Source organism: Nonomuraea sp. PA05, from assembly GCF_008086045.1.
Classification (GTDB): Bacteria; Actinomycetota; Actinomycetes; order Streptosporangiales; family Streptosporangiaceae; genus Nonomuraea; species Nonomuraea monospora.
In genome coordinates, this window is the sequence record NZ_VSEY01000008.1 from 168,207 (window position 1) to 225,584 (window position 57,378).

A 57,378-nucleotide genomic window follows, 5' to 3' on the forward strand; every position below is an offset into this window, starting at 1 on the left:
CGGCCGAACCTGGTGATCGCGACGGAGCCCGAGGGCTTCGTGGAGAACGACTGGGCGGGGCGTGAGCTGCACGTCGGCGACGACGTGGTGCTGCACGTCATCGTGGCCAGCCCGCGCTGCGCGGTGCCGACGCTGGCGCACGGGGCGCTGGAGCGCGACACCGACGCGTTGCGGACGGTGGCCAGGCACAACCGGGTTCCGGTCTTCGACCGGGAGCCGCAGGCCTGCGCGGGTGTGTACGCGCGGGTCCTGCGGCCCGGGGTCGTCAGAACAGGCGACCCGGTAAGACTCAGGTGAGTGGCGTCAGGTACTTGTCCAGGTCGTCGAGGATCTTGCCGGCGGCGGTGACGCCGATTCCGGTCATCCAGATCTCGTCGTCCACGTTGAAGGCGTGCTCCGCCTTGACCGCCTTCAGGTTCTTCCACAGCGGCCCGGCGGTGACCTCGGCCTGCGACTTGGCCGCCGCGTCACCGTACGCCGTGTAGAAGATCGCGTCGGCGTCGCCCTTCGCGATGTTCTCCTGGCTGATCTTGCCGAAGCGCTTGTCCTCCTGGTCGGCGAGCTGCTGCGCCTCCGGCCTGGGGATGCCGGCGTCGCCGAGGACGATGCCGCTGAACGACTCGGGGCCGTACAGGCGGATCTCGGTAGGCATGAAGCGCACGATGCCGACCTGCAGCTCGGCGAACTTGGCGCCCACCTCCTTGGCGCGTGTCTCGTACCCGGTCAGGAGCTGCCGCGCCTGGTCCTTCTTGCCCAGCGCCTCGGCGTCGAGCAGGAAGTTGTCCTTCCAGGTGATGCCGACCTTCTCGGTGAACACGGTCGGGGCGATCTTGGAGAGCTTGTCGTAGAAGGCCGCCTGCCGGAACTTCGAGCCGAGGATGAGGTCCGGCTTGAGCGCCATGATGGCCTCGAGGTTGAGCTGCTGGAGCGTGCCGACCGGCTTGGTGTCCTTCAGGGCGGTGCCGAGGTATTCCGGCCAGGTCTGATTCTCCTGCGCCTGTGCCGCGCCGACGGGGGAGAGGCCGAGGGAGACCATGGTGTCGAGCTTGTCCGTGTCGAGCACGACGACGCGTTTCGGCGTCATGGGCACCTTGGTCTCGCCCATGGCGTGCTTGACGGTCCTGGTGGGACCGGCTTCCTGGGAGGTGGTCGAGGTCCCGCACGCGGTGAGCGCTAACACGGGGAGCATGGCGGCGATGGCCAGGCGGAGACGCATACGCATTCCTTGATCGCTTAGGTAAGGCAAGCCTAAGTATCTCATGTCCGGTTTGGCGAAGCCGAAATCGGGCCTGTGAGAAGCCCGAAACGAACGTGAAACACCATCGCGGCGAGATTCACGAATGTGAAACACACCTGGTCGAGCCACGAAACCCCGGGAGAACACGCTGTGGCCACACGTCACATGTAAGAAGGAGGGTCGCTTCGATGATCGACAGCGGCACTACCGCCTGGATGCTGGTATGCACCGCCCTGGTGCTGCTGATGACTCCGGGCCTCGCGTTCTTCTACGGGGGTATGACCCGGGCCAAGAGCGTCTTGAACATGATGATGATGTCGTTCGTCGCCATCATCGTCGTGACGGTCGCCTGGGTCCTTTACGGCTACTCCCTCGCGTTCGACACCGCCGGCGAAGGCGGTGGTATCAACCAGATCATCGGAGGACTCGACTACGTCGGTCTGAGCGGGGTCTTCAACGCCGTCTATGAGGGTTTGATCGTCGAGGGCGGAAACGTGACGGCCGAGGCCGCCGCCGCCGACAACTTCCCGCTGATGGTGTTCTCCGCCTTCCAGCTCACCTTCGCCATCATCACCGTCGCGCTGATCAGCGGCGCCATCGCCGACCGGGCCAAGTTCGGCGCATGGGTGTTGTTCTCGCTCATCTGGGCCACGGTGGTCTACTTCCCCGTCGCCCACTGGGTCTGGGGCGGCGGCTGGCTGACCCAGCTCGGCATCGAGGACTTCGCCGGCGGTACGGTCGTGCACATCAACGCCGGTGCCGCGGCGCTCGCGCTCGCGCTCGTCCTGGGCAAGCGCACGGGCTGGCGCAAGGAGCCCATGCGGCCGCACAACCTGACCCTGGTGCTGCTCGGCACCGGTCTGCTGTGGTTCGGCTGGTTCGGCTTCAACGCCGGCTCCGAGCTGGCCCCCGACCAGACCGCCGGTCTGGCGTTCATGAACACGCAGGTCGCCACGGCCGTCGCCGCCGGCGCCTGGCTCGTGGTGGAGAAGCTGCGCGACGGTCACGCGACCACGCTCGGCGTCGCCTCCGGCGCGGTCGCCGGTCTGGTCGCCATCACCCCGGCCTGTGGTTTCGTCGACCCGTGGGCGGCCGTCGTCATCGGCCTGCTCGCCGGTGTGGGCTGCGCCTACGCCGTGGGCCTGAAGTACAAGCTGGGCTTCGACGACTCCCTCGACGTGGTCGGCGTGCACCTCGTCGGCGGTGTCATCGGCGCGGTCGCGCTGGGCTTCGTCGCCGCCTACCCGTTCCTGCCCGGCCAGAACAAGGGCATCCTGATCGAGGGCGGGCAGATCAGCCAGCTCGGCCTCCAGGTGCTCGGCCCGGTCGCCGTCGGCGGCTACTCCTTCGTGATGTCGTGGGTGATCGGTAAGATCATCGACAAGACCATGGGCTTCCGGATCAACCAGGAGGCCGAGGTCACGGGCGTCGATGTCTCCACGCACGCCGAGACCGGCTACGACCTCGGCACGGTTTACGCCTCCGGCCACACCTCCTCCAACGGTCCCACCGCACCCGCTCCCAAGAAGGTGGAAGCATGAGGCTCATCACGGCGATCATCAAGCCCTTCAAGCTCGACGACGTGAAGGCCGCCCTGGAGCAGTTCGGCATCAAGGGCATGACGGTCAGCGAGGCGAGCGGCTACGGCCGCCAGCGCGGCCACACCGAGGTCTACCGCGGCGCCGAGTACCAGGTGGACCTGGTGCCGAAGGTCCGGCTGGAGGTCCTCGCCGACGAGGATGACGCCGAGGACGTGATCGACGTCATCGTCAAGGCCGCGCACACCGGCAAGATCGGTGACGGCAAGGTCTGGTCGGTTCCGGTCGACACCGTCATCCGGGTGCGTACTGGGGAGAGGGGTCCGGAGGCCCTGTGATGACGAGCTCGGCCGAGGGTGTCCGAGTAAGAGGGTCTTTCACGGATCCGTGGCGAAGCCAGGACAACGGCGTCCTGGCGGAGCTCGGCAAGGGGGCACGACAGTGAGGGGAGAGGCCCGTTCGTACGCCGCGGCCCGCAAGGAGCGGACCGCGGACACCGATCGCTGGCTCAAGGATCTCTTCCGCACGGCGAGCGACGGCGACCACGTCTCACTGGTCGCCGTCGGGAGCCTGGGAAGGGGGGAGCTGGCGCCCGGCAGCGACCTCGACCTGGTGCTGCTGCACAACGGCCGGGCTGACGTGGCCAGGGTCGCCGACCGCATCTGGTACCCGATCTGGGATTCGGCGGTCAACCTCGACCACTCCGTACGCACCGTGGAAGACGCGGTGTCCGTCGCCCGCCAGGATCTCAAGGCCGTGCTCGGCCTCATCCAGGCCAGGCACGTGGCCGGCGACCCCGACCTGACCAGGAAGGCAAGGGAGGCGGTGCTGGCCGAATGGCGCGCCGACTCCCGGCGCAGGCTCGGCGAGCTGCGCGAGTCGGCCGACAAGCGGGCCCAGGTCAGCGGCGAGCTGGCCTTTCTCCTGGAGCCCGACCTCAAGGACGGCCGCGGCGGGCTCCGCGACGTGCAGGCCATGCAGGCGGTGGCCGCCGCCTGGGTCGCCTCGGCGCCGGGCCCCCGGGCGCGCGAAGCCTACGAGTTCATTCTCGACGTGCGGCACGCGCTGCACGTCGTCACCGCCCGAGGCACCGACCGGCTGGTCCTCCAGGAGCAGGACGCGGTCGCCGGGCTGCTCGGCCTCCTCGACGCCGAGGCGCTGATGCGCAGGCTGGCCGAGGCCGGCCGGACCATCTCCCACGCCTTCGACGCCACCTGGCGCACCGTTGACAGGCTGGTGTCAGGGCCCGCGCCGCGTGGCCGCCGCCCGCTGGCCGACGGCGTCGTCGAGCACGGCGGCGAGGTGGTGCTCGCCAGGGGCGTCGATCCGCGCAAGGACCCGGTCCTGGTGCTGCGCGCCGCCGCCGCCGCGGCCGACGCGGGGCTGCCGCTCGCGCCCGCCACGGTGTCCGTCCTGGCAGCTCAGTCGCCGCCGATGCCGGTGCCGTGGCCTGAGGAGGCGCGTGACGCGCTGGTGTCGATCCTCGGCGCGGGCCGCGCCGCCGTGCCCGTGTGGGAGGAGCTCGACCAGGCGGGCATCCTTGTCAAGCTGCTTCCTGACTGGGAGCGCGTACGGCACCGCCCGCAGCGCAACCCGATCCACCGCTTCACGGTCGACCGGCACCTGATCGAGGCCGCCGCGAACGCCGCCAGCCACACGCGTGACGTCTCCCGCCCCGACCTCCTGCTCATCGGAGCTTTGCTGCACGACGTGGGCAAGGGCTGGCCCGGCGACCATTCGGCGACCGGCGAGGTCGTGGTGCGCGACATCGCCACGCGCATCGGCCTGCCGCCGGCGGACGTCGAGACGCTGGCCACCGTCGTACGCCATCATCTGCTGCTCCCCGAGACCGCCACGCGCAGGGACCTCGACGATCCGGTCACGATCGAGAAGGTCGCCGCGACCGTCGGCTCGCGCGAGGTGCTCGACCTGTTGGCCGCGCTGGCGGTCGCCGACGGCAACGCGACCGGCCCCGCGGCCTGGAACAGCTGGAAGGCCGGCCTGGTCGCCGACCTGGTGCGCCGGGTCAGGTCCGTGCTGGCGGGCTCGCCGCCGCCGAAGCCGCCCACGCTCTCGGCCGAGCAGGCCGGGCTCGCCCGCCACGGCGGCGGCGCCGTGCGCGTCAACGGGGGAGCGGTGACGGTCGTCGCCCCCGACCGGGTGGGGCTGTTGTGGAGCGCGGCGGGCGTGCTGTCCGCGCACCGGCTCGTCGTGCGTTCCGCGTCGTCCGCCTCCGCGGGCTCCACGGCGGTGATCGAGTTCTCCGTCATCCCCGAGTACGGCTCTCCGCCGGACCCCGCGACGCTGGAGTCAGACCTCCGTCTCGTCCTTGCTGGACGTCTTGACATCGAACAGAGGCTGGCCCGCCGCACCCGCTCGGTCAGGCCGCCCCGCGTGCCCGTGGCTCCACCTCGGGTGACACTGGTCGACGACGCCTCCGCCACCGCCACCGTGGTGGAAGTCAGGGCCCATGACAGGCCGGGGCTGCTGTGGCGTATCGGACGGGCGTTCGGTGAGTGTGGTCTTGACGTACGAGCCGCTCGCGTGGAGACTCTCGGCGCGGAGGCGGTTGACGTCTTCTATGTTGTGGACCGCGCGGGTCGCCCCCTCAGCGACGACGCGCAGAGGGCGCAAGTGCGCGATCACGTCCTTGCCGCACTGCGATAACCAACAGCACACGAGTACCGGTCACGTTTGTAACAATTGTGTCCGATATGCCTGATAAGTCAGATGCTGCGGATACCTTGTGGACGGCTTATGACCCGTTGCGGGCGGGACGATTGAGGGGTAGCGGGAGCGGTGACTACGGGGAATTCTGGCAGCGGCCCAGCAGGTGGCCCAGCCTTGCGGCAGGACCGCGACAAGCGGTCGTTGTCGCGGCTCGGCCTGAGAAACTGGCGCGTGAGGTGGCGGCTCACAGCGCTCATCCTGGTGCCCACCATCGCCGCCGTCGTGCTCGGGGGAACACGAGTGGTGGAGTCGGTGCAGAGCATCGACGTCTACGATCGCACCGCCACCGCGGCGGTGCAGGCCGGTCACATCCGCGATCTGGTGCAGGCCATCGGCCTGGAGCGTGACACCGGCGGCTGGATCGGCGCCAACCGCGCGATGCGTAAGGAACTCGCCGACGACTACGCGCAGCGCAAGGCCGCCGTCGACTCGCTGGTCAAGACCGTGCGGGCCGACCTCACCGCGATGGACGACTCCTACGGCCCGCGCGTGGTCAAGGCCGCCGGCCAGGCGAGGTACGACCTGAGCCGCCTGTCGAAGATCAGGACCGAGGGCCAGACCGAGACCATCCGCTACAACTTCCTCACCGACACCCTGCTCGACCTGCACGACGAGCTGGCCCTGATGTCGGACGACTCCCAGATCGTCGGCCAGTTCCGCGCCCTCAGCGCGCTGGCGTCGGCCAAGGAGGAGATGTCCCGTCAGCGCGTCCAGCTCATCCAGAACAGCTACAACCCGAACAGGACGGACGCCAAGGACGTCGAGCAGTTCATCGCGTCCAACGCCCTCCAGCAGAGCGCGATCGGCTCCGTGGGCGCCGAGGCCGGCGTCGAGGTGGGCCTCAAGCTGTCCAAGGCGCTGACGTCCAAGCAGGAGTACGTCAACGTCCAGCTCACCAAGGCCCGCGCGATCGCGCTGGTCAGCGCCCGCGAGCCGGGCGCCCGCATCGTCGACAACCTCATCTCCGCCAGGGCGGAGCGCCTGGACTGGTTCAACCAGAACACGGCCGCCATCGACGTGCTGCACAACATCGAGAAGGACCTGGCCTCCCGTGTCGGCCTGCGCAGCCAGGAGCTGCGCTCCGCCGAGACCCGCAGCGCGATCATCGCCGGCTCACTCATCGTGGCGCTGCTGATCGTCGTCCTGCTTCTCACCGTCGCCATCGCCCGCTCCATGGTCGGCCCGCTGCGCCGGCTGCGCACCGAGGCACTGGAGGTCGCCGGGTTCCGGCTGCCCGACGTGGTGCGCCAGCTACGCGTCAGCGGCGACACGGCCGTGCGCGACGTGGCGCCCATCGAGGTCGAGGGCAACGACGAGATCGGCGAAGTGGCCAGGGCCTTCGACCAGGTGCACCGGCAGGCCGTCCGCCTGGCGGGCGAGGAGGCCGAGCTGCGCAGCAACATCAGCTCGATGTTCGTCAACCTCTCGCGCCGCACGCAGACGCTGGTCGAGCGGCAGATCTCGCTGATCGACGGCCTGGAGAAGGGCGAGCAGGACGGCGGCCGGCTGGCCGACCTGTTCAAGCTTGACCACCTGGCCACCCGCATGCGCCGCAACTCCGAGAACCTCCTGGTGCTGGCCGGCCACGAGGCCACCCGCCGGCGCAGCCAGCCGGCCAAGCTGGTCGACGTCGTGCGCGCCGCCCTGTCGGAGGTCGAGGGGTACGAGCGCGTCCAGGTCAAGGTGCACCGCGCCACCTCCGTGCTCGGCAGCTGCGCCAACGACCTGGTCCACCTGGTCGCCGAGCTGGTCGAGAACGCCATCCAGTTCTCTCCGAACAACTCTCAGGTCATCGTCACCAGCAGCCTCATCGAGGGCGGGGGCGCGCTGCTGTCGGTGAGCGACACCGGCATCAGCATGACCGAGGACGAGCTGGCCGAGGCCAACCGCCGCCTGGCGGAGCCGCCCGTGGTCGACGTGTCGGTCTCCCGGCGCATGGGCCTGTTCGTGGTCGGCCGCCTGGCGCTGCGCCACGGCATCCGGGTGCAGCTCCGCAGGGGCGAGGGCGCAGGCCTGATCGCCATGGTGCTGCTGCCGCCCACGCTGATCGCCGACGGGACGCAGCAGCCGCTGCCGCAGCGCCCCGCGTTCGGCGGCGGCAGCGTGCCCAGCCAGCCGGCGGCGCCGCTCGCGCAGAACGGGTCGTTCCGGTCGTTCGCCAGCTTCGACTCCTTCGACGCGGGGCCCGCCAGGCAGGGGCCGCCGTTCGAGAACGGCAGGCCGCGGCACGCGGGACCGCCGTCGGACCCCTTCGACAGCGGCGCGCCCGCGCAGGGCACCGGCGCCTTCGACAGCGGGGCCTTCAACAGCGGGGCCTTCAACAGCGGGCCCCCCAGCGGCGGCCCCGGCAGGCACGCGCCGCGGACGCACGACAGCACGCCGGGCATGCCCAGGCCGGGCTCGGGAGCGTTCAACTCCGACCCGGGCAGAGGGGGCGTCAGCGGCTTCACCGCCGACACCGACGGCGGCTCCTACCGCAGGCCACCGGCCTCGCGCGACACCGGGTCGTTCCCTTCGTTCCCCAGCGGTTCTTCTTATCCGTCTGGTAATGGCGCGTTCCAGACGCCGCCGCCGTCCGCGTTCCAGACGCCGCCGCCGGCGTTCCCGACGAACGACGTGCGGCAGCCGGATCCAGCGCCGTCGGTGGAGGTCTCGCCGCTGGAGCAGGAGCAGGAGGAGTTCCTGCCGATCTTCGCGTCGGTGGAGTCCGCCTGGTTCCGCAGGCCACAGGACGAGGCCCCGGCGCAGCGGGCCGCCGCGGACCAGCCCAGTGGTGAGCCCGGTGGTGAGCCCGGCTCCGCGCAAGCCGTACCCTCTGGGGAGGAAGCGTGGCGAACGGCCGCGGACGCCGGATGGCAGGCGGCGGCCAGAGCCAGCGATCCCAGCCTCGGCGGCATCACCGCCGCCGGGCTCCCCAAGCGGACCCCCAAGGCCAACCTGGTGCCGGGCACGGCGAGCCGGCCCGCGCAGGCGCAGCAGCCGCAGAGGCAGGCGCCGGTGCCCCCGGTCTCACCCGACCGGATGCGCAGCAGGATGGCCAGCTATCAGCAGGGTGTCCGACGGGGCCGCCAGGAAGTACGTGGACAGGAGGAACGAAGTGAGTAAGCGTCCCGCCGGGGAGGATGCGTGACAACCCTTAGCCACGAGGCGCACAGGTTCGACTGGCTGATCACCGACTTCGTACGCAACACGCCCGGAGTCGCGCATGCCGTCGTGGTCTCGGCGGACGGGCTCTGCCTGGCCGCGTCGGAGGGCTTCCCTCCGGACCGGGCCGACCAGCTCGCCGCGGTCTCCGCGGGTCTGCTGAGCCTGACCGTGGGTGCCTCCAGGGTGTTCGAGGGCGGTGCGGTGACGCAGACCGTCGTCGAGATGCAGCGCGGTCTGCTGCTGGTCATGGCGATCAGCGACGGCTCCGTGCTGACGGTCTTGGCGGGTCCGGATTGTGACATGGGGCTGGTGGCGTATCAGATGACGTTGCTGGTAGACAGGGCGGGGCAAGCGCTCACGCCGGCCCTGCGCGCGGAGCTGCAGGCCGCCAGGACCCGGTGATGTGATGGAACTGATGGGAGAGGGCCGTGTACGGCGCTGACGGGACCGGGGACGAAGAACCCCTGTTCCGTCCTTACGCGGTGACAGGCGGCAGATCGGAGCCGCGTTATCACCTCGCGATGGAGACGTTGATCTCGTCCATGTCGATCCCGGACGACGAGATGGCCATGCTCACCCCAGAGCAGGAGGCCATCATGCAGTTGTGCAGGTCGTTCCGGTCGGTCGCCGAGATCTCGGCCCTGCTCCGCGTCCCGCTGGGCGTGGCCAGAGTGCTCGTGGCGGACATGTCCGACGAAGGGCTTGTCCGCCTGCACCAGCCACGCCTCAGCCAGGGACAGCCAGACCTCAACATGCTCGAAAGGGTGCTCAGTGGACTACGCAGGCTCTAGCGCCGGCCTCACGTCGACGAAGATCGTCGTGGCCGGTGGCTTCGGCGTCGGTAAGACGACGTTCGTGGGGGCGGTGTCCGAGATTCTCCCGCTCACCACGGAGGCGGTCATGACCGACGCGTCCGCGGGCATCGACGACCTCGGTCTTACTCCGCACAAGCAGACCACGACCGTGGCGATGGACTTCGGCCGGCTGTCGCTCGACCGTGACCTGATCCTGTACCTGTTCGGCACGCCCGGACAGCACCGCTTCTGGTTCATGTGGGACGACCTGGTGCGGGGCGCGATCGGCGCGGTGGTGCTGCTCGACACGCGCCGCCTGGCCGACAGCTTCCCGGCCATCGACTACTTCGAAGAGGCCAAGCTGCCGTTCGTCATCGGGGTCAACGGCTGGGACGGGCAGTTCCCGCACTCCGACGACGAGGTCAGGGAGGCGCTCGCGCTGTCGCCGGGGGTGCCGATCGTGCGCACCGACGCCCGTAACCGCGAGTCGGTCAAGTCGACGCTGATCTCGCTGGTCGAGCACGTCGTACGGCTGCGCGCCACCGCCGTGCACTAGCTCGCCCAGGGCACCTGCGCCAAGGAGTTGAGCACCGGCACGAGCTGCTCCTCCTCGTAGGCGAAGTGGGCCTCCAGCTCCGCGGCGATCCGGTCGAGCGTCGCCGCGCCGGGGCCGCCGCGCAACTCCTCGGCCAGCCGGGCGATCACGACGTGCTCGTCGCGCAGCCGGTCGAGGGGCTCCTTCAGCTCGGGGAACAGTCGCTCCAGGTGCGGGAACGCCACGCGGTCCTCGCCGGTGTGGTGGAAGGTCAGCGCCTCGCAGAAGGCCAGGCAGTGCGTACGCAGATCCCGGCCCAGGCCCGGCTCACCTGATCGCAGCTTCGTCAGTTCATCCCGCAGGTAGGCGTGGATCCTGACCAGCTCGTCCCCGACGGCTCGCAGCCGTTCGCGTTCCGGGTGGAGCGCGACGACGGGGATCACGCGGGAGGTCCCGGCCTGGTACGCCGCGAAGGCCGGGTCGAGCTCGGCCTGGCGGGCGTACATGCGGTCCCGTTCCGCTCCTTCCAGCGGCACCGCCCTGGCCGCGAACGTCTCCCGCCCGAGCTCCACCGTCACCCTCGGCTGGGCGACGACGTTGTGGTACCAGGCCGGATGCGTGTCGGCGCCCGCGTTGGACGCGAAGACCAGGACGCGGTCACCGTCACGCAGGTAGACAGCCGGGTTGGTGCGCCTGCGGCCGGTCCTCGCGCCCACGGTGGTCAGCAGCACCAGCGGGGCGCCCTCGAACATGCCGCCCACCTGGCCGCCGTTCGCCCTGAACTCCTCGATCACCTGCTGATTGAAGTCCGTCAACTCACTATCCTTCTGGGGAGATGCGGATGTATTTGCTTTGCAACCAAAGCTAATTTAGACAGCAAGGTATTGGTGATGTCAACCGACGGTTTGAGCGTGGACGACGGGATCAGGACGCTGCTGCTGCTGATGCCGCGCATGGTCGGGCGGGCCAAGCGGCTCAAGGTGCCCGAGGAGCTGCAGCAACTGTCGCTGGCGCCCCGGCATCTGTCGCTGCTGGCGTACCTGCTGTTCGACGGCTCGATGACGGTCAACGAACTGGCCGCCCGGCTGGAGGTGGCGCCCGCGACGGTCAGTCTCATGGTGGGGGAGCTGAGCAGGAAGGGCGTGCTGGAGCGGCGGGAGGACGACGCCGACCGGCGCCGCACCATCGTCAGCATCGCCGACCGGCACCAGGATGCGATCAACGAGTGGCTCGGCTACGGGGCCAAGGCGTGGCGGCAGGCGCTGGAGCCGCTCACACCCGGGCAGCGGCGAATGTTCGTGGACACGCTGCTCGCCTACGAGAGGGCGCTGTCGGGCTAGCGGTCCAGGTGCTGGTAGAGCCGTACGGACAGGACGAAGAACACCACGGTGATCACCACCGGCCACACCACCGCCATCAGGATCGCGTGCTGGGCCACCCACGAGTCGCCGCCCCACCCCGGGTTCCCGAACAGCTCCCTGGCCGCCGCCACCGTGGACGACAGCGGGTTCCACTCCGACAGCGTCCCCAGCCAGCCCGGCATCGTGTCGGGCGCGACGAAGGCGTTGGACAGGAAGCCGATCGGGAACTCCAGCGTCTGCACCGCCACCACGGCGCCCGGGTCGCGGGCGCGCAGGCCCAGGTAGATGCCCGCCCACAGCAGGGAGAAGCGCAGGAACAGCAGCAGCGCCACCGCGCCGAGCGCGCCGGGGAGCGTGGCCGGGCGCCAGCCCACCGCCAGGCCGCAGGCCAGCAGCCCGGCCAGGACGAGCACCGAGTTGAGCAGGTCGGCAATGGCGCGGCCGATCAGCACGGCCGACGGCGCCATGGGCATGGAGCGGAAGCGGTCGGTGACGCCCTTGGAGGCGTCGGTGGTGACCGCGATCATGGTGGCGCTGAGGCCGAAGAGCATCGTCATGCCGTACATGCCGGGCATGAGGAAGGCGAAGTAGTCGGCCCCTTCGGGCACCCGCACCGCGCCGCCGAACAGGTAGCCGAAGGCGAGGGTGATGACGATGGGGAAGACGATGCCGAACACCACCGTCATGGGCTGGTTGGCCCAGTGGATCAGGTCGCGGCGGGCGACGGTCCAGCCGTCGGCCAGCGCCCAGCGCAGCCTCTCCTGGACGATCATCTGGAGCCACCTCCGGTGAGGTCGAGGAAGACTTCGTCGAGGGTGGGGCGGCGCAGCGCCACGTCCTCGGCCTCGATCCCGGCCGCCGCCAGGGCGGCCAGGACTTCGGTGAGCGCCTGGACGCGCTCGCTGACCGGCGCGCTCACGTGCCGGGTGTCGCGATCGACCTCGGCGGGCCCCGACGCGACCCGGCCGATGATCTCGGCGGCCTGAGCCAGCAGCTCCGGGTCGTGGACGACCACGTCGAGCCGGTCGCCGCCGAGCTTGGACTTCAGCTCGTCCGGGGTGCCCTCGGCCACCACCCGGCCCGCGTCGATCACCGAGACACGGTCCGCGAGCTGGTCGGCCTCCTCCAGGTACTGCGTGGTCAGCAGCACCGTGGTGCCGCCGGACACCAGGTCGCGCACCGCGCGCCAGATCTCCGCGCGGCTGCGCGGGTCGAGGCCGGTCGTCGGCTCGTCGAGGAAGAGCACGGGCGGCGCCAGGATCAGGCCGGCCGCCAGGTCGAGGCGGCGGCGCATGCCTCCCGAGTACTCCTTGGCCGGCCCCTGGTGCTCCAGGCCGAACCGCTCCAGCAACTCGCTCGCCCGCGACCGGGCCTCGGCCGCGCTCAGGTGGTAGAGGCGGCCGAACAGCTCCAGGTTCTGCCGGCCGGTCAGCAGCTCGTCCACCGCCGCGTGCTGGCCGACCAGGCCGATGGTGCGGCGCACCTGGCGGGGCTGGGTGGTCACGTCGAAGCCGGCCACCTCGGCGCGCCCGCCCGACGGCCGCAGCAGCGTGGTCAGGATGCGCACGGCCGTCGTCTTGCCCGCGCCGTTGGGGCCGAGCAGGCCGCAGACCGTGCCTCGGGGCACGTGCAGATCGATGCCGTCCAGCGCCGCCTTCTCGCCGTACGTCTTGCGCAGGGCCTGCGCGAGTACCGCTGTCATGGTGTCGTCCTTCCGAATCGTACGCTGTACCGTACATCATACGATCGACTGCGGCAACCGTACGATGTACCGTACGAAGGTGACAGTTGAGTACTCGGGAAAGGGCGACCCCGCCCGCAGCCTGGCGCTGCTCTGGCGCACCAGTGAGCGCGCCAGCCGCAAGGGCAAGCCGGAGCTGAGCGTGGACCGCATCGTGCGCGCCGCCATCGAGGTGGCCGACGCCGAAGGGCTGCAGGCGCTGTCCATGCGCCGCGTGGCCGAGCGGCTCGGCGTGGGGACGATGTCGCTCTACACGTACGTGCCCGGCAAGCCGGAGCTGTTCGACGTCATGCTCGACGCGGTCTACGGCGAGACCGCCAGACCGGACGACGTGCCGGGCGGCTGGCGGGGCAGGCTGGAGCAGATCGCCAGGGAGAACTGGGCGCTCTACCTGCGCCATCCCTGGCTGCTGCAGGTGGCGGCCAACCGGCCGGTGCTCGGGCCCAACGTCACCGCCAAGTACGACTACGAGCTGCGCGCGGTCGACGGCATCGGCCTGTCGGACCTGGAGATGGACTCCGTGATCACGCTGATCACCGGCTTCGTGCACGGCACGGCCAGGGGAGCGGTGGAGGCCGCGCAGGCGGAGAGCGAGACGGGCCTCACCGACGAGCAGTGGTGGGCCGCGCACGCGCCCTTCCTCAGCCGGATCGCCGACGCTGCCCGCTACCCGACGGCCTCCCGGGTGGGGCAGGCCGCAGGCGAGGCGCTCAACGCGGCCTACAGCCCGGAGCACGCCTTCGAGTTCGGGCTGCGGCGGGTGCTCGACGGCGTCGAGGTGCTGGTCGACCAGCGCAACGCAGGTGAGTGAACCCTACTTGTGCCGGTAGAACTCCACCGGTTCGGGCGGCAGTGGGGTGTTGCCGAGGATGAGGTCGGCCGACTTCTCGGCGAGCATCATGACCGGCGCGTAGATGTTGCCGTTCGTCACGTACGGCATCGCCGAGGCGTCCACCACCCGCAGCCCGTCGAGCCCGTGCACCCGCATCGTGCCGGGGTCGGTCACCGACATCTCGTCGGTGCCCATCCGGCTGGTGCACGACGGGTGGAGCGCGGTCTCGCCGTCCTTGGCGACCCAGGCGAGGATCTCCTCGTCCGTCCGCACCGACGGGCCGGGCGAGATCTCGCCCCCGTCCAGGTCGGCCCACGCGGGTTGCGACAGGATCGCCCTGGCGTGCCTGATCGCCTCCACCCACTCGCGCCGGTCCTGCTCGGTGGACAGGTAGTTGAAGCGCAGCGCGGGCTTGCGGCGCGGGTCGGCGGAGACGACGCGCACCGAGCCGCGGGCGTCGGAGTACATCGGCCCGATGTGCACCTGGTAGCCGTGGCCGCCCGCCGGGGCGGAGCCGTCGTAGCGGACGGCGATCGGCAGGAAGTGGAACATCAGGTTGGGGTAGGCCACGTCGTCGTTGGACCGGATGAAGCCCCCGGCCTCGAAGTGGTTGGTCGCTCCCGGGCCGCGGCGCAGGAAGAGCCAGTCGGCGCCGATGAAGGGGCGGCGCCACAGCGCCAGGGAGGGCTGCTGGGAGACGGGCCGCGTGCACGCGTGCTGCACGTACACCTCCAGGTGGTCCTGGAGGTTCTCGCCGACGCCCGGCAGGTCGTGCACGACGTCGATGCCCAGCGGCTCCAGCAGCGCGCGCGGCCCGACGCCGGAGAGCTGCAGGAGTTGCGGGGTGTTGATCGCGCCGCCGCAGAGGATGACCTCGGCGGCGTCGACGCGCCGGCCGTCGCAGATGACGCCGACCGCGCGGGCGCCGTCGAAGAGCACCTTCTCCACGAAGGCGCGCGTCCTGACCTTGAGGTTGGGACGGTGGCGCACTGGGTGAAGGTAGGCGCGGGCGGCGCTGAGGCGGCGGCCGCGGTGGACGTTGCGGTCGAAGGCGGCGAAGCCCTCCTGGCGGTAGCCGTTGACGTCGTCGGTCAGCGGATGGCCGGCCTGCCGCACCGCCTCGAAGAACGCCTCGAACAGCGGCCCGCGCGCGGGGCCGCGCTCCAGCTTGAGCGGCCCGTCGCCGCCGCGGAAGGCGGTGCCGGGGTCGGCGAGGCAGTTCTCCATGCGCTTGAAGTACGGCAGGCAGTGCGCGTAGTCCCAGTGCTTCATGCCGGGATCGGCGGCCCAGCGCTCGTAGTCGAGGGGGTTGCCGCGCTGGAAGATCATGCCGTTGATGCTGCTTGAGCCGCCGAGGACCTTGCCGCGGGCGTGGTAGACGCGCCGGCCGTTCATGTGCGGCTCGGGCTCCGACTCATACTTCCAGTCGTAGAACCGGCTGCCGATGGGGAACATCAGCGCCGCCGGCATGTGGATGAAGACGTCCCACAGGTAGTCGGGCCGCCCCGCCTCCAGCACCAGCACCGACGTCGCGGGGTCGGCGCTCAGCCGGTTGGCCAGGGCGCAGCCGGCCGAGCCGCCGCCCACGATGACGTAGTCGAACCTCAACGGGGGATCCAGTCCTTCCACACGATCTTGTTCTCCTCGACCCACCGGCGCGCGGCGTCCTCGGCGCTCATCTTCTCGTTGATCATGTCGCTGGCCACGGCGTTCTGGTCGTCGTTGGTCCAGTTGAAGTTGCGCACCAGCTCGTACGCCTGCCCGCCCCGCTCCGCGAACCGCCGGCTGACGATCTTGTCCAGCAGGTACGGCGGATAGTCGCAGGCCACCGCGGCCGGGTCGTCGTCGCAGCCCACGGCGTAGGCGGGCAGCGCGACCTTGACGAGCTTGACCTTGGTGAACAGCCATTGCGGCTCGTAGAAATACATGAGCAGTGGTGTCCGATTCTTCGTCGCCGCCTGGGCCGCCTTGATCAGCGCGGCCTCGCTGCCCGAGTAGACGACCTGGTAATTGAGCTTGAGGTTCTTGACGATCGCCTCGTCATTTGTAACGAATGTCGGGTCTCCGTCAAGCACCTGTCCGGCATTTCCGGTTTTTTCGGTCCGGAAGAGTGAGGCGTACTTATTGAGGTTTCGGTAGTCCGTAATGTCGGGGTACTTTTTGGCCATCCACTCGGGGACGTACCAACCGATCACTCCCTTGTTGCCGGTGAGACCGGCCGACAACGCCACCTTCTTCTCTTCGATGTACTCCTTCTTCCAGTCGTTGTGACCCCAGCTTTCGACGATCACATCGACCTTGCCGGTCTCGAAATCGCGCCACGACTGATCCTCTTTCACGGCGCGCTTGTTGACCTTGTAACCCAGCTCGTGCTCCAGCAGGTACGCCAGCACGGCGGCCTGAGCCTCGTACCCCACCCAGGCGTGGATGTCGATGTTGACCGTCCCCTTGGCCTGCGCCGAGGACTCCGGCTCGCCGCTGGAGCAGGCCGCCAGGAGCAGGGTCAGCACGAGCATCCCCGAGAGCGTGCGCGGCCCCGCCGGGCGGGGCCGCGTCGGCGACGGGATCACTTGGGTATCCACGCCTGCCACTTGGCCGTGTTGGCCTCCACCCACTTCTTGGCGGCCTCCTCGCCGGTCATGCCGTTGTTGGTCATGTCGTCGGCGACGGCGTTCTGGTCCTCGTTGGTCCAGCTGAAGTTCTTGACCAGCTCGTACGCCTTCCCGCCGGTCTGCGCGAACTTCGTGCTCACGATCTTGTCGAGGTCCATCTCCGGATAGTCGCAGGCCACCTTCTTGGGGTCGGCGTCGCAGCCCTCGGTGTAGGCGGGCAGGTTGACCCGGACCAGGTCGGTCTTGCTGAACAGCCAGTGCGGGTCCCAGAAGTAGAACAGCAGCGCCTTCTTCTGCGTCTGCGCCTGCTGGGCGCCCTTGATCAGGGCCGCCTCGCTGCCGCCGACGACCACCTTGTAGTTCAGCTTGAGGTTCTTGATCAGGGCTTCCTCGTTGCTGACGTACGACGGGTCACCGAACAGCAACTGGCCCTTGTCGCCCGACTCGGAGGTCTTGAACAGGCTCGCGTACTTGTTGAGGTTCTTGTAGTCGGTGATGCCGGGGTGCTCGTCGGCCATCCACTTGGGGATGTACCAGCCGATGACGCCCTTGTTGCCGGTGGAGCCCGCCACCTGGGCGACCTTCTTCTCGTCGATGAACTGCTTCTTCAGGTCGGGGTGACCCCAGTTCTCGATGATGACGTCCACGTCGCCGGTCTCGAAGCCCTCCCAGGCGAGCTGCTCCTTGATCTCGGGCAGCTCGACGGTGTAGCCGAGCTCGTTCTTCAGCAGGTACGCCACGACGTTCGCGCTGGCCTCGTACCCCACCCAGGGGTTGATCGCGATCTTCACGGTGCCGCCGGCCCCCGACGCGGAGGCGCTGGACCCGGGCGCGGGGGCGGAGGTGCCTGAGGTGCTGGTGTCGACCGTGGCCCCGCCGCAGCCCGCGGCGGCGAGTCCCAGCACGACGAGGCCTGCGAGCAGGCGAATCTTCATGTGAGCTTCCTCTTTCGGGGGGAAGGACGCCTGTCGGCGCCCTGCGTGATGCGGTCGAGCATGACTCCGAGCAGGACGGTCGCGACGCCCGCGACGAAGCCCATGCCGAAGTCGGTGCGCTGGGAGAACCCCGTGACCACGTCGTAGCCGAGGGCACCCGCCCCGACCAGGCCGCCGACGACCACCATGGCCAGCGTCATCACGATGCCCTGGTTGGCCGCCAGCAGGATGGCCCGCCTGGCCATCGGGAGCTGCACCTTCCACAGAAGCTGGCCGGAGGTGGAGCCGGCCGAGAGCGCCGCCTCGACGACCGTGGCGGGCACGGCCTTGATGCCGTCCTCCACCAGGCGCACCACCGGCGGCACCGCGTAGATGACGGAGGCGAAGATGGCGGTGAACCTGGTCGTCTCGAACAGCGCCAGCGCGGGCAGCAGGTAGACGAACGCGGGCATGGTCTGCGCGGCGTCGAGCACCGGCCGCTGGAACGCCGAGTACCGCGGCGAGCGGGCCGCGGCCACGCCGAGCAGCAGCCCGATGACGAGCGTGACCAGCACCGCGACGGCGACCGTGGTCATCGTCTGCATGGTGTGCTCCCACACGCCGAGCAGCGCGATCGCCAGCAGGCAGCCCAGCGCGGTGAGCGCGGCGCGCATGCCGCTGACCCGCCAGGCCACCACCAGCACGGCCAGCGCGACCAGCCACCACGGCGCCGAGGTGAGCAGCGACTCCAGCGGGTTGAGCAGCAGGTGGGAGGTGGTGTCCTTGATCCACGCCGTGACCGTGAACCAGTTGTCCTCGGCCCACCGCACGACCTCGTTGACCTCGGCGACCAGGTTGATCGTCAGGCTCTCGGGCCAGAGCTTCGGCAGGACGGGGATGAGCGCCAGCCCGGTGACGGCCAGCAGGGCCGCTCCGGCGAGGTCGAGGCGGCGGACCCTGGCGTGCGGGTCGCGGCGCGCGACGGCCATCATCATCCGGTCGAGCACCACCGCCATGATGACGACGGCGATGCCGGCCGGCAGCATGATGCCGACCTGCGCCCTGGACAGGCCGCGGATGATGTCGCCGCCCAGGCCCGGCGCCGAGATGAGGGCGGCGATGACGACCATGGACAGCGCCATCATGATCGTCTGGTTGATCGCCAGCGCCATCGTGGGCCTGGCCAGCGGCAGGTAGACCTTGAACAGCGTCTGCCGCCGCGTGGCGCCCAGCGAGGCGGACGCCTCGACCGCCGTGGGGGAGACCCCGGAGACGGCCAGGGCCGTGATGCGGATCGCGGGCGGGATTGAGTAGATCATCGTCGCGATGGCCCCGGCGGGCGCGCCGATGTGGAAGAACAGCGCGAGCGGCGCCAGGTAGGCGAACGTCGGCATGATCTGCATGACGTCCAGCACCGGCGTGATCGCCCGGCGGACCCTGGCGTTGAGCCCGGCCCAGACGCCGATCGGGATCCCGATCGCCAGCGACAGCAGCACCGCCACCGCGACCAGGGCCAGCGTGTCCACGCTGGACTCCCACAGGCCCAGCACGCCGAACGCGCTCACCCCGGCGACCGTCAGCAGCGCGATCCGCCAGCCGCCCGCGAGCCAGGCCAGCGCGCCCATGACGCCGGTGATGCCGGGCCAGCCGAGGCCGTACAGGACGGTCTCGAACAGGGCGTAGAGCGAGCCCACGAACAGGCGGATGTAGTTGAGGAAGTACAGGAAGAGCGGGTTGTCGTTGCGGTGGTCGTCGATCCACTCGCGCAGCTCCGTGACGGCCAGGAACTGTGGCGCCTCCTTGTCGTGCGGCAGCGTCCCCGTGCCGCGGAAGACCAGGTACGCCGCCACGAACAGCAGCGCCACCCCGGCAGGCGCGGTCCATCTCGGCAACCCCGCCGGCCGGGAGGGCGTCGGGACGGCCGTGCTGCTCATGCCGCTTCCTGGCCCGACAGGAAGGCGAGCAGGTCCACCCGGTCCACCACGCCCACCAGCTTCTCGCCGTCCACCACCCTGATCGGGCGGGACGAGGAGGCGACGCCGATGGCGTCCTTGATGAGGGTGGCGGCGGGTAACGCGGGCCCGTCGAGCGGCTCGCCCTCCTCGGGCGCGCGGCTGATCCAGCGCAGGGTCAGCACGTGGCTCCTGGGCACGTCGCGGACGAAGTCGGCCACGTAGTCGTCGGCCGGCGCGCCCACCAGCTCCTCGGCCGTGCCGAGCTGCACGATCGAGCCGGCCCGCATGATCGCGATGCGTTCGCCCAGCTTGAGCGCCTCGGACAGGTCGTGCGTGATGAACACCATGGTCTTGCCGACTTCCCGGTGCAGCCGGATGACCTCGGTCTGCATGTCGCGCCTGATCAGCGGGTCGAGCGCGCTGAACGGCTCGTCGAACAGCATCACCTCGGGCTCCACGGCCAGCGCCCTGGCCAGGCCCACCCGCTGCTGCATGCCGCCCGAGAGCTGGTCGGGGTAGGAGTCGGCGTAGCCGTCGAGGCCGACCAGGGCGAGGATCTCCGCCGCGCGCGCGTGCCTGGCCTGCTTGGCGGTGCCCTGGATCTCCAGCCCGTACGCCACGTTGTCGATCACCTTGCGGTGCGGCAGCAGGCCGAAGTGCTGGAAGACCATGCTGACCCGGTGGCGGCGGATCTCGCGGAGCCGGGCGGGGGAGGCGGCGCGCACGTCCTCGCCGACGATCCTGATCTCGCCGGCGCTCGGCTCGATGAGCCTGGTCAGGCAGCGGACGAGGGTGGACTTGCCGCTGCCGGACAGGCCCATGACGACGAAGACCTCGCCGGGGCGTACCTCGAAGCTCACGTCACGGACGGCGGCGGTGCAGCCGGTCTTCTCCCTCAGCGCGGCGGGTTCGAGGTGTCTGTCCTCGCTGTCCAGCACTTTTTCCGCCTTCGAGCCGAAGATCTTCCACAGGCCCGCAACGGTGATCGCCGCGTTGTCGGGAGAAACTCCCACACTCGCCTCCTCGTTTGACGTGGCTCAACATATGTCGCCAATGGCGAGATTCTCAACGCCGTGACTGTCAAGAGATGGCGGAGCGTCAACCGTGTTACTCGATTGGAACGCACTAATCGCCCATAAGTGGACATTTATTCTGTTAAAGGTTTATTTCGTGCCTGTGGTGCTTCCGGCGTGGAGCGCCAGGTTCTATCCTCATGAGTCACGCGAACCATCATTTGTCGCGTTATGTTCGCTTGGCCACGAGCCATGGGATGTGTTGAAATAACCGGCACTTGCTGATTTCCCCCAGGACACAGACTCCTCAAATACGCCGATTCGGGCGAGGTGCGTGCGGTGAGTACAGAGCTGGGCGTCAAGCAGGCCGGCGAGAGTCGCTGGCGGCTGGGCAATTGGCGCGTCCGGGCACGACTCGTCGCCCTCATCATGGTGCCGACCGCCGCGGCCGTGCTCCTGGGCGGCATCCAGGTGCTCGCCTCCACGTCCGCGGCCTCCGACTACGCGCGGACCAACCAGTTCGCGCAGCTCTCCGCCGAGCTGGGCGCGCTCACCCACCTCGTCTCCGGCGAGCGGGCCAGGACCGCCTGGTACATCGCCCGCAACCGGCCCGCCGACGGCCTGTCCGAGGTGCAGGCCCAGATGAACCAGGTGGACCTGACGGCCAGGACCGTGCGCGGCATCGCCGGGCAGCTCATGACCGAGTCCACCGGCCGCACCGCCGACCAGCTCGAGAACCTGCTCAACCGCCTCGACGACCTCACCTCGCTGCGCAAGCAGGCGCTGGACGCCAACCTGCTGCCTGGCCCGGCCGTCGAGCTCTACACCACGGTCGTCGACGACCTGCTCTCCGTCCACACCGAGCTGGTCAAGGGCAGCGTGGACGACGAGCTGTTCCGCCAGACGAGCATGCTCGACAGGCTCGCCCGCGCCAAGGAGAGCCTGTCCTACCAGCAGGCGCTGGTCACCGTCGTCCTGGTCGAAGGAGCCTTCGACCAGGACCAGCTCAAGCGCTTCCTCGGCGAGCAGTCCGTGGAGGCCACCGAGCGCAGGGGCTTCGCCGCCGAGGCCACCGCGGAGGAGCGGCGCCTCTTCGACGAGACCGTCAACGGCCGCACCGCCGACCGCGTGCTGTTCCTGCGCGAGCTGGTGCTGATCAGAGCCACCAAGGGGCTGCCGCTGCGCGGACTCGACCAGGCCAAGAAGGACGACGCCACGGAGTGGTACGACGCGGCGAACGTCGTCGTCGACGCCATGCGCAAGGTCGAGGAGCGCCAGGCCCAGGGCATCGTCATCCGCAGCGAGGCGCTCAGCGCCGACGAGCGGACGCGGGCGTTCCTCACCGCGGGCGCCGTGCTCGCGCTGCTGCTGGCCATCCTGCTGATCACCACCGGGGTCGCCAGGTCGCTGGTCCGGCCGCTGCGCCGCCTGCGCGGCGAGGCCCTGGAGATCGCCGGACGGCGGCTGCCCGAGTTCGTCCAGCACCTGCGGGAGACGCGCGACGGCGAGGTCACCGCCGAGGTACCGCCCATCGGGATCTTCTCCAAGGACGAGGTGGGCGAGGTCGCCCGCGCCTTCGACGAGGTGCACCGCGAGGCCGTGCGGCTGGCGGGCGACGAGGCCAAGCTGCGCTCCAACGTCAACGCCATGTTCGTCAACCTCTCCAGGCGCAGCCAGACGCTGGTCGAGCGGCAGCTCACGCTGATCGAGAAGCTGGAGAAGGGCGAGCGTGACGACGCCCGGCTCGGCGACCTGTTCAAGCTCGACCACCTGGCCACCCGCATGCGCCGCAACAGCGAGAACCTCCTCGTCCTGGCCGGGCAGGAGGCGGCCCGCAAGTGGAGCGAGCCGGTCGAGCTGATGGACATCGTGCGTGCCGCGCTCGGCGAGGTCGAGAGCTACGACCGGGTCAGCATCCAGGTGCAGTCGGACGTGGCCATCGCCGGGCAGGCCGTCACCGACGTGGTGCACCTGCTGGCCGAGCTGGTCGAGAACGCGGTCTCCTTCTCCTCCCGCGACACCAAGGTGATCATCTCCAGCAGCCGGATCGACGGAGGCAGCCTGATGCTGTCCGTCACCGACGGCGGCATCGGCATGGCGCAGGACGAGCTGGCCGAGGCCAACTGGCGGCTGGCCAACCCGCCCGTCGTGGACGTGTCGGTGTCGCGGCGGATGGGACTGTTCGTGGTCGGGCGGCTGGCGCTGCGGCACAACATCCGCGTGCAGCTCAGGCGGCAGGACGTCGGCGGGCTGACCGCCATGGTGCTGATCCCGCCGATGTTGCTGACCGCGGTGCCGGGGACGAACCAGCGGGTGCAGGTGCCGCGGCAGGGCGGCGGGGCGGGGCCGCTGGAGAGGCCGCTGGAGACTCCGCTGGAGGCGCAGCCGGACGTGCCGCGTCCCGGCTCGGTGCTCCGGCCGCTGCCCTCCTACCCCTCCGCACCGCCGGTCGAGCCCAGCGGGTACCCGTCGTTCGCCACCGGAGGGCATCCGTCGTTCGACACCGTGCCGCCCGCGCCCGAGCCGTCGTCCTGGTTCAGCTCGGCCCGCCCGCACTCCACCAACGGGCAGTTACCGCCGGACCTGCCGTTCGCCGGGGCCCCGCCCACCGGCGAGGAGTACCTGCCGATCTTCGCCTCCGTCGAGGACAGCAGCTGGTTCAGCAAGCCCGCCCCCACCGCCGACCACCGCGACCCGGCCGACCACCGCGACCCGGCCGGCCACCGCGACCCGGCCGGCCATCGCGAACCCCATCGCGATCCCCATCGCGACCCCGCCTGGACCACGCCCGCCGACCAGGCGTGGCAGGCCGCAGAAGCGACGGCGGAGCCCGCCCAGAACGGCACCACGAGCTCGGGCTTGCCCAAGCGCACGCCACGAGCGAACCTGGTACCGGGCACCGCGAGCCCGCAGCCGCCGCCACCCGTTCCCGGGCCACCGGTGTCCCCCGACCGTCTCCGCAGCAGGCTGGCCAGCTATCAGCAGGGCATGCGCAAGGGACGCGCCGAGCTCGACGAGGAGGACTCATGAAGGAGCTCAGCCAGGCCGCCAGGGATGTCAACTGGCTGGTCAGCGGCTTCGTCGAGGAGGTCCCCGGCGTCGCGCACGCTGTCGTCGTCTCCGCCGACGGCCTGCCCATGGCCTACTCCCGTGGTTTTCCCAAGGACCGCGCCGACCAGCTCGCCGCCATCGCGGCCGGCCTGGTCAGCCTGACCGGGGGAGCGTCACGCGTCTTCGAGGGCGGCGGCGTCACCCAGACCCTCATCGAGATGCAGCGCGGCCTGGTGCTGGTGATGTCCATCAGCGACGGGTCCTGCCTCGCGGTGCTGGCCGCACCCGACTGCGACATGGGCCTGGTCGCGTACCAGATGACGATCCTGGTGGAGCGCGCGGGGCAGGTGCTCACACCTGCCGTACGGGCGGAACTCTCCGCCACGCGCCCGTGGTGAATGGGGAGTGAACCATGGCATCGTGGCACAACGGTGAGCAGGAACCCGAACGAAGTTCGCTCGTCCGGATGTACGCCGTCACCGGCGGCCGCACCACCCCGCGCACGGACCTGGCCATGGAGGCGCTGGTGTCGTCGGCGACCTCGGCGCAGCTCGGCACCACCTACGCGCGCGAGTACCGGGCGATCAGCGAGCTGTGCAGGCAGGTGCGTTCGGTGGCGGAGATCTCCGCGCTGCTCAGCGTGCCGCTCGGCGTGGCGCGGGTGCTGGTCGCCGACATGGAGGCCGATGGGCTGGTCAAGGTGTACCAGCCGCAGCTTGAGGCGGGCCTTCCCGACAGGGGCCTGCTCGAAAGGGTGCTGAGTGGACTTCGCAGGCTCTAGCCGGCTCACCTCCACGAAGATCGTCGTGGCCGGTGGCTTCGGCGTGGGGAAGACCACGTTCGTGGGCGCCGTCTCCGAGATCATGCCGCTGACCACCGAGGCAGTGATGACCGACGCATCGCACGGCATCGACGACCTCGGGCACACCCCCGGCAAGACGACCACCACCGTGGCCATGGACTTCGGCCGGCTCTCGCTCGACCAGGACCTGATCCTCTACCTGTTCGGCACGCCGGGGCAGCAACGGTTCTGGTTCATGTGGGACGACATCGTGCGCGGCGCCATCGGGGCCGTGGTGCTGGTGGACTCGCGGCGGCTGGCCGACAGCTTCCCCGCCGTCGACTACTTCGAGGACTCCAAGATCCCGTTCGTCATCGGGCTGAACGGCTGGGACGGCGAGTTCCCGCACATCGAGAGCGAGGTGCGGGAGGCGCTCACGCTCTCGGCCCACGTGCCGATCGTCCGCACGGACGCGCGTGCGCGGCAGGCCGTCAAGAACACCCTGATCACGCTGGTCGAGCACGCGCTGACGGTGCGGTCCTACTGAGCGGCCGTCACGCCGACCACCAGTAGGCGGCCACCAGCTCCGCCACCAGCGTCTCGGTGAGCAGGGCGACGTCCGGGTCCTCGTCATCGGCGTACCTGATCGAGGCCGTCGCGTCCGGCACCTCGGGGCCCACGGTGATCACCGTGGAGCCGCGCTCGCGGACCCAGTCCATGGCCTGGCCGTCGTAGCGGGAGCCGGGGAACAGCAGCGCGCGGTAGTCGAGCGTCTTGGTCAGGTACACGTCCACGTGCGACCAGTCGCCGCTCTCGCACGCGTCGGCCGCGCGGCGCGGGCCCTCGCGGAACATCAGCGCCGACTGCTCCGCCGACGACAGCCGCTCGGCGGGGGCGATCGTGTAGACGCCGTTCGGGCCGTCGAGCAGCTCCATCGCCAGGGGCAGCCACTCGTCCCTGCGATCCAGCAGGTCGGCCGAGGCCTTGGCGGCCCGGTCGAGCAGGGCGGGCAGGTCGCTCGCGCGGCCCGTCAGCCTCGACTCCAGTGCCAGCAGGAGGGCCAGCGTGTGCTGGAAGGTCCGGCAGGCGACGCCGCCGCGCTCCTCGCCCGCCCGCATGTCCACCACCAGGTCGGCGGCCTCGGCGAGCGGGGAGCCCGGCCGGTTGGTGAGCGCCGCGACGAAGGCGGGGCCGCCGGTGTACCTGGCCGTGGCGTCCAGGGTCTCCCTGCTGGTGCCGGTGGCCGAGATCGGGATGACCAGGGTGCCCTCCGCGTTCGGCAGGCTCGCGGCGGCGGAGGCGTACTCGGCGTGCGCGTTCACCCCGGCGGTGCGCAGGCGCAGGGCCGCGACGCCGGCGGCGTAGCGGGAGCTGCCCATGCCGAGGAACAGGACGCGGTCGATGCGTTCTGGCAGGTCGCGGAAGGGGTCCTCGGTGCGCAGGGTGCCGGCCAGGGCCGACAGGGCGGCCGGCTTGGACTCCAGGTCGGAGAGGTAGAGCTCGGAATTCACGCGATGTTCTCCTTGCGAGGGTCTGCTCCGTACCAGGTGCGCAGGACGCCCATGGGGGCGTAGCGCCAGCGGGGGAGGTGGCGGGCGGCGTAGATCAGCTCGCGGCACTCCTGCTCCACCTCGAACGGGCGGATCAGGGTCTCGTCCAGCAGGTCCGGCCTGTTCCTGGCCGCCAGCCGGTGCTTGTACGCCGTGAGGAGGATCTCACGGGCTCGCCCGGCCCACTCGACCGCCCGGCCGGGCGGGACGGACCGTCTCTTGATCGCCACCTGGGCGACGTGTTCGAGGCTGGTGGTGAGCTGGGCCACGTCCCTGGCCGCCGGCTGGCAGGAGGCGGCGTCGGTGACCGTCGGGTTGCCGTCGAAGTCGATGACCGCGTAGCCGTCGCGCCACTGGAGGATCTGGCCGACGTGGAGGTCGCCGTGGATCCTGATCAGGGGGGTGGTGATCGGGGATTCCAGCACCGCCAGCTCCCGGCGCATGGTCCCGGCCTGGCCGGCCAGCCAGTCGTCGCCGGTCAGCTCCAGCGCCTCGGCCAGCGCCCGGTACGCCCTGTCCCCGGTGGGGGCTCCGCCTCTGGAAGGCAGGGTGGACAAGGCCAGGTGCAGGTCGGCGGCGAGGCGGCCGAGCTCCGCGGCGAACGAGGTCGTGCCCGCGACCGCCTCGTCCACGCACCACTCCCACCCGTCCCTGGCCTCGGGCAGGTAGCCGGTGACCAGGGCCAGGAGGTGCTCCCGCCCGTCCAGCACGCCGGTCAGAGCGGCGTAAGGGGGCGCTGTGTCGTTGAATCCTGAATCAACGAGGTGCGCGAAGATGTCGGGTGTGGGATGCGGGAGCGGCACGGGCGGGGTGAGCCACTTGACCACCACGCTTTCGCCGACCACCACCGAGTAGTTCGTCTGGTCGACGTGCGATCCGAAATCCCGTTCACCTGGGGCCCCAGTGTGGAGATCTCCAGGACCGTGCGAGAAGGTGGGCAGCGGGAGGAAGCGTCGCACGGCGAAGGGCGGCGGCACCTCGTCCGCCAACCGCGCCAGGAGCGCGGCTGTGAGCCCTCGATCTCGGGCGGTGAGGGGCTTCTCACCCAGAGAGATCAAGCGGCGACTTATTGAATCCCAATTCAACACGTGGACCAAACTTCCAGGTAGCAATGTCATCAAAAGTCTTGCTCATGTTGATTTCTGCTGCAACACTCCTGGTCTGGTCCGCTGTGTCCGGTAAGGTCGCGCGACCCCTCAAACAGCCAAATTTCAGAAGGAGTAGCGGCCGTGTCCCGTACCCGGTTCACCCGTCGTCTCCCGGCCGCCGCCGCGGCGGCCGGACTCGCGCTTGCCGTCGCGGCGTGCGGGGGTGGGTCGTCCTCAAGCTCAAGTGAGGCGGCGCCGGCGGCGGCCGAACAGCTCAAGCCCAACGCGGACCTGTCGCAGCAGTCTGTGCAGATCACGGTGTGGGACGGTTACACGCCCAAGGAGCTGCCCCAGAAGGCGATGGACCAGCTCAAGATCAAGAACGTGCAGATCCAGTTGCACGAGACCAACGAGGTCGCGATGACCAAGCTCACCGCCCCCGGTGACAGCGGCATCGACGTGGCCTTCGTCTCGGGTCAGTACGCCCAGGCGCTCAACGAGCAGGGCCTGCTGGAGCCGATCCACCACGAGCTGATCCCCAACCTGGCCAACCTCTACCCCGAGGCCACCCAGCTCTCCTACGACAAGGGCAACAAGTACTCGGTGCCCTACACCTGGGGCACGACCGGCATCTGCTACCGCAGCGACCTGGTGAAGGCCGAGCCGAAGAGTTGGAACGATCTGCTGAAGCCGCCGGCGTGGGCCGACAAGAAGGTCACCATGCTCGCCACCGAGCGCTGGCTGGCCCTGCCCGCACTGAAGTCCCTCGGCTACTCGATCAACACCGACAAGGACGAGGAGCTGGAGAAGGCCAAGGAGCTGCTCGTCGCGCAGAAGCCGCACCTGTTGCGCTACGACGACACCACCTTCGGCGACCGGCTGGTGTCCGGCGAGGCCATCATGGCCGAGGCGTGGGACGGCTGGTGCCCGACCACCGACCCCAAGGGCAACATCAAGTTCGCGGTGCCGAAGGAGGGCAGCGACCTCTGGGTGGACACCATGGTGATCATGAAGTCCTCCAAGAACAAGGAGGCCGCGCACGCCCTGGTCAACTACATCCTCAGCCCCGAGATCCACTCCTGGGCCGCCGAGAACATCAACTACAAGGTGCCCAACAAGGCCGCCATGGAGAAGGTGAAGGTCGCCAAGGGCTCGCTGCTCGGCATCACGCCGGCCGAGCTGCTCGCCGGTGAGGCCGCCATCGACCTCGGTCAGGCGTCGACCAAGTACACCAGGCTCCAGCAGGACGTCACGGCCAGTTAAGCCTTTGTCACTGTGAAGTCCGAGGTCAAGACCCAGCCAGTGTCCCGCTCCCGCGGGCGCTGGCTGGGCGCGTTCGTTTTCCTGTCACCAGGGCTGGCGTACCTGGTCGTGCTCATGCTGGTGCCGCTGGCGCTGGTGTTCAGCTACACCGTCTTCCAGCGCGGCCGCTTCGGCGGGGTCGTCTACGAGTTCACCACCGAGAACTTCGAGCGGCTCTTCGACCCGCTCTACCTCAGCGTGCTGGCCGACTCGCTGAAGATCGCGGCGATCACCACGCTGGCCGCGCTGCTCATCGGCTATCCGACGGCGTACCTCATCGCGCAGCTCCCGCGCAGGTGGAAGACGCTGGCGCTGGTCGCGATCGTGCTGCCGTTCTGGACCAACTTCATCATCCGGGTCTACGCCTGGACGATCCTGCTCAGCGGGCCGGGGCTGGTGAACTCCGTGCTGGCCAAGGTGGGGCTGGGGCCGTACGAGCTGCTCTACAACCAGGGCACGATCGTGGCGGGGCTGCTGTACTCGTACCTGCCGCTGATGGTGCTGCCGTTGTACGCCGCCATCGAGAAGCTCGACCCGCAGCTCAGGGAGGCCTCGGCCAACCTGGGAGCGTCGGGGTTCACCACGTTCCGCAAGGTCACGCTGCCGCTGACCGTGCCGGGCGTGCTGACCGGCAGCCTGTTCGTGTTCGTGCCGAGCTTCGGCAACTTCGTCATCCCCGAGATGCTGGGCGGCAACAAGTCGATCATGGTGGGCAACCTGATCAGGAACCAGTTCCTGTCGGCGCGCGACTGGCCCTTCGGCGCCACGCTGTCGCTGGCGCTCATCGCGGTGCTGGTCGTGCTGCTCATCGTGCAAGCCTGGGCGGCCCGCCGTGCGTAGACCGAAGCTGCTGTACGTGCCGTTCTGGCTCACCTACGTCTTCCTGTACCTGCCGATCGCCGTGCTCGTCATCATGTCGTTCAACTCGGGCGAGTCGGCGTACAGCTTCGACGGCTTCAGCCTCAAGTGGTACGGCGTCCTGGCCGAGGACGAGCGGATCCTGGACGGCCTGGTCAACACGCTGATCGTGGCCACCGGCTCCACCGTCATCGCCACCGTGCTCGGCACGATGCTGGCCGTCGGCCTGTCCAGGTACACCAAGTCCAAGGTCATGGACGCGCTCGCGCTGATGCCGGCCGTGCTGCCCGACCTGGTGCTGGCCATCGGCCTGCTGGTCTTCTACGGCACGATCCAGCTCACGCTCGGCCTGTACTCCGTGGTGCTGGCCCACGGCCTGTTCGCCACGGCGTTCGTCGCGGCGGTGGTGCGCACCCGGCTGAGCGGCGCCGACACCTCGCTGGAGGAGGCGTCGCGCGACCTGGGCGCGGGGCCGGTGGTGACCTTCATGAAGGTCACGCTGCCGCAGCTCACACCGGGCATCGTGGCCGGGGCGCTGCTGGCGTTCACGCTGTCGCTGGACGAGTTCGTGATCGCCTACTTCACGATCGGCAACAACGAGCAGACGCTGCCGATCGTCATCTACTCAATGATCCGTTTCGGGGTCACCCCGAAGATCAACGCGCTGGCGGCGATCCTGCTCCTCGTGAGCTTCACGGCGGTGATCGCCGGGCAGCGCCTGACCAAGATCGGGGAGTCGCGTGCTCAAGATTGACGGGATCTCCCGCAGGTTCGGGGACGTCACCGCGCTGGACAAGGTGTCGCTGGAGATCGGCCAGGGCGAGTTCTTCGCCCTGCTCGGCCCCTCCGGCTGCGGCAAGACCACGCTGCTGCGCATCATCGCCGGCTTCGAGACGCCCGACGAGGGCAAGGTCACGCTCGACGGCGAGGACCTGCTGTCCAAGCCGCCGAACCGGCGGCCCATCAGCCTCATGTTCCAGTCGTACGCGCTGTTCCCGCACCTGACGGTGGCCAAGAACGTGGCCTATGGCCTGGAGCGCGAGAAGCTGCCCCGGCAGGAGATCAAGCAGCGCGTCGGCGAGGTGCTGGAGACGGTCGGGCTGTCCGCGCACGCCTCCCGCAGGCCCGCCCAGCTCTCGGGCGGCCAGCGGCAGCGGGTGGCGCTGGCGCGTTCCATCGTCAAGCGGCCCCGGCTGCTGCTGCTCGACGAGCCGCTGTCGGCCCTGGACAAGAAGGTCCGCGCCGACATGCAGCTCGAACTGAAGCGGCTGCAGAACGAGGTGGGCATCACGTTCGTGGTCGTCACGCACGACCAGGAGGAGGCCATGTCGCTGGCCGACCGCATCGCGGTCTTCGACAGCGGCTCCGTGCGCCAGGTGGACGAGCCCATCTCGCTGTACGAGCGGCCCCGCTCGCCCTTCGTGGCCGACTTCGTCGGTGCCAACAACCTCTTCCGCGGCGAGGCGAGCGGCCTCGACGGGATCAAGAGCGAGCAGTTCGGCATGCTGGCCGGCGCCCCGCTGTCGGAGCTGGAGGCCGGCGCGCCGGCGCTGCTCGCGGTGCGGCCCGAGAAGATCGACCTGGCGGACGGCGCCGCGGCCAGGGGCCTGGCCGGCGACGTGCTCGACGTGAGCTTCTACGGCGGCGTCTCGCACATCTCCGTGGAGGTGCCCGGCCATCCCAAGCCGGTGCTCGTGGCCGTGCAGGGGGCCGCCGCCGTGCGTCCCGGCGCCAAGGTCAAGGTGCGCTGGAACGCCGAGGACGCCGTCATCATGGCGGTCGATCAGTGATTCAGGTCGTTGCCCGTGGCCGCGCGGGCGTAGGAAAGGATGAGCTCGGCCGCCTCGTCCGGGCCGATCAGGGGGTGCCTGGCCGTGATGCGGTAGCCGTACGCGTCCTCCAGGGCCACCAGGTTGCGCGCGATCGTCAGCGAGCCGGCACTCAGCCTGAACACGCCCAGCGCGGCCCCGGTGTCCAGGATCGCCTGGTACATCGACACCTGCCGGTCGTAGAGCGAGGTGAGCAGCACGCCGTAGACGCGGATGCGGCCCGCGGCGCCGCCCAGCTCGTTGAGCAGGCGCACGTCCGGGTCGAGCGGCCCGGTGGGCAGCCCCGACCTGATCGTGACGACCAGCTTCTCGACCGGGTCGGTGATGGTGGCGAGCTGGCGCAGCCGCTGCTCGTAGAAACGTTCCATGCCCGCGTGCTGCGCCTCGACGAGCAGCTCGCTCAGATCGGGGTAGTGGTAGAGCACGGCGCCCGAGGTCAGGCCCGCCTCCTCGGCGACGTGCGAGAGCTGTACACCGTCAATGCCATGGCGGATGATGGCCCTGCGTGCGGCCTCGATCAGGTCGAGCCGCCGGTCGCTGCGGCTTTTGCGCTGAGCCACCCTCACCACCTTCACTCGTTTGGCTGCTGTTCAGTTAGCCGTGACCATAGTGCCCTTAAGTTGACCTTCACGCTAGATCCGTTTTTGAATTCCTCTTCAAATTGACGAGTTCCCCCGGAGTCGCGATGTCTCTCACGTTCCTGTTCATGCCGGAAAGCGCCTACGGCCCCACCAACAACTCGATCGGAATCGGCGACATTCTGCGCCGCCGCGGCCACCGCGTCGTCTTCGCCGCCGAGGCGTCGTGGAAGGGCAAGCTCGAAGCCCTCGGTTTCGAGGAGGATCTCGTCGACCTGGCCCCGCCGGCCGAGGAGGAGCAGGAGCAGGACCCCGGCCAGTTCTGGAAGGACTTCATCCGCGAGACCGCGCCGGAGTACCGCAAGTCCACGCTGGAGCAGCAGGAGACCGTCACCAAGCCGATCTGGGAGAGCCTGATCGACGGGGTGAAGTACTGCGAGCCGCAGCTCCAGGCCATCATCGAGCGGGTGAACCCCGACGTCATCGTCGAGGACAACGTCATCACGTTCCCGGCGCTGATCACCACGGGCAAGAAGTTCGTCCGCATCGTCTCCTGCCAGCCGCTCGAGATGCGCGGCGAGAACGTCCCGCCGGTCTTCTCCGGCCTGCCCTCCGGCGACCGCTCCGAGTGGGACGCCTTCCGCGCCGAGTACGAGCGCACCCACCGCGAGCTGTGGACCGCCTTCAACGAGTGGTGCGTCGAGCAGGGCACCGCGCCCCTGCCCGACCTCGACTTCATCCACGAGGGCGACCTGAACCTCTACGTCTACCCCGAGATCCTCGACTACACCGCCGAGCGCCCGCTGGGCCCGGCGTGGCACCGCCTCGACTCCTCCGTGCGTGAGACCGAGGAGGACTTCACGCTGCCCTTCGAGCGGGGTGAGGGCTCGCTGGTCTACTTCTCGCTCGGCTCGCTCGGCTCCTCCGACGTGGAGCTGATGCAGCGGGTGATCGACGTGCTGGCCACCACCCCGCACCAGTACATCGTCTCCAAGGGCCCGCTGCACGAGGAGATCAAGCTGGCCGACAACATGTGGGGCGCGGAGTTCGTTCCGCAGACTAAGATCATCCCACTGTGTGACTTGGTCATCACCCATGGCGGCAACAACACGACCACCGAGGCGCTGCACTTCGGCAAGCCGATGATCCTGCTGCCGCTGTTCTGGGACCAGTACGACAACGCCCAGAGGGTCGATGAGCTCGGTTACGGTGTCAGGCTCTCGACCTACACCTTCACCGACGAGGAACTCACGGGGGCGGTCGCGAAGCTGCTCGGTGACACCGAGCTGCGCGCGCGTCTCGCCGCCGCGGGCGAGGAGATCCGGCGCCGCGACGGCCTGCGCAAGGCCGCCGACCTGATCGAGCAGCTCGGCCAGTAGCACTCTGCACAACCCTGAGAGATGAAGTCTTCCTGATGCGTGAACTGATCAACCCCGCCACTGGCCTTGTATGTGCCGAAATTCCGGATACGCCGGTCGAGAAGGTGGCGGCGGCCGTACGGGCCGCGCGTGCGGCCTTCGAGGAGTGGTCGCAGACCACCCCCGCTGAGCGCCAGCGGCTGCTGCTGCGCGTGGCCGACCTGGTGGAGGCCGACGCCGAGGAGCTGACCAGGCTCGAAGTGGAGGAGACCGGCAAGCCGGCCGGGGTGTTCAGGGACGGCGAGCTGCCGTTCGCCGTGGACAACCTGCGCTTCTTCGCCGGAGCCGCCCGCTCGCTGGAGGGCACGGGAGCCGGGGTGTTCAGCCCCGGTTACACCTCGGTCCTGCAGCGCCGCCCCGTCGGGGTGGTGGGGTCGATCGCGCCGTGGAACTTCCCGTTCGTCATGGCCGTCTGGAAGGTCGGCCCGGCGGTGGCCGCGGGCAACGCCGTGGTGATCAAGCCCGCCCCGCAGACGCCGCGCACGACGCTGCGGCTGGCCGAGCTGTTCGCCAGGGCGGGCGCGCCCGACAACCTCGTGCAGGCGATCACCGGCGACGCCGAGGCGGGCCAGGCGCTGGTCACCGACCCCGGCGTGGACATGGTGAGCGTCACCGGCTCCACCGAGACCGGCCGCGCCGTGATGAGCGGCGCGGCGGCCACGCTCAAGCGGGTCCACCTCGAACTCGGCGGCAAGGCGCCGGCGCTGGTGTTCGAGGACGCGGACCTGGCGGAGATGGCTCGCGGCGTCGCCATGGGGGCCACGTACAACAGCGGGCAGGACTGCACGGCGGCCACCCGCGTCTACGTTGCCCGCCAGGTCTACGACGAGGCCGTGGAGGCGATGCGGGCAACTCTTGCCGAAATCTCCGTCGGCGACCCCTGGGATCCGGCCACCGACATCGGCCCGCTGATCTCCGCCGCGCACCGCGACCGGGTGCACGGGTTCGTCGAGCGTTCCGGCGGCCGGGTGCTGCACGGCGGCTCCCCAATCGGGGGCTCCGGGTTTTTCTACCCGCCCACGCTTGTGACCGATGTCGCACAGACCAGCGAGATCGTGCAGGGAGAGCTGTTCGGACCGGTCCTGGTAGCGCTCCCATTCGATGGCGAGGACGAAGCGGTACGCCTGGCCAACGACACTAGATATGGCCTGGCCTCGTCGGTGTGGTCGCGTGACGTGGGGCGCGCCATGCGCGTCTCGCATCGGCTCGATGTGGGGGTGACCTGGGTCAACGATCACCTGCCCATCGCCAGTGAAGCGCCGCACGGCGGGGTGAAGGGCAGCGGGTTCGGCAAGGACATGAGCCAGGAAGCGGTGCAGGAGTATTCAGTGACGCGGCACCTGATGATCAAGCATGCGGCGCCGGCCGAGCGGGATTCCTTCCGCCCGGCCTGAAACACGTAAGGCGATATACACCCAAAGTGCCCCTTTGGGTGTGTGTGATGGGATATGTTCGGTTGGCCGATCTGGTACGGGTTGTGTTCCAATTACCCAGCCGGACAGAATCCCATGCGCCCCACGCGTGTCTGATTTTCTTCGAGCACGTACCGGCGAGAGGTTGCGAGACTCAGTGAGGACGAAAGACCCCAGGCACACGAGGTCAGGGGAGTACACAGGCGGACGGTTCCGGCTGGCGAACTGGCGTGTGCGCTCCCGGCTGGTCGCGCTGATCCTCATCCCCACGGTCGTGGGTGTGCTGCTCGCCGGCGTCCAGCTGGCCGACGCCATCGGCACCAGCGCCGAGTACCGCCGGCTCACCCAGGTGGCCGACCTGGTGCAGAACATCGACGCACTCAACCACGAGCTCGCCAAGGAGCGCACGCTCACCGCGTGGTACGTCGCCGACCGCCGCAGGGGCGGCCGCTTCGTCCAGCTCAAGACGCAGCGGCAGGCCACCGACGAGGCCAAGCAGGACGTGCTCACCGCGGCCGGCGCCATCGACGCCGCGCACTCCGCCCGCGTCCGCGAGGGCGTCGACAACACCCGCCGCTGGCTGGAGGGCCTCGACAGCCTCCGCGACTCCATGGTCGACAACGTGCCCGCGCGAGCCTCGATCAGCACGTACAGCACGATGATCGAGATCTTCTCCGGCATCCAGGCCGACCTGGGCGACGGCGTCAGCGACGACGACCTGCAAGGTGACGTCGCGGCGCTCGGCTCGCTCCAGCGCATGAAGGAGGAGGTCTCGCGGCAGCAGATCATCCTCATCGTGACGCTCCTGCAGCCCAACAGGAAGGTCGACAGCGCCGACTGGTCCGACTTCCTCGGCTCCTGGGACACGCAGCAGGCCGAGCTGGCCTCCTTCGAGGCCGAGGCCAAGCCGGCCGACCTGGCCGCCTACCGCAAGGGCGTCAGGGGCCTCCAGGTCGACCTCGCCGACGCCATGCGCCAGCGCGCCCTCGCGCAGGTACGCCAGAGCAACCGGATCAGCGACCTCGACGTCACCTCCAACCGCGACCTCAACGACTGGTTCGAGAGCACGACGGTCACCGTCAACGCCATGCGCAAGGTCGAGGACAGCCTGGCCGGGAAGATCGTGACCACCACCACCGACCTGAGCAACAACGAGCAGCGCAGCGCCATCATCTCCGGCGCCCTGATCCTCGTCCTGCTGCTCCTGGTCCTGATCATCACCACCCGCGTGGCCGGTTCGCTGGTCCGGCCGCTGCGCCGGCTGCGCGCCGAGGCGCTCCAGGTCGCCACGACCCGGCTGCCCGACACCGTCCGCGTGCTGCGCGAGTCCGGCGAGGGCGCCCAGGTGCCCGAAGTGCCGTCGATCGGCATCAACACCCGTGACGAGATCGGTGAAGTGGCCCGGGCCTTCGACGAGGTCCACCGCGAGGCGATCCGGCTGGCCGGCGACGAGGCCAAGCTGCGCGCCAACGTCAACTCGATGTTCGTCAACCTCTCCCGCCGCAGCCAGACGCTGGTCGAACGGCAGCTCCAGCTCATCGAAGGCCTGGAGCAGGGTGAAGAGGACGAGCAGCGGCTCGCGAACCTGTTCCGCCTCGACCACCTGGCCACCCGCATGCGCCGCAACAGCGAGAACCTCCTGGTCCTCGCCGGCCAGGAGGCCGCGCGCAAGTGGAGCGAGCCGGTGCCGCTGGTCGACATCGCCCGCGCCTCGCTGTCGGAGGTCGAGAACTACGAGCGGGTCCAGATCCAGATCCCGTCCGGCACCCTCATCGTCGGCCCCGCCGTCACCGACGCCGTCCACCTGCTCGCCGAGCTGATCGAGAACGCCATCTCCTTCTCCCCGCGCGAGAGCAAGGTCACCGTCACCAGCACCCCCGCCGAGGGCGGCGTCATGGTGACGATCAACGACCTGGGCATCGGCATGAGCCAGGAGGAGCTGGCCGAGGCCAACTGGCGGCTGGCCAACCCGCCCGTCGTGGACGTGTCCGTCTCGCGGCGCATGGGCCTGTTCGTGGTCGGCCGCCTGGCCCTGCGTCACGGCGTCCGCGTCCAGCTCAGCATGCGGGAGACCGGCGGCCTGAGCGCCCTGGTGTTCATGCCCGACATGCTCATCAGCAACGGTCAGGGCCTGCCGCAGCAGGGCGGCCAGTACGAGGCGTTCACCTCGTTCGACCCGAGCATGTTCCAGCAGCAGCCGCCGTCCCGCAACGGCTCGCACCCCTCCTTCGACGACATGCCCGGCCAGGTCGTCGACACCCAGTGGCCCGGCTCGCTGCCGGCGCCCGGCACGGGCAACTGGCCGTCGTTCGGCGAGCAGCCCGCCGCCGCCGAGCCGCAGCCGTCCGCCTTCGGCGACCAGCCGTCGGTGTTCGGCGACCAGCCGCCCGGCATGTACGGCGACCAGCAGTCGCCCATGTACGGCGACCAGCATTCGCCGTCGTTCGGTGACCAGCAGGCGCCCGGCTTCGGCGACCAGCAGCCGCCCGGCTTCGGCGACCCCTTCGGCGAGCCGCGGCAGCCGCAGGCCGACGAGCCTCGCTGGCCGTCGTTCGCCGAGGAGCAGCCGCCCGCCGTCCCGCAGCAGCCCACCGCCTTCGGCGAGCCGCGCTGGCCGTCCTTCACGGAGGACCCGGCCGCCTCGTCCGCGTCTTCCTCGCCTGCCGCGCCTTCCTCGCCCGCCGAGTCGTCGCCGTTCGCCGACAACCGGTGGCCGTCGTTCGCCGAGCAGCCGCCGCCCATGCAGCCCGGCGACGAGCCGCGCTGGCCGTCCTTCGCGACCGAGCCGCCGCCGCAGCAGCCGCAGCAGGACGAGTCGCGCTGGTCGTCCTTCGCCGACCCGCTGCCCCGCAGGTCCCTGTTCGAGTCGGAGGACCGGCCCAGGCCGCAGTTCGGCGACACCTACCGCTCGCCGTTCGCCGAGGAGCCCAAGCCCGCCGACCAGTTCGAGCAGAACGGCCACTCCGGCTACAACCCGTTCGGTCCCGGCGAGTACTCCTCCCAGGACATGACCGGGCCGCTCCCCGTGGTGCGCAACTCGCCGCTGGAGGAGCAGAACGAGGAGTTCCTGCCGATCTTCTCGTCGGTCGGGTCCGACTGGTTCCGCCGTCCGGAGCCCGAGATCCTGCAGCAGAGCCCCGAGCCCGAGGCCGCGCACGAGACCACGGCCGTGCACCCGGCCGTCCCCGCCGAGCAGCCGCCCGCCGCCCCGCCCCTCAGCCCCTCGGGCAAGCCCGCGCTCCCGCAGCGCAAGCCCGGGCAGTCGGGTGTGAGCGCCCCCTCCTGGTCCTCGCCCGCGGACTCCGGTTTCCAGGCCGCGCAGGCGGCCGCGCAGCCGCAGCAGTCCGGCACGACGGCATCGGGCCTGCCCCGCCGCGTGCCCAAGGCGAACCTGGTGCCGGGCACGGCCAGCCTCGCCGAGCCGCTGCCCACGTCGCCGGCGCCGCAGATCTCACCGGAGCGGTTGCGCAGCCGGCTCTCCAGCTTCCAGCAGGGTGTCCGGCAAGGCCGGGCGTTCACGCGCGGAGAAGAGAATCAGCAGGAGGACAAATGAGAGAAATGAGCCAGGGAGCGCGCGGCATCAGCTGGTTGATCACGGACTTCGTGAACAACGTGCCGGGCGTCGCCCATACGGTCGTGGTGTCGTCCGACGGGTTGCCGCTTGCCTACTCTGAGGGCTTCCCCAAAGACCGGGCCGACCAGCTCGCCGCGGTCGCCTCCGGCGTGATCAGCTTGACCCAGGGCGCCGCGCGGGTCTTCGAGGGCGGTATGGTGACGCAAACCGTCATCGAGATGCAGCGTGGGCTCTTGATGATCATGTCGATCAGTGATGGATCCTGCTTGGCGGTCCTGGCTGCTCCCGACTGTGACATGGGTCTGGTCGCGTACCAGATGACCCTGCTGGTCGAGCGGGCGGGTCAGGTACTGACTCCGGCCGTACGCGCTGAGCTGCAAGCGGCCCGCCCCCGATAGCGGGGCGGTGACAGGAGAAGAATGGTGTCAGGTCAGCAGGGTTGGGCTGGTGATAGCACTCCGCCGCATCCGGCGGCTCCCCGTCCGCAGAAGCCGAGCTCCCTGGTACGGCCCTATGCCGTGACCGGGGGGCGCACCGCGCCGCGGATGAAGTTCGCCATGGAGGCACTCGTGTCCTCCGTGACGTCGGAATACCAAGACATTTCCCTACTAAGTCCGGAGTATCAGGCGATCATTAACCTGACCCGGAACGTCCGGTCGGTCGCCGAGATCTCCGCCCTCTTACGCCAGCCTCTGGGTGTGGTCCGGGTGCTCATCGCCGACATGGCGTCGGAGGGCCTGATCCGCGTGCACCAGCCTGCGCTGGACGCGGGAAAGCCGGACCTCAACTTGCTCGAAAGGGTTCTCAGTGGACTTCGCAGGCTCTAGCCCCGGCCTAACCTCGACGAAGATCGTCGTGGCAGGGGGCTTCGGCGTGGGCAAGACGACGTTCGTGGGAGCGGTCTCGGAGATCCTGCCGCTCACCACGGAAGCGGTCATGACGGACGCCTCGGCGCACGTCGACGACGTCTCCCTCACGCCGAACAAGACGACCACGACCGTCGCCATGGACTTCGGCCGGGTCTCGCTCGACCGTGACCTGATCCTGTACCTGTTCGGCACCCCCGGACAGCACCGCTTCTGGTTCATGTGGGACGACCTGGTACGCGGCGCCATCGGCGCGGTCGTCCTCGTCGACACCCGCCGCCTGGCCGACAGCTTCCCCGCCATCGACTACTTCGAAGAGGCGAAACTGCCGTTCGTCATCGGCATCAACGGCTGGGACGGGCACTTCGCGCACGCGGAGGACGAACTCAGGGAAGCCCTGTCGATCGGCGACCACATCCCGATCGTCCGGCTGGACGCCCGGCAGCGCGAGTCGGTCAAATCCACCCTCATCACCTTGGTGGAACACGCCCTGACCCGCCACATGCACACCCCGGTCTAAGGCTTTCTCCGGTACGGGTGCCGCCTGCCTACCAGGCGGCACCCACCCGTTGCCCGTGTAGGTGGCCGGCCGTTGGGAGCCCGCCCCGATCGGGCCTCGCTCCGCTCGGGCGTTTTTCTTTTGGCGCCTTCCGGCGCACCCCCGCGCCTTCCGGCGCACCCCCGCGCCTTCTGGCGCGGTCGCGAGCCAAGCGTCCGCTGTAGCCACTTTCTGTCCGCAGCCCTGACGAGAGCAGCGTTGCTCGTTTGTGGTGCACGCTTGATGAGAGCGAAGAGGCCGGAGCGGTAGGCCCGACGGCGTGTGCTTTTTGCCTGCGTCGTGCGGCAGCCGAACCGTATGCTTGCACCCGGCGGCCATGGACATCCATCAGCGGCCATCGCGTTATCAACGTGACCCAAGCGGATTGTCATGATGGGGGATGACATCAAGTAGGCCCGTGCGGCTTACTGGTTCCACATGTTCGCCGCCGCACTCAGGGAGATATCGGCGTGGCTCCGTCATACTTCGCATTCGCTGTCGAGCCCGCTAGTCTAATGTCATGCTGACACGACTGGAAGTGCGGGGCTTCAAGAACCTGCTCGATGTCCAGGTGGACTTTGGCCCTTTCACATGTATAGCGGGAGCCAACGGCATCGGAAAGTCGAATGTCTTTGATGCCATAGAGCTTCTTTCCGCGATGGCCAGTGAGCCATTGATGGAGTCCGCACAGAAGGTCAGGGGTGCGTCCGGTCTCCGCGGGGGTGATCCACGCGACCTCTTCTGGGATGGATTCAGGGAGCATCCCCGGGAAATACATTTGGCCGCTGAGATGATTGTGCCGCCTGTGGTGGAGGACGATCTGGGAGCGGTTGCCGACGCTACGACGACGTTTCTTCGATATGAAGTGAGCATTCGCTATCTGCCGCCGAGCGGGGAGAGCAGCATCGGGCGTCTGGTGCTCACTCGCGAGGAATTGCGCCATATCACCAGGGGCGACGCCGCCAAGCATCTGAAATTTCCGCACAGTGCCAAGCACTTCCGCGGCTCGGTCATAACAGGCCAAAGGCGTGGCGGGGCCTTCCTGTCCACCGAAGAACGCGAGAGCGGGACGGTCATCAACGTCCATGGCGACGGCGGTAGCTTCGGCAAGCCGCAACCGCGAGCGGCGGCGCGGGCCGGGCGCACTGTCCTGAGCACGGTCACTACGAATGACTATCCAACGATCCTTGCCGCTCGCCGAGAGATGCAAAGCTGGCGACGCCTCGCCCTTGAGCCCTCTGCGCTCAGGGCGCCGGACGACTTCTCCGCTCCTCGCATCATGTCCGCGAACGGAGCTCATCTCGCCGCTGCTCTCTTCCGGATCGCGAATGAGAGCGCTGGGACGGACATTGACTCCGACTCTGCGGCTGTATATGCGAGAGTTTCGAGTCGGTTGGCTGATCTCGCAGGCCTGGGTGTCGAGAGCGTGTCCGTGGAGCCGGATCCTGTTCGGGAAGTTTTCACGCTGTTCATGCAGGAAAAGGGAGGGTTGCGTCTGCCGGCTCGTGCTCTTTCCGAGGGCACCCTGCGATTCCTGGCGCTATGTGTATTGTTGGAAGACCCCACGGTGTCAGGCCTGATATGCATGGAAGAGCCGGAGAACGGCATTCATCCCGCGAACCTTCCTGCCATCGTCGAGCTCGTCCGAGATCTCGCCGTAGACCCCCGGGAGGGGCCGGGAATGGAGAACCCGTTCCGGCAAGTCATTGTCAACACTCATTCCTCCGGCGTCGTGCAGCTCTGTGATCCTGACGATCTCCTTCTGGCTGCGGTCGTACCGCAGAAGACATCGGACGGAACTGTCGCGCCGTCCCTGTCGCTCCTTCCTTTCAGGGGCTCATGGCGGGCAGCGGCTGAGCATCCGGTGTTCTCGGAGGCAGACCTCATTGAATTCCTTACGCCCCCACCTGGTCGTCATATCCAACTACCGCTGGATCTGACGCCATGAGCGGAAGCGTGTGCGCGGGAATCTTCGTGGCGGAGGGCAGCTCCGACGCGCCGCTGGCTGCGATCATCGAATCCCTCTTTGCCTCCAGAGGTGTCGCGCTGAGATTGAGTGCACCAGACTTCGATCGACTGGGGAAAGTCGGTAAAGATGTCGCCTCGCGCGTGGAGGCAGGCATCAAGCTGATGGGCGGAATGCAACCCGATGTCGTGGTCGTGCACAGGGATGCGGACAATGCCGGCATTGAAGCGCGCAGAAAGGAGGTGAGAGAAGCGATCGAGCGGGTCGGCTTCGTCAATGCCTGCGTGCCGGTGATCCCCATCCGAATGACTGAGGCCTGGCTCCTTCTCGATGAAGGAGCGATCCGGCATGTCGCCGGGAATCCGCGTGGCCGAATTGACCTGGGACTGCCGAAGGTTCACGAAGTGGAGTCGCTGGCCGATCCGAAGGCGTACCTCCGTCAATGTATCTTGAAGGCAGCTCAGGTGACGGGTCGTCGCCGTGAGAGCGTGGCCAAGAGATTCCCTCAGCATCGCAGGCAGCTTCTCGACCGGCTTGACTGTGATGGAGAAGTGGCCAGGTTGAGTGGGTGGCTCTCGCTATTAGACAGCATCGATGAGGCCGTTGCCGGTCTCTGCGGCTGAAACTGAGGTTTGAGCGATACTGGCGTAGGTCCTCAATCCCGTCGTCTGTGCGTCGACCAGGCTGGCCGGTGTAGTGGGGCGGGTTACCAACTGGGTGATGGCGCACCGCTCCTCCGACCGCCGCCGCAACCTCTGGGTCCCCTCGCTGCTCGGCATCCGCCTCACCGACCGGATTCTCGCAGTCGCTTTCGGGCCCGGGGTGGCGATCGCCGAGCTGAGCCGGAGGATCGGCGACGGAGGGACGCGTCTTTGGCATCGACGATCGATTCGCCCGTCGTCTGCGTCCTGGCCACAACCTCGCTCACGAAAGGGAACGTCTACCGGAGCTCGGAGCGGGTGATTTCGAGGGCGGTCCAGTCGTCGAAGGAAAGCCTGTAGGCAGAAGAAAGTGCTTTCAGGGTTTCGGCGCTCGGAACGGCCAGGGCCCGTTCGAAGTCATCGATGGTCGATTCGGCGATTCCCGTCAGCGCGCTTATCTCGCTTCGCGACAGCCCGGTGTTCATTCGAGCCTCGCGCAGCCTTCCGGCGAACTCCCCTTCGGGGCCGGGGGGAAGGGTGGCCGGGGCGGTGGGCTGCGGGCGTGCCGTCTTCTCCGTCTCGGAGGCGACCGGTGTGGGATTTCCAGTCGTCGCGAGGAAGACGCCGAAGAGGACCCCAAGGAACACCATCATGGCCAGGCCGCCCCAGAGCAGGCCGGACGTGGCGGTGCCAGAGGAGCCGGAGGGGCTGGAGGTGCGTCGTGAATGTGACCTGACGTGAATGACCTTGCCGCTTCTGAGACGTCGCAAGTGGGACCTGACGCGGACCATGGGAGAAGGTTAAGCGTCGCCTCCGACGTGAATTCTCGCGAATCGGCGTGAAGTAAGTGACTTCCATCGCCTTTGAGACAGTCACCTTGCCTGCACGATATTCACGCGGATCCGCGCACACTCCTGCAGGCGGCCTCCGCCACCCCGAACAGCTCCACGACCATCGGCTCCACCGACGTCTGGATCTCGGCGGCCGTCTCGCCGGCGAGCAGCCGGCGGCGGATCTCCGCGTCCAGCACCCGATCGACCGCCGAGGCGAACGCCGCCATGAGCCCCGGCCGCAGCCCCTCGCTCAGCGGTGGCGCCTCTTCGGCCAGCGCGGCGGCGAGCAGGCTTTCGCGTTCCTGGCGCAGCTCCAGCTCCCTGCCGCGCAGCGCGGGGCTGGCGTCGAGGGTGCGCTGGTAGTCGATGCTGTGCATGAGCAGCCCGGCCACGTCGTAGTCGCCGAGCAGCCGCAGGTAGCCACGGGCCAGGGCCTGCGCGACCGTCTCGCCCGCGCCACGGTCTGCGACGGCGGCGCCCGGCAGCGACACGTACCCGTCGCGTTCCTGGAAGAAGAGGTCCTCTTTCGTCGGGAAGTGGTTGAACACCGTCTGGACGGCCACGTCGGCCTCGCGGGCGACGTCGGCGATCGTGACGGCGTCGAAGCCGCGGTCGAGGAAGAGCCGCATCGCCGCTTCGCCGATGGCCTGCCGCGTCTGCTGTTTCTTGCGGTCTCGCCGGGTGGCGGGCGTCGTCGGCTGGCTCATGAGGAGAAGCCTACGGGCTCGACAAGAATGTAGTAACTACATCGATGTAGTGACTATAGTGAAGATGTGACACGACACTGGAATCTGCCCAGAGTGCTCGTCGCTCTCATGGCGGCCGAGACCGCCCTCGGGGCGTTACTGTTCGACCTCGTCCTGCACGACACCGCCCACGAGCACATGTTCAACCCGGCCTGGTCGCCACACGCGAAGTTCCACGACGCGCAGTACATCGTCACCTCGCTGGCGCTCGGGCTGCTCGCCCTCGCCCTGCTCACCGGGCGTCGCGGGGATACGCACGCGCGGCTGCTGTGGGCGGCGGGGATCGTGGCGGTGCCGTGGGCGAGCATGTTCCCGGCGCTGCTGTTCCCCGGCACCGCCACCTACGATCCGGAGTTCCGGAACGAGACGCAGTTCGTCCTCGGCCTGCACGGCCAGATGTTCATGGCCGTGGTCACCCTGGCGATCCTCGCCCTGGCGGCGTTCCTCGCGTCAGCCAGGCGGAGGCGGGAGCGGGTAGCAGCGTGAGGCTGTTCGTGTTCGGCGGGAGCGGCGGCACGGGTGCCCGGCTGGTCACGCAGGCGCTCGACGCAGGTCACCGGGTCACCGCCCTGGCCCGCAGGCCCGAGTCCATGCCACGTCATGCCCGTCTGACGGTCGTGCGGGGCGATGTGCTGCGACCCGGCGGGTGGCGGCATGAGCTGGCCCGGCACGATGCCGTGCTGTCCTGTCTGGGGAGTGCGGATCGGCGGCCCACGACCGTCTACTCGCAGGGCATGACCGGCATCATCGCGGCCATGCGGGAGTGCGGGGTGCGCCGGTTGTCCTGCGTCACGTCGGCGAGCCTCGCCTTGTCGCCGGACGCGCCGCTGAGCCAGAAACTGCTGATCGGACGGGTGGTGCGACCGCTGTATCGGCACATGTACGCCGATATGGCGAAGATGGAGCGCATCGTCACCGCCGCGGACGACCTGGAGTGGACCATCGTCCGGCCGCCACGACTCACCGACGGGGCACTGACTGGAAAGTACGTGACGGCCGTCGATCAGCACCTGCCACGCACCCGTTCGTTGTCGCGCGCGGATTTGGCGCACTACCTGCTCGACCACCTCGACGATGAGCAGTCCCGGAAGGCCACGATCGAGATCTCCGGCCCGTGAGTCACAGGCGCGCCAGCAGCTCCGCCTTCTTGGCCTGGAACTCCTCCTCCGTCAGCACCCCGGCGTCCCGCAACTCGCCCAGCTTCGCGATCAGCTCGGCCACCTGAAGCCCGCGCGCGGCGATCGGCCGCCGTCTAGGAAGGGACGGAACGGCGGCCAGGACGGCGGCGGCGAAGGGCAGCGACTTGTGGGTGGCGCCCCAGCCGAGGCTGAAGATGACGGACGCCGGATCCTTGTTCGGATCGGAGGGCATGCGCCGCCCGCGCACCTTCAGCCGGAGCGAGCCGCTGGCCCCCTCGGGCGCGTGCCACTCGACCCCCTCCAGTTCGGCGATGGAAAAGCGCTGGTCACCGGCCGAGTACTTGGCGGAGGACGCTCCGGACCAGAACCAGGTGAAGGTGACGTGGTCGCCGTCGAAGGACGCGGCGCCGTCCCAGCCCTTGAAGGCGAGCGGCACCGGGGGAGCGGCGATGAGGAAGCGGTCGGCGGGACCGCGGTCGGTCAGGGCCGAGCGCAGCTTGTCCGCGTAGTAGTCGGCGAGCGTCTCCTTGGCGGCGGGCAACACCAGCCGGAAGGGGTCGGCGGGCGCCTTGAGCTGGCCGGCGGCGGCCGCCAGCACGGGGTCGGCGCCCTGCCTGGGCACCAGGCGCAGCACCACGGTGCGGCGCCTGCCAGGGGTGAGTGCGACGTCTGCGAGGGCCGCGTAGGGGACGACGCGTACGCCGAGCGCGGTGACGAGTCTGGTGGCTCCGCGCTGCCCGGGGGTGATGGTGAGCGACTCAGGTCCGAATGCCCACGTGCAGTTCAGGCCCGCTAAGACATCCTCCATTACCCCAGCGTACGTGGCGGTTTGCCGTAATAAAGACTGATGAATGACGCAATGGTGGACGGATGGCCGCCGTCGTTAGCGTCGGCGGGTGCTGAGAACGTTGCTCGTCACCATCATGCTTCTCCTGCCCGCCGGCCCCGCCGCCACCGCGCGGGAGGCGGTCACCGCCGAGGCGGTGGACGCGTTCGTCACCCGGTACCGGGAGCGGACCGGGCTGCCAGGAGCCGCGGTCGCCGTCACCCACGGCGACCGCGTCGTGCGCGCCGCCGGTTACGGGCGAACCGCGACCGGTGACCCGCTCACGGCGGACACGCCGATGGCGGTGGCGTCGGTGAGCAAGTCGTTCACCGCCACCGCCGTCCTGCGGCTCGTGGAGCGCGGCGAGGTCGAGCTGGACCAGCCGGTGCGCCGCTACCTGCCCGAGTTCGCCATGGCCGACCCCCGGGCGGCCGGGATCACCGTCCGTCAGTTGCTGAACCAGACCTCGGGCATGGCCGACTCCGCCTTCCACGAGAAGAGCCTCCCCCAGCCGGCGACGCTGCGGGGAGCCGTCGCCCGGCTGAGGACGGCCCGGCTCGCGTCGGCCCCGGGCACCGCCTACAGCTACCACAACACGAACTTCCAGGTCGCCGCCCGGCTGGTCGAGGTGGTGAGCGGCGAGCCGTTCGCGGCCTTCCTGCGCGCCGAGGTGTTCGCGCCGCTCGGCATGCGCCACAGCACCACCATCGACACGGACCGCGACCTGCCCGGCAGTGCCCGCGGTCACCTGTACGTGCTCGGCCGCCCCATCCCGCTGCCCGAGCCGGCCGGGTTCGGCAACGGCTCAGGCGGCGTGCTCAGCACCGCTCACGACATGGCCCGCTGGCTGATCGCGCAGAACACCGGCGACGGCGTCCTGTCGGCGGCCGGCGTGCGGGTCTCGCGTACGCCGTCCCCGCAGAACCCCGAGTACGCGCTCGGCTGGACCCTCGGCAAGACCCCGCGCGGAGCCGCCACGGTCGAGCACGAGGGCGACCTGTTCACCTCCACGGCGTACCAGCTCCTGATTCCGGCGTCGGGATACGGGATCGCGGTCATGGCGAATACCGGCATGGCGTTCGAGGACGCGGACACGCTCATGGCCGGGCTGGTCGCGCTGGTCGAGGGGGACGCGCCGGCGCAGCCGGGTTTCTCGCCTCTCCTGGTCACCGACCTGCTGTTCCTGCTGGCGGCCCTGGCGACGATCGTCCTGGGCGTGCGTGGCGTGGTGCGCGCCCGGCGGTGGACCGCCCGGTGGTGGGCGTTGCCGCTCCACCTGGCGCCGCTCGCGCTGTGCCTGCTGGCCGCTCCCGTCTTCCGGGTGCTCGCCCGGGGCAGCGACATCGCGTGGATCCAGGTGGTCTATCTCTATCCGACGTTCATGGCCGCGCTGGTGACGGCTGCGGCGGCGGGGACGGCGGTGGTGATCGCCCGCCTCGCCGCCCGGTGGGCAGGACGCCGGGCGATGCCCCGAGGGGTGATCGCCCGGCCGCACCGCTAGACGGTGGCGTGGCCGCGAACGAGCCGCCCCACCTCGGCGCGCAGGTGCACGAAGTCAGGATGCTCCCGCGTGGTGATCTGGTCACGCGGCCCGGGCAGATCCACCTTCAGATCCCCCACCACGTGCGCGGGCGCCTTGGACAGCACGACCACCCGGTCACCGACGTACACGCTCTCGTCGATGTCATGCGTGATGAGCACGATCGTCATCTGGTGGTGACCGCGCACCTTGAGCACCAGGTCCTCAAGGTCCTCCCTGGTCTGCGCGTCCACGGACCCGAACGGCTCGTCCATGAGCATCAGCGTCGGCCGGTAGGCGAGTGCCCGCGCGATCGCGACGCGCTGCTGCATGCCGCCGGAGAGCTGGAACGGGTACTTGCGTCCCGCGTTGGACAGGCCCACCGACTCCAGCGCCTCGGCGGCGGCCTCGCGGCGCTGCTTCTTGTCCATGTTCTTGCGGCGCAGCGGCAGGGCCACGTTGTCGGCGACCGACATCCACGGGAACAGCGAGCGGCTGTAGTCCTGGAAGACCACGGCGAGGTTGTCCGGCGTCTGGCGGACGAGCTCGCCGTCCACCCTGACCTGCCCGCCCGTGGGCTGGATGAGGCCGGCGATGGAGCGGAGCAGCGTCGACTTACCGCAGCCGGAGGGGCCCACGATGCAGAGCAGCTCGCCCGCGGCGACGCTCAGGTTGAGTCCTTCGATGGCGTGGTGCGCGTTGGGAGTACCGCCGCCGTACACATGGGAAAGGTTGTCTATCTCGAGCAATGGAATTCCTAGGGGGCGAGACCGCGGTCAGCACGGCAACTCTTCCGGAGTCGGAATTGACTCTAGCGGAGCGGAAAATGCTGGACATGTCAGTCAGGTAAACCTATTCTGGCGCGATCTTACTCTGGCACGTTCCGGCCTGTCATGGGAGTCACAGGGTCAAACACTCCATGACTCCCTTTCGTTCAGCGCCCGCACGTCGGCGTCGGAGATGCCGCGCTGGGCGGCCTCCATGGCGGCCACCTCCGCGGCCGTGAGCACCTCGCCGATGTGCCGGAATCCGCCGGGCGCGCGCCGGCTGACCAGCGCGATCGTCTCTTCGAGCGGCAGCGAGCGGTGCGCGAGCACGAGCGCCGACGTGGGCGGGCGCCTCTCCTGTTCGTACGCCGCCAGCGCCGCCCCCGGTTCGTCGTGCGTGGCCAGGCAACGGGCCAGGTACCGGGCGTCGAGCACGGCCTGGGAGCCGCCGTTGGAGCCGACGGGGTACATGGGGTGGGCGGCGTCGCCGAGCAGGGTGACCCGGCCTTCGCCCCAGCGTGGCAGGGGGTCGCGGTCGACCATCGGGTACTCGAGTATCCGCTTGGTGGCGGCGAGCAATGCCGGGATGTCGACGAGCGGGTACTTCCACGCGGCGAAATGCGCGCAGACGTCGGCGTGGGCGCCCTCGCGGGACCAATCGGCGTCCGGGACGATCCCGGGCTCGGCCACCTTTACCTCGGCCACCCAATTGAGCAGCCGGGGATTGCGCGCCGAGATGTGATAAGTGACGAATTTCGCGGCGGAGTTCGAGCCGCCGGCCAGCACCGTGGCGCCGTCGAGCACCTGGTCGCTGTCGCCCACCCCGCGCCACATCCTGATCCCGCCCCACCGCAGCGGGTCGCCGGCCGGGTCGTGCAGCCTGGCGCGGACGGACGACTGCACCCCGTCGGCGCCGACCAGCACGTCCACCCGCTCCCGCGAGATCCGCCCGCCCTCCCGGAGGGTGACGAGCACCCCGGCGTCGTCCTGCTCGAAGTCCTCGAAGGCGACGCCGGTGCGCACCGGCCCGATCCGCTTCTCGACCGCCGCCAGGAGCAGCATCTGCAGCTCGCCCCGGTGCACGCTGTACTGCGGCCACCGGAAACCGGCCGACCGCCCGCGCGGCAGGGCCATGATGATGTTGCCGTGCCGGTCGGCGACCGACATGAAGGTGGTCTCCACGCCCAGCTCCGCCAGCTCGGGGCCGAGCCCGAGCTCGGTGAACTCGCGTACGGCGTGCGGTTGCACGTTGATGCCCACCCCGAGCGGCCGCAACGTGCGGGCCGCCTCCACCACCACACAGTCGAGGCCCGCGGCGTGCAGGCTCAGCGCCGTGCTCAGCCCCCCGATGCCCCCACCAACGATCATCGTCTTCATGGCGCCCCCAGACGCGACGACGTCCCCGTGGCAGCGACTCTAGCCGACGAGTTGCTGCGCGGCGTGGTGCCAGCCGAGCACCCGCCGCTCGACGATCAGGAACAGCTCGTTGAGCAGGTAGCCCAGGATGCCGAGCAGCACGATCCCGGCCCACATGGCGGGCAGGTCGAACGTCGCGTACGCGTCGGTGAGCTGGAAGCCGATGCCGTTGGTGGTGCCGGGCAGCAGCTCGGAGAAGACCATGACGATCAGCGAGAGCGACAGGGCCAGCCGCAGCCCGGCGAACATCTTGGGCAGCGCGGACGGCAGGATGACCCGGACGAGCCGTTCGGTGTGCGACAGCCGGAACGCCTTGCAGGTGTCCAGGTGCAGCGGCTCCACCGAGCGGGCGCCGTCGGCGGTGTTGAGCAGCACCGGCCACACGATGCTGAACACGATGAACGCGAGCTGCATCCGCAGCCCGAAGCCGAACACCACCAGGAAGACGGTGACCAGCGCGGGCGGCGGGATGGCGCGCAGGAACTGCAGCACGCCGTCGAGATAGTCGTACGCGCGCGCCGACAGCCCCACCGCCAGCCCGAGCACCACCCCGGCCAGCGCGCCCCCGGCGAACCCGAGTGCCATCCGGCCCAGGCTGGGCAGGATGTTGCCGATGGCCAGGTCGGTGAGGAACAGCGTGCCGGGCGGCCCGGAGAACCACATCGCGTGCATCCTGGTCATGATCGTGCTGGGCGGCGGGAAGAACGGGCTGGCCGCCACCAGGGTGGCCAGCTCCCAGAGCAGGACGAGCCCGGCCAGCACCAGCGTCCTGAACACGGCGGTGCGCATTCCCCGCCCCCTCATGAGCGCTCTCCCAACTGCGCGTGGTGCCAGCGGAAGGCCCGCCGTTCGACGGCCACCAGCAGCGCGTTCACCGCGACACCGAACAGCCCCACCCAGAACACCCCGGCCAGGATGTCGGTCATGCGCGCGGGCACGGCGATGCCGGCGAAGAAGATGAACACGCCGATGCCGTCGCCCCGCCCGGCCACGATCTCGGTGCTGACGGTCAGGATGAGCGCCACGCCGGCGGCCAGCCGGAAGCCGGTGGTGATGAACGGCGCCGACGAGGGCAGCGAGACCCGCAGCAGCACGGACAGGGGGCCGAAGCCGTAGGAGCGCAGGGACTCCTTGGCCAGGGGGTCCACGCCGCGCAGGCCGTACATCGTGTTGTAGAGGATGGGCCACAGCGAGGCGTAGACCACCAGCGCGATCCGGTGCTGCAGGCCCGTGCCGATCACCAGCGCCACCAGCGGGATCAGCGCCACGGAGGGGATCGGCCGCAGGAACTCCACGACCGAGCGCATGGCGGCGTCCACGATCGGCACGCTGCCGAGCAGCAGGCCGAGCGGCACGGCGATCAGGGCCGCCACGCACAGTCCGATGGCCCAGGCGAGCAGGCTGGTCAGGGCGTGCGTGCGGAAGGCCGGGTCGAGCAGCAGCGCGGCGGCGCGCCCGACGATCTCGGAGGCGGGCGGCAGGAACTCGGGGTCGGCCAGCCCTGTTCTGCCGGCCAGTTCGATGAGGGCGGCGAACGCGAGAGCCCCGGCCGCCCGGCGGTACCAGCGGGACGCGGAGGACACCGCGGACGCCGGACGGGCGCGGGGCAGGAGCTGCGTGCTCACCCGGAGGTGGTGGGCGACATGAGTGACTTGACGTCGATCTCCTTCGTCAGCCACTTGGCTTCCCACATCCAGTCGGCCACCCGCTGGAGGCGGACCGGGTTGTCATTGCTGGAGAAGTAGGGGAAGGTCACGGTCGCCGCCGTGGCGGCGTCGATCTGCGTGAAGTTGGGCAGCACCTTGGCCACCACTTCGCGGTTGTTCTCCATGAGCTTGGCCGCGTTGTGGATGGCGCGCTGGAAGGCCGCCGCCGTCTTCGGGTTCTTGTCGTACCAGTCCTGGGTGCTGACGTAGCCGGAGATGGGGAACTCGGCGGCGGGGCCGGAGGCGGGGTCGAGGATCTTGCGGGCGCCCATGGCGGAGGTGGCGGCGGTGACCATGGGCTCGCCCAGGTAGGCGGCGTCGATCTGGCCGCCCTTCCACGAGGGCATGATGTTCTGGAACGTCACCTGGACGTACTTGATGGTGGCCGGATCGACGTTGTTGGCCTTGAGCACCTGGGTGAGGGCCAGCTCCTGGAAGTTGTGCAGGACGTTGACGTTGATCGTCTTGCCTTCGAGGTCCTTCGGCGTCTTGATGGGGGAGCCGGGCAGGGCCATGATGCTCAGCGAGTCGGGGGCCGCGCGAGAGCCCTCGGCCAGGATGCGCAGTTTGAGCGCCTGCTTGTCGTGCGCGGCGAACATCGACACGTAGTTGCCGAACATGGCGTCGATCTCGCCCTTGACCATCATGGGGATGGCTTCCGGCGCGGCCTGGACGACCTCGGGGGTGACGTCCAGCCCTTCCTGCTCGAACAGGCCCTGGTCGATGGCGACGTAGATGGCGGCACTGTCGATGGCGGGCAGGGTTGCGATCTTGAGCTTCGTCTTCTCCAGGCCGCCGGCGGATGCGGAGGGCGGGGCGCTGGCGGTCGTTTCGGCGCCGGTGCTGCACGCCGCGGCGCCGAGGGTCAAAGCGAACCCGATGATGGCGGCTCTGGCGGATCGGCCAAGCCTCATGTCAGGGACTCCCTTCAGATGGAGCCAGGGGGGGACCGGGTGGCTTCTGCTCCCGGGGGCTGCGTGCCTGACGCACAACAGGGATTGACCGTAGCACCAAATGGGTGGTCATTATGGCGAAGATAACACTTGTGGTTGCAATGTCCGATTGCCGCTATATCGTGAAAATTTGACGACCTGCAAGAAGGCTGGCGTTTGTCCGGTTTGGGAAAGGAGGTGACTGGCGGGACTTCGGTTGCTGATGTGGTGATTTCGGTTCGATGTATTCCGCTTGTCAGGACGAGGCTCGCGGAACGGTCGATCGTTGCCGCATATCCCCAGGTGGGAGCCGCTTTACCGATTCTGTCGCATTTTCTGGACATCTAGGGATAAACACCTCATCGGGGCACTTTCGGTGGTTGGCCCTGGTCGGCCCGTGTGCTCAAATGGCGCATATCTCGATGGACAAAATTGCCCGACGTGAAAACCCGCATGTCACCGAGAATTCCCTCAAGGGCGAGAGGTTGCGAAGGCAAGTGAGAACGCAGAGCGCTGAAGCTTCCGCTGACCGCGAGCCGCACGGCCATCAGAAGCGACGGCTGCCCAATCCACCGTCAAAGAGATTCGGATTGGGCAACTGGCACGTGCGGTCGCGCCTCATCGCGCTGATCGTCGTTCCGACGGCCGTCGCCGTGGGCCTGGGCGGGCTGAACGTCGTCACCTCGCTCAGTGACGCCAACACGTACCAGACCCTCCGGGAGGTCGCCGAGCTGAGCGAGCAGCTCGGAGCCGTCACGCACGAGCTGTCCTTCGAACGCGACGAGACCGCCCTGTACATCGCCCAAGGCCGGCCGCAGGACCGCGAGGGGCAACTGGGCACCACCCACAGTCAGGTGAACAGCCTCATCGAGGAAGCCAAGCAGCGCGCGCGCGCTCTCTCCGAGACCCATGCCGAGGCCGTCCGCCCGGTGCTGCGCCGGCTTGAGGAGATCCCGACGCTGCGCGAGACGGCCATCGACGGCAAGATCCAGCCGCTGCCGATGATCCAGAAGTACTCGCAGATCATCGCCAGGCTGCTGCAGTTCCACGACCAGGTCGGCCAGGTGGCGGTGGACGACCAGGTGGCCGACAGCGCCAGCGCCATGGCCGCCATCTCGCGGGCCAAGGAGCAGGCCTCCAAGCAGCGCGGCATCCTGGCCAGCGCGCTGGACAACAAGAGCTTCGACAGCGGCGAGCTGGACGCGCTCACCGACGCCAAGTCGCGCGAGGAGAGCGAGGAGACGCTCTTCGGCGTCCTGGCCAACCTCGACCAGCTCGAGCTCTACCGCAACACCGTCGTGGGCCAGGACGTCGACCAGACCGACCTGTTCCGGCTGCGGGCCATGGCCCAGTCGGCCGAGGGCAAGGAGCTGAGCATCGGCGTGCGGCCCGACCGGGACGTGACCACCTGGGTCGAGGTCAGCACGGGCAAGATCGACGCGCTGCGGGTCGTGGAGAAGGAGCTGTCCTCCTCCGTCATCCTGCGCGCGCGAGGGCTGGAGGAGGCCGCCAACCGCTCGGCGATGATCTCCGGCGGTCTCATCCTGCTGCTGCTGATCGTCGTCATCGCGATCATCTCGCTCATCGCCAGCTCGCTCATCAGGCCGCTGCGCCGGCTGCGCCGCGAGGCGCTCGACATCGCCGGGCAGCGCCTGCCGGAGACCGTGCGGCAGTTGCGCGAGAGCACCGATGGCACGGTCCCGCCCGTCACGCCGATAGGCGTTGACACTCACGACGAGATCGGCGAGGTGGCGCGGGCCTTCGACGAGGTGCACCGCGAGGCGGTCCGGCTGGCGGGCGAGGAGTCCAGGCTGCGCAGCAACGTCAACGCGATGTTCGTGAACCTGTCGCGGCGCAGCCAGACGCTGGTGGAGCGGCAGATCACCCTGATCGACGGCCTGGAGCAGGGCGAGCAGGACGAGCAGCGGCTCGGCAACCTGTTCAAGCTGGACCACCTGGCCACCCGCATGCGCCGCAACAGCGAGAACCTGCTGGTCCTGGCCGGCCAGGACCCGCCGCGCCGCTGGAGCCAGCCGGTCAAGCTGGTGGACGTGGCCCGCGCCTCCCTGTCGGAGGTCGAGAGCTACGAGCGGGTCGTCCTCCAGGTGCCCGACGGGGTGTCGGTGGCGGGGCAGGCCGTCAACGACGTCATCCACCTGCTCGCCGAGCTGGTCGAGAACGCGTTGTCGTTCTCGCCGCGCGAGACCAGGGTGACGGTGTCCGGCAGCCGGATAGACGGCGGCGGCGTGATGTTGTCGATCACCGACTCCGGCATCGGCATGACCCAGGAGGAGCTGGTCCAGGCCAACGACCGGCTGATGGAAGCGCCCAGCGTGGACGTGTCGGTGTCGCGGCGGATGGGCCTGTTCGTGGTCGCCAGGCTGGCGCACCGGCACGGCATCCGCGTGCAGTTGCGCCCGCACAGCTCCGGCGGGCTGACCGCGATGGTGCTGATCCCGGAGAACATGCTGGGCTCCCAGGCTCCGGCCTTCGCGGGGATGCCGTCGTTCTCGGGCAACCAGCCGCCGTCCTTCCCGGGGAACCAGCCGTTCTCCCCGGACCAGCCGCCGCCCTTCCCGGCTGACCAGCCTCCGGCCTTCTCCAGCGATCAGCCCCCGGCCTTCGCGGGCTCCGCGACGGGCGGCCCCGGCGGCCCCGGCGGTTCTGGGGGCGAGCCGTACTCCGGGCCGCATCCCGCCCCGCCGGCCACCGACTGGCCGCAGCAGACGTTCCAGATGGGGCCCGGCCACCCGTCGTTCCCGTCGAACCCCGAGGCGGGGGGCAACTGGGGGAGCCCGACCGGCTGGCAGCCGGACCCGACCGCCTGGCCGTCGGAGCCGCGCAGCGGCTTCCAGAGCGGCGACATCTGGACCCCGCCCCGCGGCCCGGCCTGGAACGGAGACCGCGGCCTGCCCAAACGACCCGTCCCCGCACCACCGCCCGGCGGCTGGAGCCAGGACACCAACCCGCCGCAGCGACCGGGGTTCGACTACCCCGACTCCGAGTCCGCGACCGGCACCGACCCCATGCCGGCGGCACCGCCCGCGTCCGCCGGCGACGACTACCTGCCGATCTTCGCCGCGGTGGAGTCGGCCTGGTTCGGCCGCGACACGAACGGCGCGAGCTGGGGCTCCTCGAAGGCGGACGCGGGCTGGAGCGCGGCGGAGGCAGTGGTGGAACCGGTACGCGACGGCGCGACGGCGGCCGGCCTGCCCAAACGGGTGCCCAAGGCCAACCTGGTGCCAGGCTCGGCGGACACCCCGGCCTCCCCGCAGGGCGTGACACCGATGCCGTCGGTGTCCCCCGACCGGGTGCGCAACCGGCTCTCCAGCTTCCAGCAGGGCTTCCGGGCGGCCCGCGACGACATCACCGAGGGCAGGGCGCTCCCGCCCACCGGTCCCAAGCAGAGCGAGAGAGAGGAGGGAGTATGAACGACCTCAGCCACGCGGCACGCGGCGTCGACTGGCTGATCACGGACTTCGTCAGCACGGTCCCGGGCGTGGCGCACGCGGTGGTCGTCTCGTCCGATGGGCTGCCGCTGGCGGCCTCCGCGGGCTTTCCTGCTGACCGGGCCGATCAGCTGGCCGCCATCGCGTCGGGCCTGGTGAGCCTGACGCAGGGTGCGGCCAGGGTGTTCGAGGGTGGTGCGGTCAATCAGACGATCGTGGAGATGCAGCGCGGCCTGATGCTGATCATGTCGATCAGTGACGGCTCGTGCCTGGCGGTGCTGGCGGCGCCGGACTGCGACATGGGTCTGGTGGCGTATCAGATGACGCTGATGGTCGATCGCGCCGGTCAGGTGCTGACTCCGGCTGTGCGTGCCGAGCTGCGCGCCAGCCAGACCAGGTGATGTACGTGACGGACCCGAGATGGAACAGCGGCGGTTGGGCCCCTCCGCCTCAGCCCCAGTCCCAGTCGCAGCTGAATCCCGACCCCGCATCGCCCGTCCGCCCGTACGCGGTGACAGGTGGACGGACGGCGCCGCGGGTCAAGCTGGCGATGGAGGCCCTCGTGTCCTCGGCGACCGCCGAGCAGCGCGAGTTCTCCCACATCACGCCGGAGTACCAGGCGATCAGTCAACTGTGCCGGCAGGTGCGGTCCGTGGCAGAGGTGTCGGCCCTGCTGCGGATCCCGCTCGGCGTGGTCCGCGTGCTGATCGCTGACATGGCCGCCGAAGGTCTGGTTCGCGTGCATCAGCCACAGCTGGACGCCGGCAGGCCGGACGTCAATCTGCTCGAAAGGGTGCTCAGTGGACTTCGCAGGCTCTAGCCCCGGCCTCACCTCGACGAAAATCGTGGTGGCTGGCGGTTTCGGGGTGGGCAAGACGACGTTCGTGGGAGCGGTGTCGGAGATCATGCCGTTGACGACGGAGGCCGTCATGACGGACGCCTCCGCCGGGATCGACGACCTCGGCATGACACCGCTGAAGTCGACCACGACCGTCGCCATGGACTTCGGCCGGGTCTCCCTGGACCGCGACCTGATCCTGTACCTGTTCGGCACGCCCGGGCAGCACCGGTTCTGGTTCATGTGGGACGACCTGGTGCGCGGCGCCATCGGCGCGGTCGTGCTGGTCGACACGCGTCGCCTGGCCGACAGTTTCCCGGCGATCGACTATTTCGAGGAGGCGCAACTCCCGTTCGTGGTGGGCATCAACGGCTGGGACGGCCAGTACCCGCACAGCGACTCCGAGGTGCGCGACGCGCTTACGCTGGCGCCGCACATCCCGATGGTGCGGCTGGACGCCCGCAAGAAGGATTCGGTGAAGAACGCGCTGATCCAGCTCGTCGAGCACGCCCTGACCGTCCGCATGGCCGTCCCCGGCTGGGGCGGCTGACCTCCGCGAGCCCGTTGACGCGGGCCCGATCACATGATCACAATGGCTCCCGCCGAGCATCGCAGGAGCCCGCACCGCATGAACGTGAGGAACCCGATCACCGGGCAATCCGACAGACCGCTCGCTCCGATCCCGCCCGACCGGCTGGCCGCCGTCGCGACCGGGCTGCGCGAGCGGGCCCCCGCATGGCTGAGCGCCGATCGCAGCGCGGCCCTGTCCCGCTTCGGGGCCGCGCTGGCCGATGACGACGCCCTGCTCTCCGCCCTGGTGGCCGACACCGGCAGGGTGGGGGAGTCGCTGCTGGAGCGCCGGCTGGTGGCCGCGCTCATCGAGCGCTGGGTACGCCAGGCGCCCGCGCTGCTCGCCCCGCCCGCCGAGCGCCCGGCCTCCCTGCCAGGGGTTTCGGTGGCGGGCGACGCGGTGCCGTACGAGCTGGTGGGGGTGATCACCCCGTGGAACCTGCCTCTCCTGCTCGGCCTCATCGACGCCGTCCCCGCGCTGGCGGCGGGCTGCGCGGTGCTGGTCAAGCCGAGCGAGGTGACGCCCCGCTTCATCGAGCCGCTCATGCGGCTCGTCCCCGACGAGCTGCCGCTGCGGGTCGTCGAGGGCGACGGCGGCACGGGTGCGGCGCTGGTGGACCTGGTGGACGCGGTGGTGTTCACCGGCAGCGTCGCGACGGGGCGGCGGGTGGCGCTGGCGGCGGCCCGCGCGTTCGTGCCGGCGTTCCTGGAGCTGGGCGGCAAGGACCCGGCGATCGTGCTGGCCGGAGCCGACCTCGACCGCGCCGCGGCGGCCG

General features: G+C 69.3%; 54 protein-coding genes (2 of these 54 running past the window's edge). 34 read left to right on the forward strand and 20 right to left on the reverse strand.

The features are described 5' to 3' along the window. A protein-coding gene (locus tag FXF51_RS15105; protein ID WP_187414380.1) for an MOSC domain-containing protein crosses the window boundary here: on the forward strand, window positions 1-297 show its 3' end. It extends 465 nt beyond the left edge of the window; only the last 297 of its 762 coding nucleotides appear in the window; its start codon lies off the left edge, out of view; the stop codon is at window positions 295-297. Here FXF51_RS15105 and FXF51_RS15110 read toward each other — a convergent pair. Next, window positions 290-1,216 carry an ABC transporter substrate-binding protein gene (locus FXF51_RS15110; RefSeq protein ID WP_262379533.1) on the reverse strand — a complete coding sequence of 309 codons (927 nt, stop codon included), beginning with the start codon at window positions 1,214-1,216 and terminating at the stop codon, window positions 290-292. The genes FXF51_RS15105 and FXF51_RS15110 overlap by 8 nt on opposite strands. Window positions 1,217-1,425: 209 nt before the next feature. On the opposite strand from FXF51_RS15110, the gene FXF51_RS15115 reads away from it, so the two are divergent. From FXF51_RS15115 to FXF51_RS15145, 7 genes are all read left to right on the forward strand, one after another. Continuing rightward, a complete protein-coding gene (locus FXF51_RS15115) occupies window positions 1,426-2,778 on the forward strand; it encodes an ammonium transporter (protein ID WP_148435083.1) in 1,353 nt (450 codons plus the stop codon). Further along, window positions 2,775-3,113, forward strand: a complete 339-nt coding sequence (locus tag FXF51_RS15120; RefSeq protein WP_080042393.1) for a P-II family nitrogen regulator — start codon at window positions 2,775-2,777, stop codon at window positions 3,111-3,113. Before FXF51_RS15115 ends, FXF51_RS15120 begins: the two co-directional genes overlap by 4 nt. A 103-nt stretch (window positions 3,114-3,216) precedes the next feature. Beyond that, window positions 3,217-5,442, forward strand: a complete 2,226-nt coding sequence (locus FXF51_RS15125; RefSeq protein WP_148435084.1) for a [protein-PII] uridylyltransferase — start codon at window positions 3,217-3,219, stop codon at window positions 5,440-5,442. 177 nt (window positions 5,443-5,619) lie between these two features. Beyond that, window positions 5,620-8,610, forward strand: a complete 2,991-nt coding sequence (locus tag FXF51_RS15130; RefSeq protein WP_187414381.1) for a nitrate- and nitrite sensing domain-containing protein — start codon at window positions 5,620-5,622, stop codon at window positions 8,608-8,610. Window positions 8,611-8,631: 21 nt separating this feature from the next. Continuing rightward, complete coding sequence (locus FXF51_RS15135) at window positions 8,632-9,054, forward strand: roadblock/LC7 domain-containing protein (protein ID WP_043616017.1); 423 nt, start codon at window positions 8,632-8,634, stop codon at window positions 9,052-9,054. Between the two features lie 26 nt (window positions 9,055-9,080). Further along, complete coding sequence (locus FXF51_RS15140) at window positions 9,081-9,443, forward strand: DUF742 domain-containing protein (RefSeq protein ID WP_148435086.1); 363 nt, start codon at window positions 9,081-9,083, stop codon at window positions 9,441-9,443. Beyond that, window positions 9,424-10,002, forward strand: coding sequence for a GTP-binding protein (locus FXF51_RS15145; protein ID WP_148435087.1), 579 nt, complete (start codon window positions 9,424-9,426; stop codon window positions 10,000-10,002). Before FXF51_RS15140 ends, FXF51_RS15145 begins: the two co-directional genes overlap by 20 nt. Here FXF51_RS15145 and FXF51_RS15150 read toward each other — a convergent pair. Then, window positions 9,999-10,796, reverse strand: a complete 798-nt coding sequence (locus tag FXF51_RS15150) for a nitroreductase/quinone reductase family protein (protein WP_148435088.1) — start codon at window positions 10,794-10,796, stop codon at window positions 9,999-10,001. The two genes, FXF51_RS15145 and FXF51_RS15150, sit on opposite strands and share 4 nt — an antisense overlap. Window positions 10,797-10,871: 75 nt before the next feature. On the opposite strand from FXF51_RS15150, the gene FXF51_RS15155 reads away from it, so the two are divergent. Beyond that, on the forward strand, window positions 10,872-11,321 hold the full coding sequence (locus tag FXF51_RS15155) for a MarR family winged helix-turn-helix transcriptional regulator (protein WP_148435089.1): 450 nt from the start codon (window positions 10,872-10,874) through the stop codon (window positions 11,319-11,321). Here FXF51_RS15155 and FXF51_RS15160 read toward each other — a convergent pair. Both FXF51_RS15160 and FXF51_RS15165 read right to left on the reverse strand, forming a co-directional pair. Continuing rightward, complete coding sequence (locus FXF51_RS15160; RefSeq protein ID WP_148435090.1) at window positions 11,318-12,115, reverse strand: ABC transporter permease; 798 nt, start codon at window positions 12,113-12,115, stop codon at window positions 11,318-11,320. The genes FXF51_RS15155 and FXF51_RS15160 overlap by 4 nt on opposite strands. Further along, complete coding sequence (locus FXF51_RS15165) at window positions 12,112-13,044, reverse strand: ATP-binding cassette domain-containing protein (RefSeq protein ID WP_148435091.1); 933 nt, start codon at window positions 13,042-13,044, stop codon at window positions 12,112-12,114. The genes FXF51_RS15160 and FXF51_RS15165 overlap by 4 nt, the downstream gene beginning before the upstream one ends. 79 nt (window positions 13,045-13,123) lie before the next feature. On the opposite strand from FXF51_RS15165, the gene FXF51_RS15170 reads away from it, so the two are divergent. Then, a complete protein-coding gene (locus tag FXF51_RS15170) occupies window positions 13,124-13,894 on the forward strand; it encodes a TetR/AcrR family transcriptional regulator (RefSeq protein ID WP_222871283.1) in 771 nt (256 codons plus the stop codon). A 3-nt stretch (window positions 13,895-13,897) separates the two neighbouring features. Here FXF51_RS15170 and betA read toward each other — a convergent pair whose 3' ends face one another. From betA to FXF51_RS15195, 5 genes are read right to left on the reverse strand one after another with little or no spacing between them, the layout of a single operon-like run. Beyond that, the gene (betA, locus tag FXF51_RS15175) at window positions 13,898-15,544 is read right to left on the reverse strand and encodes a choline dehydrogenase (RefSeq protein WP_262379534.1); all 1,647 of its coding nucleotides are present in this window, start codon (window positions 15,542-15,544) and stop codon (window positions 13,898-13,900) included. After that, window positions 15,520-16,530, reverse strand: coding sequence for an ABC transporter substrate-binding protein (locus FXF51_RS15180; RefSeq protein ID WP_262379535.1), 1,011 nt, complete (start codon window positions 16,528-16,530; stop codon window positions 15,520-15,522). Before FXF51_RS15180 ends, betA begins: the two co-directional genes overlap by 25 nt. Continuing rightward, the gene (locus FXF51_RS15185; RefSeq protein ID WP_148435093.1) at window positions 16,482-17,462 is read right to left on the reverse strand and encodes an ABC transporter substrate-binding protein; all 981 of its coding nucleotides are present in this window, start codon (window positions 17,460-17,462) and stop codon (window positions 16,482-16,484) included. The genes FXF51_RS15180 and FXF51_RS15185 overlap by 49 nt, the downstream gene beginning before the upstream one ends. Continuing rightward, complete coding sequence (locus tag FXF51_RS15190) at window positions 17,459-19,375, reverse strand: ABC transporter permease (RefSeq protein ID WP_148435094.1); 1,917 nt, start codon at window positions 19,373-19,375, stop codon at window positions 17,459-17,461. The genes FXF51_RS15185 and FXF51_RS15190 overlap by 4 nt, the downstream gene beginning before the upstream one ends. After that, a complete protein-coding gene (locus FXF51_RS15195) occupies window positions 19,372-20,409 on the reverse strand; it encodes a glycine betaine/L-proline ABC transporter ATP-binding protein (RefSeq protein ID WP_148435095.1) in 1,038 nt (345 codons plus the stop codon). Before FXF51_RS15195 ends, FXF51_RS15190 begins: the two co-directional genes overlap by 4 nt. Before the next feature lie 339 nt (window positions 20,410-20,748). Here FXF51_RS15195 and FXF51_RS15200 point away from each other — a divergent pair, with 339 nt between their 5' ends. Genes FXF51_RS15200 through FXF51_RS15215 form a run of 4 tightly spaced genes read left to right on the forward strand, consistent with a single transcriptional unit; the run spans window position 20,749 to window position 24,788 of the window. Beyond that, a complete protein-coding gene (locus tag FXF51_RS15200; protein WP_148435096.1) occupies window positions 20,749-23,439 on the forward strand; it encodes a nitrate- and nitrite sensing domain-containing protein in 2,691 nt (896 codons plus the stop codon). After that, window positions 23,436-23,858 carry a roadblock/LC7 domain-containing protein gene (locus tag FXF51_RS15205; RefSeq protein ID WP_148435097.1) on the forward strand — a complete coding sequence of 141 codons (423 nt, stop codon included), beginning with the start codon at window positions 23,436-23,438 and terminating at the stop codon, window positions 23,856-23,858. The genes FXF51_RS15200 and FXF51_RS15205 overlap by 4 nt, the downstream gene beginning before the upstream one ends. 14 nt (window positions 23,859-23,872) lie before the next feature. After that, a complete protein-coding gene (locus FXF51_RS15210; RefSeq protein ID WP_148435098.1) occupies window positions 23,873-24,241 on the forward strand; it encodes a DUF742 domain-containing protein in 369 nt (122 codons plus the stop codon). After that, the gene (locus FXF51_RS15215) at window positions 24,222-24,788 is read left to right on the forward strand and encodes a GTP-binding protein (RefSeq protein ID WP_148435099.1); all 567 of its coding nucleotides are present in this window, start codon (window positions 24,222-24,224) and stop codon (window positions 24,786-24,788) included. Before FXF51_RS15210 ends, FXF51_RS15215 begins: the two co-directional genes overlap by 20 nt. A 7-nt stretch (window positions 24,789-24,795) precedes the next feature. On the opposite strand, the gene FXF51_RS15220 is transcribed toward FXF51_RS15215, so the two are convergent. Together FXF51_RS15220 and FXF51_RS60805 are read right to left on the reverse strand one after the other, a co-directional pair. Further along, a complete protein-coding gene (locus FXF51_RS15220; protein ID WP_148435100.1) occupies window positions 24,796-25,752 on the reverse strand; it encodes an SIS domain-containing protein in 957 nt (318 codons plus the stop codon). Beyond that, on the reverse strand, window positions 25,749-26,639 hold the full coding sequence (locus tag FXF51_RS60805; RefSeq protein WP_187414382.1) for a phosphotransferase: 891 nt from the start codon (window positions 26,637-26,639) through the stop codon (window positions 25,749-25,751). The genes FXF51_RS15220 and FXF51_RS60805 overlap by 4 nt, the downstream gene beginning before the upstream one ends. A gap of 381 nt (window positions 26,640-27,020) precedes the next feature. Between FXF51_RS60805 and FXF51_RS15230 the strand changes: the two genes are divergently transcribed. The 4 genes from FXF51_RS15230 to FXF51_RS15245 are packed head-to-tail and all read left to right on the forward strand — an operon-like array spanning window position 27,021 to window position 30,829. Next, a complete protein-coding gene (locus FXF51_RS15230; RefSeq protein ID WP_148435101.1) occupies window positions 27,021-28,142 on the forward strand; it encodes a spermidine/putrescine ABC transporter substrate-binding protein in 1,122 nt (373 codons plus the stop codon). 12 nt (window positions 28,143-28,154) lie between these two features. Beyond that, complete coding sequence (locus tag FXF51_RS15235; protein ID WP_262379536.1) at window positions 28,155-29,021, forward strand: ABC transporter permease; 867 nt, start codon at window positions 28,155-28,157, stop codon at window positions 29,019-29,021. After that, window positions 29,014-29,793 carry an ABC transporter permease gene (locus FXF51_RS15240; protein WP_148435102.1) on the forward strand — a complete coding sequence of 260 codons (780 nt, stop codon included), beginning with the start codon at window positions 29,014-29,016 and terminating at the stop codon, window positions 29,791-29,793. Before FXF51_RS15235 ends, FXF51_RS15240 begins: the two co-directional genes overlap by 8 nt. Further along, entirely contained in the window at window positions 29,780-30,829 is a 1,050-nt protein-coding gene (locus FXF51_RS15245; RefSeq protein ID WP_148435103.1) for an ABC transporter ATP-binding protein, read from the forward strand. Before FXF51_RS15240 ends, FXF51_RS15245 begins: the two co-directional genes overlap by 14 nt. Here the strand turns inward: FXF51_RS15245 and FXF51_RS15250 are convergent. After that, window positions 30,823-31,428, reverse strand: coding sequence for a TetR/AcrR family transcriptional regulator (locus FXF51_RS15250; RefSeq protein WP_262379537.1), 606 nt, complete (start codon window positions 31,426-31,428; stop codon window positions 30,823-30,825). The genes FXF51_RS15245 and FXF51_RS15250 overlap by 7 nt on opposite strands. A 125-nt stretch (window positions 31,429-31,553) precedes the next feature. Between FXF51_RS15250 and FXF51_RS15255 the strand changes: the two genes are divergently transcribed. The 8 genes from FXF51_RS15255 (at window position 31,554) to FXF51_RS15290 (ending at window position 41,843) form a co-directional block, all read left to right on the forward strand. After that, entirely contained in the window at window positions 31,554-32,825 is a 1,272-nt protein-coding gene (locus FXF51_RS15255; protein WP_148435104.1) for a glycosyltransferase, read from the forward strand. A 35-nt stretch (window positions 32,826-32,860) separates the two neighbouring features. Further along, window positions 32,861-34,258 carry an aminobutyraldehyde dehydrogenase gene (locus FXF51_RS15260; protein ID WP_148435105.1) on the forward strand — a complete coding sequence of 466 codons (1,398 nt, stop codon included), beginning with the start codon at window positions 32,861-32,863 and terminating at the stop codon, window positions 34,256-34,258. A gap of 175 nt (window positions 34,259-34,433) precedes the next feature. Further along, a complete protein-coding gene (locus FXF51_RS15265; RefSeq protein ID WP_187414383.1) occupies window positions 34,434-37,829 on the forward strand; it encodes a nitrate- and nitrite sensing domain-containing protein in 3,396 nt (1,131 codons plus the stop codon). 5 nt (window positions 37,830-37,834) lie between these two features. Beyond that, window positions 37,835-38,248, forward strand: a complete 414-nt coding sequence (locus FXF51_RS15270) for a roadblock/LC7 domain-containing protein (RefSeq protein WP_206067544.1) — start codon at window positions 37,835-37,837, stop codon at window positions 38,246-38,248. Between the two features lie 21 nt (window positions 38,249-38,269). After that, window positions 38,270-38,677: a DUF742 domain-containing protein gene (locus FXF51_RS15275; RefSeq protein ID WP_225272260.1), complete on the forward strand. Its 408-nt coding sequence runs from the start codon at window positions 38,270-38,272 to the stop codon at window positions 38,675-38,677. 28 nt (window positions 38,678-38,705) lie between these two features. Next, the gene (locus tag FXF51_RS15280) at window positions 38,706-39,236 is read left to right on the forward strand and encodes a GTP-binding protein (protein ID WP_253749920.1); all 531 of its coding nucleotides are present in this window, start codon (window positions 38,706-38,708) and stop codon (window positions 39,234-39,236) included. Between the two features lie 538 nt (window positions 39,237-39,774). Further along, complete coding sequence (locus FXF51_RS15285; RefSeq protein ID WP_148435108.1) at window positions 39,775-41,202, forward strand: AAA family ATPase; 1,428 nt, start codon at window positions 39,775-39,777, stop codon at window positions 41,200-41,202. Further along, entirely contained in the window at window positions 41,199-41,843 is a 645-nt protein-coding gene (locus FXF51_RS15290; RefSeq protein ID WP_222871284.1) for a hypothetical protein, read from the forward strand. Before FXF51_RS15285 ends, FXF51_RS15290 begins: the two co-directional genes overlap by 4 nt. 317 nt (window positions 41,844-42,160) lie before the next feature. On the opposite strand, the gene FXF51_RS15295 is transcribed toward FXF51_RS15290, so the two are convergent. Next, entirely contained in the window at window positions 42,161-42,514 is a 354-nt protein-coding gene (locus FXF51_RS15295) for a helix-turn-helix domain-containing protein (RefSeq protein ID WP_187414384.1), read from the reverse strand. A 239-nt stretch (window positions 42,515-42,753) separates the two neighbouring features. Continuing rightward, the gene (locus FXF51_RS61865; RefSeq protein ID WP_222871285.1) at window positions 42,754-43,401 is read right to left on the reverse strand and encodes a TetR/AcrR family transcriptional regulator; all 648 of its coding nucleotides are present in this window, start codon (window positions 43,399-43,401) and stop codon (window positions 42,754-42,756) included. Window positions 43,402-43,467: 66 nt separating this feature from the next. Between FXF51_RS61865 and FXF51_RS15305 the strand changes: the two genes are divergently transcribed. Beyond that, a complete protein-coding gene (locus tag FXF51_RS15305) occupies window positions 43,468-43,926 on the forward strand; it encodes a DUF6640 family protein (protein WP_262379538.1) in 459 nt (152 codons plus the stop codon). Between the two features lie 8 nt (window positions 43,927-43,934). Next, window positions 43,935-44,558: an NAD(P)-dependent oxidoreductase gene (locus FXF51_RS15310; RefSeq protein ID WP_222871286.1), complete on the forward strand. Its 624-nt coding sequence runs from the start codon at window positions 43,935-43,937 to the stop codon at window positions 44,556-44,558. Between the two features lies 1 nt (window position 44,559). On the opposite strand, the gene FXF51_RS15315 is transcribed toward FXF51_RS15310, so the two are convergent. Continuing rightward, on the reverse strand, window positions 44,560-45,387 hold the full coding sequence (locus FXF51_RS15315) for a DUF4429 domain-containing protein (protein ID WP_148435111.1): 828 nt from the start codon (window positions 45,385-45,387) through the stop codon (window positions 44,560-44,562). Between the two features lie 88 nt (window positions 45,388-45,475). On the opposite strand from FXF51_RS15315, the gene FXF51_RS15320 reads away from it, so the two are divergent. After that, window positions 45,476-46,906, forward strand: coding sequence for a serine hydrolase domain-containing protein (locus FXF51_RS15320; RefSeq protein ID WP_262379540.1), 1,431 nt, complete (start codon window positions 45,476-45,478; stop codon window positions 46,904-46,906). Here FXF51_RS15320 and FXF51_RS15325 read toward each other — a convergent pair. The 5 genes from FXF51_RS15325 to FXF51_RS15345 all read right to left on the reverse strand — a co-directional run bounded on the left by FXF51_RS15325 (window position 46,903) and on the right by FXF51_RS15345 (window position 51,727). Then, window positions 46,903-47,673 (reverse strand): ABC transporter ATP-binding protein, encoded by a 771-nt coding sequence (locus FXF51_RS15325; RefSeq protein WP_222871287.1) that lies wholly within the window; start codon window positions 47,671-47,673, stop codon window positions 46,903-46,905. The genes FXF51_RS15320 and FXF51_RS15325 overlap by 4 nt on opposite strands. A gap of 159 nt (window positions 47,674-47,832) precedes the next feature. Next, window positions 47,833-49,068 carry a flavin-dependent oxidoreductase gene (locus tag FXF51_RS15330; protein ID WP_262379542.1) on the reverse strand — a complete coding sequence of 412 codons (1,236 nt, stop codon included), beginning with the start codon at window positions 49,066-49,068 and terminating at the stop codon, window positions 47,833-47,835. A gap of 39 nt (window positions 49,069-49,107) precedes the next feature. Then, on the reverse strand, window positions 49,108-49,911 hold the full coding sequence (locus tag FXF51_RS15335; protein WP_148435112.1) for an ABC transporter permease: 804 nt from the start codon (window positions 49,909-49,911) through the stop codon (window positions 49,108-49,110). After that, complete coding sequence (locus tag FXF51_RS15340; RefSeq protein ID WP_262379544.1) at window positions 49,908-50,732, reverse strand: ABC transporter permease; 825 nt, start codon at window positions 50,730-50,732, stop codon at window positions 49,908-49,910. Before FXF51_RS15340 ends, FXF51_RS15335 begins: the two co-directional genes overlap by 4 nt. Then, window positions 50,729-51,727 (reverse strand): ABC transporter substrate-binding protein, encoded by a 999-nt coding sequence (locus tag FXF51_RS15345; RefSeq protein WP_148435113.1) that lies wholly within the window; start codon window positions 51,725-51,727, stop codon window positions 50,729-50,731. Before FXF51_RS15345 ends, FXF51_RS15340 begins: the two co-directional genes overlap by 4 nt. A 608-nt stretch (window positions 51,728-52,335) precedes the next feature. On the opposite strand from FXF51_RS15345, the gene FXF51_RS15350 reads away from it, so the two are divergent. From FXF51_RS15350 to FXF51_RS15370, 5 genes are all read left to right on the forward strand, one after another. After that, window positions 52,336-55,176, forward strand: coding sequence for a nitrate- and nitrite sensing domain-containing protein (locus tag FXF51_RS15350; RefSeq protein ID WP_187414385.1), 2,841 nt, complete (start codon window positions 52,336-52,338; stop codon window positions 55,174-55,176). Beyond that, window positions 55,173-55,595, forward strand: coding sequence for a roadblock/LC7 domain-containing protein (locus FXF51_RS15355; protein WP_080042345.1), 423 nt, complete (start codon window positions 55,173-55,175; stop codon window positions 55,593-55,595). Before FXF51_RS15350 ends, FXF51_RS15355 begins: the two co-directional genes overlap by 4 nt. After that, window positions 55,595-56,014: a DUF742 domain-containing protein gene (locus FXF51_RS15360; protein WP_372513467.1), complete on the forward strand. Its 420-nt coding sequence runs from the start codon at window positions 55,595-55,597 to the stop codon at window positions 56,012-56,014. Before FXF51_RS15355 ends, FXF51_RS15360 begins: the two co-directional genes overlap by 1 nt. 28 nt (window positions 56,015-56,042) lie before the next feature. Beyond that, window positions 56,043-56,582 carry a GTP-binding protein gene (locus FXF51_RS15365; protein ID WP_225272275.1) on the forward strand — a complete coding sequence of 180 codons (540 nt, stop codon included), beginning with the start codon at window positions 56,043-56,045 and terminating at the stop codon, window positions 56,580-56,582. A 78-nt stretch (window positions 56,583-56,660) separates the two neighbouring features. Continuing rightward, window positions 56,661-57,378, forward strand: the 5' portion of a protein-coding gene (locus FXF51_RS15370) for an aldehyde dehydrogenase family protein (RefSeq protein WP_148435116.1). The gene runs 662 nt beyond the window's last position; the window shows 718 of its 1,380 coding nt (coding positions 1-718); its start codon is at window positions 56,661-56,663; the stop codon falls past the right edge of the window.

Coding starts and splice junctions, on each gene's coding strand:
- FXF51_RS15190 (WP_148435094.1), bottom strand. CDS start 19,375: ATGAGCAGCACGGCCGTCCCGACGCCCTCCCGGCCGGCGGGGTTGCCG.
- FXF51_RS15205 (WP_148435097.1), top strand. CDS start 23,436: ATGAAGGAGCTCAGCCAGGCCGCCAGGGATGTCAACTGGCTGGTCAGC.
- FXF51_RS15275 (WP_225272260.1), top strand. CDS start 38,270: ATGGTGTCAGGTCAGCAGGGTTGGGCTGGTGATAGCACTCCGCCGCAT.
- FXF51_RS15115 (WP_148435083.1), top strand. CDS start 1,426: ATGATCGACAGCGGCACTACCGCCTGGATGCTGGTATGCACCGCCCTG.
- FXF51_RS15290 (WP_222871284.1), top strand. CDS start 41,199: ATGAGCGGAAGCGTGTGCGCGGGAATCTTCGTGGCGGAGGGCAGCTCC.
- FXF51_RS15255 (WP_148435104.1), top strand. CDS start 31,554: ATGTCTCTCACGTTCCTGTTCATGCCGGAAAGCGCCTACGGCCCCACC.
- FXF51_RS61865 (WP_222871285.1), bottom strand. CDS start 43,401: ATGAGCCAGCCGACGACGCCCGCCACCCGGCGAGACCGCAAGAAACAG.
- FXF51_RS15295 (WP_187414384.1), bottom strand. CDS start 42,514: ATGATGGTGTTCCTTGGGGTCCTCTTCGGCGTCTTCCTCGCGACGACT.
- FXF51_RS15355 (WP_080042345.1), top strand. CDS start 55,173: ATGAACGACCTCAGCCACGCGGCACGCGGCGTCGACTGGCTGATCACG.
- FXF51_RS15160 (WP_148435090.1), bottom strand. CDS start 12,115: ATGATCGTCCAGGAGAGGCTGCGCTGGGCGCTGGCCGACGGCTGGACC.
- FXF51_RS15260 (WP_148435105.1), top strand. CDS start 32,861: ATGCGTGAACTGATCAACCCCGCCACTGGCCTTGTATGTGCCGAAATT.
- FXF51_RS15335 (WP_148435112.1), bottom strand. CDS start 49,911: ATGAGGGGGCGGGGAATGCGCACCGCCGTGTTCAGGACGCTGGTGCTG.
- FXF51_RS15285 (WP_148435108.1), top strand. CDS start 39,775: ATGCTGACACGACTGGAAGTGCGGGGCTTCAAGAACCTGCTCGATGTC.
- FXF51_RS15185 (WP_148435093.1), bottom strand. CDS start 17,462: ATGAAGATTCGCCTGCTCGCAGGCCTCGTCGTGCTGGGACTCGCCGCC.
- FXF51_RS15120 (WP_080042393.1), top strand. CDS start 2,775: ATGAGGCTCATCACGGCGATCATCAAGCCCTTCAAGCTCGACGACGTG.
- FXF51_RS15155 (WP_148435089.1), top strand. CDS start 10,872: ATGTCAACCGACGGTTTGAGCGTGGACGACGGGATCAGGACGCTGCTG.
- FXF51_RS15330 (WP_262379542.1), bottom strand. CDS start 49,068: ATGAAGACGATGATCGTTGGTGGGGGCATCGGGGGGCTGAGCACGGCG.
- FXF51_RS15110 (WP_262379533.1), bottom strand. CDS start 1,216: ATGCGTCTCCGCCTGGCCATCGCCGCCATGCTCCCCGTGTTAGCGCTC.
- FXF51_RS15345 (WP_148435113.1), bottom strand. CDS start 51,727: ATGAGGCTTGGCCGATCCGCCAGAGCCGCCATCATCGGGTTCGCTTTG.
- FXF51_RS15270 (WP_206067544.1), top strand. CDS start 37,835: ATGAGCCAGGGAGCGCGCGGCATCAGCTGGTTGATCACGGACTTCGTG.
- FXF51_RS15360 (WP_372513467.1), top strand. CDS start 55,595: ATGTACGTGACGGACCCGAGATGGAACAGCGGCGGTTGGGCCCCTCCG.
- FXF51_RS15165 (WP_148435091.1), bottom strand. CDS start 13,044: ATGACAGCGGTACTCGCGCAGGCCCTGCGCAAGACGTACGGCGAGAAG.
- FXF51_RS15315 (WP_148435111.1), bottom strand. CDS start 45,387: ATGGAGGATGTCTTAGCGGGCCTGAACTGCACGTGGGCATTCGGACCT.
- FXF51_RS15210 (WP_148435098.1), top strand. CDS start 23,873: ATGGCATCGTGGCACAACGGTGAGCAGGAACCCGAACGAAGTTCGCTC.